Below are 52,036 nucleotides of genomic sequence, written 5' to 3'. Positions count from 1 at the left end.
TGGTCACGATCGGCGCCCACCTGACCAACCTGGGTGCGGATGAGGATTTCCGGCGCCGCTACGCCAGCCACGCGGGCAAGCGGGTCAAGGCCGCGTACCTCGCGCTCACGGGTGTTGACCCGCAGCAGATTTGGACCATCAAGCACGACCGCGCGATCCAGGTGTGCGCGTACGCGCCGACCGATCCGGCGCTGAACTGCGGTTTGCGCGCCTACACGCGGACCGCGCATCTCGTCGCAGCCTGATCTAACTTTCACCGAAAGGGCCACAACCATGACCAGCTCTACCCCCGTTTGCAGTATCACCTTCGAGCCGGGCAAAGAATTCGATGGCCGCGACATCCTGATCGGTCGCTGCTCGTGCGGCAAACTCATCTGGGGTTGGACCGTCGAGGGTGTGGAAGACCAGTTCGACCGGCACGCCAGCATTCCGGTGCCGCACGCAGAGGTGCTTGCTCGTCGAATCACGGTCGCAGACGTGGAGGCGTATCCCGACTATTTCATCAGCGGTCCTGGCCGAAAGATCGCGAGCACCACGGATTGCGGACACGGATACCACCTGACCGACCCTTGCCCCTGCTGCCCCTAGCTTAATTCGAGCCTGGTTCCCGGACAACGGCGTCCGGAGGGGATCAACGACGCTCCCCGAACCAGGCACCAACCTTTACATCAAGCCCTGACCTGCAAGGAGATTCAAATGGCCACCATGATCACCACTATCGAGTACAGCGTCTCGTTCCGTGAATGGGACCAGGATTCTTGGATGACAACAGTCGAGTCGCGCCCGATCACCAAGTCCCATGCGCTCGAATGCATCGCTGAAGCCATCGGGCGCGGTGACCGCATGAGTTCCGACGCCTGTTTCGGCTTCGAATCCTCCGACACCTACACCGTCCGGGCCATCCGGAGCGATGAAGACGGCGAGTGCGACGTCATCTACCGGTTTACGCGTATTTGGCAGTGATCGTCGCGCAACGCCACAGCCCAAGGGTCGTTAGCTCAGTGGCAGAGCGCGCGGGAACGGCGATTACCCCGCGGCGACGCAGGTTCAACCCCTGCGCGACCCACAACCGCAAGACCACCCACCACACATAAGGATCAAGCAATGACCGAAACCCGAGTGGAGTCCTGGACCTTCTACTGGCTGACCGGCCAGCGTGAAGTGTTGCCGGGTGCGACCGCAGTCGACGCGCTCAATCGCGCAGGTTACGGCGCGGGCGCCCTCCGCGCGCTGGACTTCTTCGCGGAGGGCGACCACGACGGCTGGGCATGGAACCCGGACACGCGGCATTGGGGCAAGGCAGATGACCGAGCCTGACGAGCACGGCCAGCCTGAACGTCCGGATCTTGTTGCGTGGCGTCGTCGGCAAGGGTTGCGGTCGTCGAATGCGGCGCAACCGAAACCGTCCGGGAAGACATACGAGCGGAAACCGAAGCATCGGCAGGAAGAAGAGAGACGAGATGGATAACGAGAAGGTTCCGGCCGCTGATATCCGCGATCGAGTGCACGCGTATCAGGCATTGCCGGACGAGGAAAAGATCCGCCTTGCCGCAGAGGTGATGCGGCGTTCCAGGGCAGCTGTGGACGCGCACGGACAGGAGAAGAACGATGAGTGACGGCAAGTGGGAGCGGACTCGTTGGCTGCAAATGTTGACCGATGAGGGCGTGTTGTGGATGGAGACCAGCAGCGCAGGTGAGGTTCGTCAGGAAGCCTTGAAGCATCCGGATTGGCCTGTTTATCGCGTGTACAAGCGTGTCACCACCGAGTATGAGGGTAGGCCGGTGAGCCTGGACGAGTTGGCGGCTGATTGCGTGGCCGAGGATGACTGGTATCGGAAGGCGCTGCGGCGGGGTGACGTGGAAGGATCAGCAGCATGAGCGGCGGAAGCTACAACTACCTGTACAGCCGGGACCTGATCGAGGTCGGGGTACAGAGCGACCTCGAAGCGGCCCGTGACCGTCTCGCCGGTTTGGGTTACGCGGACGATGTTGCCCAGAAAGTCCAAGGCATTCTCGACGCTATCGCCGAAGTCGAACGTCGACGCGATGAGATCGCGGACGTGCTCCAGGCGTTGGAATGGTGGGACAGCAACGACTTTGACGAGGAAGGTTTCCGTGAGCAACTGGACCTGTTCCAGGAAAGGCAGCAGTCGTGACTGAACGAGTCCCCGACGATGCCCCGCTGTATTCGCGGAACGACATCAAACGTATCGGGTACGCGCTGCTCCAGGTGCCGCACACAGCCGAAATCGAGTTCGAGGGCGGACGCCCGCCTTCGGAGCCGACACCTGACCTGCTGGTGGACATGATCAACCAGTTGCGGGAAATCCTGCGCGCGAAGATGCCAGCGTTGACCGAAACCGAACAGGTCGTGTGGTCTGCGTGGAAAGCGCTCCCGGATGACGAACCATCCCCAGTCAAGCGGATCGCCCGCGATTTGGGGATGACACCCGCGGATGTGGCGTTCATCGTGTATCCGGCTGAGCAGTTCGGGCGTTGGGATGATGATCAGGAGCCGGATATTGACTGAATTGGATGAGTCTGCGGTCGATCGTCGGATCCAAGATATGCATGACGCGTTTGTCGCCGACCTTGGTCAGGTGCTCGATATAGAGGCTGGCTTGCGGGAAGTGTTCGACCGAGCGGAACGGCGGGATGACGATGACTTGTGACGTGTGTGATGAACCTGCTGATGTTGCCTTGGTGCAGCCTGGCGACGATACGAGCGACGGGCCAACGACCTTGTGCGCCTACCACTTGGCCAAGTTCGCGATTGATCTTCTGGCAGGCCGCGCCGAGTAAGCGCGACCGGAGACACCAAAGCCCCGAACCATCCACGGTTCGGGGCTTCGTTGGGTAATGGCCAATAACCGCACGTGCTGGTTAATGACGTGATGACTGTACCGAACGCCTGGTTCCGTATCATCAGCAGGTGAGCGAGAAGCTATGCAGCAAGTGCGATGAACGGCCTGCCGGTCCGGGCGGGATTCTGTGCCCGCAGTGCCGTGAACAGATCGACGCCTACAACGTGGAGCATTGGGGCGGCGAAGTCGGCTGACTACCCCTCCTCGTACAGGACGTACCCGATCTGCAACTGGTCCTCCGGCCGGTATTCGATCTCTGTTCGAGTGCCCTTCTCATCGATCACGGCAACCCAAGCGCCGCTCTCGTTCTGGTATGCGTCAAGCAAGAGGGTTGCCTCCTCCTCCGGCACCGGTCCGTGCATTCCTTCAGGACGCTTCAGGCGGGCTCTTGGCGCGACATTCGGAAGATCTCGCGCCAAGATCGTTTCTTCGCGGAACCCAATCGGCATATGGTTCGGCCAAGAGGGCGGCGGCAGCGGGTTGATAGGCACACACTCATGCTAGCCAGTCGCTATGACACGGACCGGAATCCCAGCCTTCCGTGCACGTTCCATGCAGTCCCTCGTTCCGGACCAGCCGTCACCGATCGGGAACGCTACGCACAGGTCGGCGCCGAGGTCGACCATGTGTTGGTTGCGGATCGGCCCAGCTTTTCGGCCGTCACCTTTCCAGTCGGCGGGGTGTGGCTCGTCTTCGAGGCCGCCACTGGCCCAGATGTCGGCGGCGATCTGGTCGGCGCCGCGGGCTGCTCCGTGGACGAGGATGATGGGGCCGGGTTGCAGGTCGCGCCATGCTTGCACGAGCGCGTCACGAATCGTCTTCCGGTCGTGCCAATCTCGACTACCAGTGACGAGCAGTCGACGCGTCATGCCGCTTCGTCAAGGTCGATGCTGAGTTCCGCGGCAACGTCATCCAGGTCGCGAAGCCGCTTCGCTTCGAGCCATTCGCTCACTTCTTCGTAGGATGGGGGTTGAAGTTGCAGGTCTATATGCTTGCGGCGTTTCCGCGCCCGGTATTTCATGCGCGGGAAATAGTCCGGGGTGCGAGGCGTCTGCCAGCGACTCATGCTGCCTGCTGTTCCGTGCTCGTTGGCGCCCAGTCGATGACAACGCGTTCGGTCACCCATCCGCGGTCTTCGGTGAATACTGTCTGCACGATGCGGCAGCGTCCTGGCCGGTTGAGTCGGCCGATGATTCCGATAGCGTCGGAAAGGTCTTCAGTTGAGTCGAATTCGATGACCGTGTTGCCACCGAGTTCACGCAATTCGACCGCATAGCGTATCTGACCGAACAGCGACGCACGATACGCGGTGGACCGTTCGTCCGACCGGACTCGTTGGGCGCGCGTCCACGCTTCAACATCCTTGGCGGGCACGACACCGGTTGGGCCTTCAATGTATTCAGGACCGCCGTAGTCGCTGTCATCCCATGCCCAGTAGGTGTGGAGAGCATCGTCGAGGGTCGCGCATTCGCGGGCATCGTATCCACCCCAGTCGTAGCCCCACACGAGATAGATACCCTCGGGGCCGGTGGATTCGCTGCCGTCGACACGGATCGTGTACACGCTCACGCAGCGTTCTCCTGGTCGTCGAGTGCCCACGCGCGTACAGCCTGCATGAGCATGTCGGTTGCGGTGTTGAGGACACTGTTCGGGAACCGGTCGGGGTTCATGTCGTTCGGGTTCACGTTCGCGTTGATTTCGCTGACCCGGTTACCGTCTGGGTGATGCAGCTCGATGCGAAGCAGCCCGCGGCCGTTCGCTTTCTGGGCCGCGATGAGTTGTTCGAGGTTGGTCATTTCAGTGCCTCCGCTATCTGTGCCCACCAGGCAGCTTTTTCCAACAGTTGTTCAGCGTCTTGTTCGCCGAAGTAGTCCAGTTCGGAGTTCGGTTGCCCGAGTCCGGCAGCATCGAGGCATAGGTTCATGTGCCTGAGTGCGGTTTCCCGCTTCATGCTGCCTCACCGCGTGCGCGCGCCCCCAGCTCGACGGCGATGTAGGCGCCGAGCCTGGTTAGACCTTCGATTTGGTCGTCGTAGTCGTGCCAATATCGCTTGCGGCTGGCAGGGTCTCGCCACGCCTGGCGGATGGCGCCGTAGATGGCTTTGGCGTCGGGGTTGAACATCTCATGGTCATCGTCTTCGTATTTCGCGATCAGTTCGGCGATATTCATGCTGCTTCGGTTCCTTCGATCGGCTGCCAGGTGGTGATGTAGCGGCGAAAGAGTGTGTCGTCGGGTGCCATGGTTTTGCGCCATGCCGCTTCGTCTTTCGAGTACACGCAGGGGCCGTCGACATGGCAGTCGCAGTCATCGTTGTGGGTGCCCCAATGGGCGCCGGTCGGCAGCAGGTCACCGAGAGCATCAACGAACATGCCTGCGTACTTGCGGTAGTGGTCGCGGACCTCGGGCGCCAGATACGCTGATTCCCAGCGGTCGCGCTCGCGCGGATCGATGCCGAACATCTTGCGCGCTATCCGCTCGATGGCTTCGCGGCGGATGTCTTCAGCGTTCAATGGCTATCCCATCATTCGGCTTGGGTGGGCGCGGCGGGCCGCAACGATCTGCGCTTGCCACTCGGTGTTGCCGTCTTGATCCACGGGTTCACCAGCATCGCTGTACCGGTGGTTGATCCGCCTCGCACAAACCCAGAAACCGGCGCGCTCGGCCCACCCGCAGACCTCGCCGCAGCACGCTGGAGGCTGGTATATCGCAGCCGGTTCAGGCTTCCTGACTGTCATCCGCAGTGTGATGGGGTGCCGGTATGGGTGCGGATCCGCGGGTTTACCGCACGTCGTGCAGGTATCGGTCATCCTGCTTCCCTCTCCCCCGCCAAGACTGCTGCCTGCCGCAGCATGGCTGCGACTTCCTCTTTCGTTCGTTCTGGCGCGTCGTTCCACACCATCGTTTCCGGCACATCCACGAACAGGCCGTCGTAGAAGTCGACGTCACGCCCGGTGATGTCGATTCCCAACGCCTGCAACGTGAATTCGTCCGCGCGTTGCATCCAACGGTCAGCCCAGCCAGGCCACATCACACGGCCGTTGTGGCGCACAACCCACGGGCCATCAGTGACCGCTTTGTAGATGGCACCCCAAGCCGTGTAGGTGCCAGCTTGCGAGTCGAAGAAGTGGCCGCGGCAGACTCCGTTGGATTGCTCCATGATTTCGCCAGCCCTGTTGAGGAGTTCGGCGACGGTTGGGCGACTGCGATCGGCGCGCCTATACGCTGCCGCGGTTGCCGCTTCCTCTGCTGTGACTTTCGCGTTCAATTCGTGCAATTCGACGAACAGGTCGAGGATCGAAGTGTCAGCGATGAGCGCGGCGGCGAGGTCTTCGGACACGCGCGCTGGTGTCGTGTTGCGGGTGCCTGTGAGTGCGTGTTCAAGGTGCGCGCGGAGGGTTTCGTACTTCTCTGGTAGGCCGTCGACTCCGCTGACCTTGTACATCATGTCGTAGCAGAGGCGCGGCCATCCGCGGTAAACGAGAGCGCTTTCAGTCGCGGTCATGCTGCTTGTTCCTCGTCGGCTAGGTAGGTGCGTTGCCCGTAGAATCCGCGTTCGCTTGGTGCGAGTTCTTCGAGTGCCCAGTTGAAGATGTCGCAGATTATTTCCATGTCGTCTGCGGATTCCTCGTCATAGAACACGCCGAGTTCGCCTGTTCCGCCGTGGTCCCATAGGACGGACATGATTGGTTGGGAGCCGTCGCCGGTTTTGCTGCCGCATGGCCACCACACTCCGAGTCGTCCACCGTCGTTCGATTTCGCCCAGGCGAGTGCGCGGGCCGCGAGTTGCTTCCGGTCATCGTCGCTCATGCTGTCAACCATTCAGCGACCGGGATGGATCCGACGCGTGGTGTTCCGCGTCCGACGATTTCGCGGGGTTTCAACGTGACGACATATCCGTCTGCGCCACGACCTATCGGCATGGTGCGGTCGTCGAGCACTATGTATGTGGTTGGTTCGCGCGTGACGTCACATGAGGGGTGTAGCCAAAGCCGTCGTTCCTGATCGACGAACAATGCTGCGAGGTTCGTGTATCCGGTTTCCCCGATTTCCATTTCGCCGATCGTGAGTTGCATACGATCACGCGGCAATTCGGCATGCTTCACGCGGCCTGCTCCGATCGAACCAGCACTTTGCCGAACGAGACGCGTTCCCTATCGGGGCTCGCTGTCAACTTGCCGACCTCCACGAACGCTCCGTCTGGCATCCCTTCACATGCGGAGATCACGGCCCGCAGGTCACCGAGCCTCAGGTCCGAGACGGCGATGAACCATTTCTCGCTGACGCGGGTCTCGTAGGCTTCCGTCCGGATACTCATGCTGCTTGCTCCGTGCTGTCGGGGTTGGCGTAGAACGATTCGAGTGGGTGACCGGCGAGCAAAGCTCGCTGCCGCAAAAGTCGGTGCGTTTGGTCGTCTGGCCAGTCGATGACGTGAATCCGGAACATCTCCAGATCCATTCCGCGAATGTGACTTTCGTGAGTGGCAACGACTGGGCGCTGAATGCCGTGCTGTTGTGCGTATCTGACGCCTTCGCGGTGACTTTCAGCGACGATCAGGTCCCGTACACAGTCTTGGCAGTACTTGTCGTCCAAGTCGCGTACAGGCTGTCGACGGCAGTAACCGCACTGTGGACGCCAATCACTCTCAGTGCTGTACACCCAACGACGAGTCTCAGCGTTCCAGCCGGTGCGCCGGTATTCGATGGGTGTAGGCATGTTGACAATGAGGTTGCTGGGGTCGAAGTCCGCGACCGTGAAGGCGACTGGCGGCACTATCCGGATAACGTCCAGTCGGGCAACGTCGTCGACAGTGAGCGTTTCCCGATGTCGCGGGCCACCGTAGAACTCGATCTCGTTCGATTGTGGCCGCTCACCGGGCAGGAACGGGTTCGGCCATGAGTTTATGGCCCGCAACTGCTGCACACTGCGGCGCAGAGTATCGACGTCGCTGAATGTCCATCCGCGCCCGTCCACCGGATCGCCGCACCAGTCGGGAAGTGCGGGTATGCCCGTAGACGCCGTGAACAGGTCGCCATACAGCTGCACTGCGGCATTGATCATTTCGGACGCTGACGGGTATCCGTCGCCGAGATCACCTCTCGACCGTGGTTCGGGTGGCGTGAATTCGCCTACGAAGCTTGAGCCAGGGCAGATGACTTCGGAGTCGTCTTCGTCATACCGGTAGGCATCCAGTTCGGCGACTACATCGTCGGAGACGCGTCGTTCGTCTTCGTAGTAGTGGACGCTGGAATGCCATTTCGATCGCATTTCCCTCATGCGTCGGGTGATCGCCAGCCCGTGCCATTTTTCGTGGCACCAGGAGTGTGGGCAGTCGTCCTGGTTGATCGAATGATCGTAGCCGGAGCGTTCCTGCCGCATTTGCGTGTCGACTAGCGCGTCGATTTCGTCGACGATATCGCGGCTGCTTTCACTCACATATCTATTATCGCGGGCGAGTCAAACCCGGAATTTCTTGTCGGAACCAGTGGGACGCTACCGATTCGACCGACGATCGTCATCCGCTGTAATCGTATCGCTTGCAGGCGTGGGCGGTAATTCTGGAATCGGTTGCGCGCCAACTCGACGGAGAGGAACCATGGCCGCCTGCGAGGCTGCCGAATCTACGAGCTTCACGAACTGAGCTGGCCTCTCGGATTCTGGCATCTGGGCAATGAAACGTTCCGCCATCAGCATGTAGCTCTGAACCAGCGGCTGCTCAAAGTAGAAGCGGACTTGCTCTTGGGTGGTCGAGTGGACGTGTATGAATGTCCGGGCAATGTAGCTACCGGCAGCGGTCGCCACACCAGCGATTATCGCCGCGGAATACTTCGCTGCATCTGTTTCAGCGGTCACCGCAATCCACAGTCCTAGGCCGACGATTCCAAGGCCAACCGTCATCGCGGCCAGACTCGCCCAGTGGGAGGCGTTACCTTGCCTCCGCGCTGCGACGTCATAGGCATCCATCTGTCGGCGATTCAGCTTCAACAGGCCAAGCAAATCGTCTGGGCCTTTTATCTCCTCAAGTGCTGCATACACTTCCAATTTTGCAAGAACAGCCTCTCCGTCGAGGACAAGTTCACTGCCTCTCACCCACTGGAACGCGGCCATTGAAACCATGATCACTACGGCGAAAAAACCTAATATTGACCCCGCAACCCACGACAGAACTAAAGTTGCAAGCGCAAGAAACAGGGTAAAGACGAGACCAAAGCGGCGCGTCAGCTTCGATTTCTTGATGACCGCACGTGCATCTTGCGCCAGCATCAGGGAACGCCGTCGATGCTCGTCTACCAACTCGTCTCGCTTTTTCTCAAACCTCGCTAGTTCAGCTTCGTAATCCGCGCGTCTGGCGTCGAGTGACGCGACCCCATCGGTCGGTTCGATATCGGCCATGTGGAATTTCCCCAATCCCGGCTAGTCTCACAGTCAACCTGTAGCGACGATTTCAGCGGCCGACGCTACACTCGCTCACGGCTTCTCCGTCTCGTCGGGGGTCTCGGTATAGATGGAGGCCAGCAGTTCAACCACGTCGTCCAGAGCGGTCGAGTAGCCGCCTTCGAAGTCCGGGAACGTCGCTGAGCTGTATAGCTTCTGCTTGGCGATGACCTCCCGCAGCACCTCCACCCGACGCAGCTGTGTCTTCGGATCGAAGCGGGCGATGTGTCGTGCTTCGGCCCGCAGCGGGTAGCCCTCGTCGTAGACGATGCAGGTTTCGCCGCCCGCGTCGATGCCGTATTCGGGGTCTGCTGGGTAGAACGGTTCACCGCGGACTGAGCCGTCGAATACCCGCCATTCGCCAGCGCGTTTCGCCGCTGCTTGTGCGATCTGTTCGTCTTCGTCGAGTCCCGCGGTGAGGCGGGCGACAGCGTCATCGATGGTCATTGCATCTCCAAAGTCAACGCCGCACCCGGCATGACCGGGCGCGGCGTGGTTGTTTAGGGCCGGTAGATGGGTTCGCCCCACCGATCGGCCAGCGGCTCACCAAGAACCATCCGTGGGCGGTCCCAGTCGCGTCCGCCGACCACCAGCATCGGGGCATGCGCCTCCACATAGCCTTTCTTGGTTTGGGTGCTGCGTCGGGCCGGTCCGACAGCGATCCACACTTTGCGGCCGTGTTCGTTCGTGACACACCAGCTGTGCCCGTACTGCGTGTTGACGATCTCAGCGTTGGCGATGCGGCCAGTAGCCAAGTCGATCAGCACGCGGTATTCGTCGACGATCCAATAGGTTTCCGGTTTCGCGGCAAGCACGCCTTCGACGCAGTCCAGGCATTCGCAGCCTGCATGCCAGCGGGTTTCGGTGCCGTGCGGGGCGACGGTCTTGCAGCGGGCGCAGCGGCATCCGCTGATGAATCGGGATTCGGTGCCGTGGGCGCCGAACTCTTCCTCGCGCGCCTGCTGGTAGGTGCGGCGTTCCGCTGCTGCACGCTCTCCCCGCATAGTCGCATACCGGTCGCGCAGCATCTTTTTGAGTTCCGTGACGTCGAGTCCGACTCGTTCGGCGCAGGTGCTGCCGATTTCGTGGGTTTCGCCGGTTTGGCGGTGGCGGATCTGCACGCAGATCGCGATTGCGGTGCCGCAGTGCCAGCAGGTGCCGCCGGGCATTTGGACCTCGGGAACCGGTGAGTAGTAGCGGGTTTCGAAGCCGGTTATCACGTAGTCGGCGAGTGGAGCTTCGGTTGCCATCTGCTTGTCCTCACTGGTCTAAGGGGGTGCGGGGTTAAACCCACCATACACTCAGTTTATGTCACAAACAAGAGTTTTGATCGCAAACGCAACTCCCGCTATCTGCCCTGCTCAGCCGCGCTCACCCCGCCCTCCCGAGTGCGTTCGCGATGGCTGCGTTCAGATCGTCCAGGCGCGCTTGCTTGGTCGCGGTTTCAGCGTCGAGAGTCTTGACTCGCTGTTCCAATTCGACGCACCTCACCCCCAGCCGTTGCAGTTCCGCACGCGCGTCGGGAATGTTCAACGGCTCCACGTCCAGATAGGCATCGGAGTAGCCCGCTGCCCGCAGCCGGGTGAACGTGAACGCGTCTTCGCATGCGGTGAGTACGAATCCGTCGTTCTCGTCGAGGTCTTCAATCGCGGCCCACAGTTTGCGCGCCAACTCTTCCCTGTTCATGCTGCCTGCTTCTCCTCGTAGTCGACGAACGCGACGTTCACGAAGTACTGGTCTGGTGGGTCGAATGGGTAACTGTTGCCGTCCACCTGGACTTCGAAGATCGCGTTCCGACCGGACTGCATCGGACACACGATCCGGTCACCTGGTTGTGGGCGTTGACGCAGATGCCCGTGGACCGTGCCGCGGCCGTCCTCGTCGGGATTGCGGAACCAAAACATGGCGTCGCCCCAACCTTTGTGATCTGCCATGCGGTAAGTGCGTGACGTCATCAGTACCCCTGCACTCCGAGCTTGTTCATCAGTTTGTCGTGCCACTCTTGGTCGTTCCCGTAGCCTTCAGCTTCGACCTGTTGCATCGCGTCCGCGATCGGCCGCAACACCGTCTGATCGAACTCGGCCGAACGTTCCCGATGCACCGCCTGTTCGGCTGCCTTCGCCGCGGCTTGTTCCGCTTGCCGGCGCGGCTCATCAAGCCAGACCGCGAGACGTTCTGCCGGGTCATCCCAGCCGCTACGGATGCGCGCCTGGTCGTGGCCGCAGTCGATGACGATGTGCACGTCGGCGTCGTCACCGCAGCAATCACAGCCCGGCCGATCCCATTCGGTCTCTTCCGTCAACCACACGGCCGCATGCTTGTTCGCGCCGAACCGTGCCCGGATTTGGTCAGCGAGGTCACCGATCAGTTGGGCGCGCGGTTCATCTTCGTTGTCGGCGAACGCCTGCCATTCGTCGAGCGACGACACAACGTGTTCGGTCATCGCAGCGGCCCACCTTCGAAGCTCTTGCCGCGGGCGGCTTCCCACCCAGCGATGAACGCTTGGCGTGCCGCTTTCAACGGATCGCGACTGGCGCCGTACTCCTTGCGGTAGTCAGACCATTCGCACGCGACAAGGTCGGCTTCGGTCATTTCGGTGTCGCTCATGCTGTGAGCCCTTTCGTGATTCGTTCCTCAATCCAATGCAGCGACACCGGCTTCAAGTCGTGCGCGTCCAACCCGACATGCAGCTCACGACCACGCTGCGCCACAGTCGAATGCGTATGTCCATGCACCAGCCATCGACCGGTGTCAGGGAACCGCCACTCCGGATAACGGGCTTCTGTCGTGTGGTCTGCTGAATACGGGAAGTGCGACAACAACACCCGCTCGCCGGCAATCTTCCTCACCGCGGACTGCTGCACCGACGCAAACACTTCGAGATATCGAGGCAACACCTTGTGCGCTTCGGTGTGCATGCCGTGGCAAGGGTCATGATTACCGGCTATCAGATGCTTGATGCCAGGACGAGCCGCAACCCACTCCAAACCCCGTGCCTCGTCACCGCGTCGCCCGGTCACGTCACCAAGCAGCCAGACTTGATCGACCGGACGCACCACAGCATCCCAACATCGCGCCAATTCGGCGTCATGCTCATCGGTCGACGAAAAACCACGCAGCTCCGAAACTTTCGCATGGGCGACGTGGATATCCGAGGTCAGCCAGATGCCCGTCATGCTGCTTCCTCGTCTCCGTGTGCCCAATCGAGTGCCGCATCAATATCGTCGAACTCACGAAGCACGGGCCGCCCTGGTTTGGCCTCGTCGTGTTCCCACTGCACACCCACAGTGCTGCCAACACCGGACCCCCACGCGTCCGCGTAGATCATGACGTGCGCACCATCCGGAATCTTCACCACCTGATGAAACGTCGTGTCCTTCACCGAGTGAGCGAGCCGCACCAAAACGTATGCCACCCAGTAGCGGAACCCGAACTCGCGGATCACCCACCATTCACGCCTCATGCTGCTTCCTTCAGTTCGGCGTCGACCTCCACAGCGGAAATCACACGCAGACAATCCGATTCGAGCCCATACGAGATGCACAGCTCGCCATCGTCAGACCGTTCGACATCAACCCCGCCGTGGCGAAGGTTCTCGTGCGCTGTCTCCCAAGCCCACCCGACCGCGGTGCCATGATCGGTGAACAGGTGCACCGTCGTCCCAGTGCGGTCGTCCTCCCACACCACCACCGTCAACTCGGTTGATGCGCATAGCCGCATAACGCCATCCATCACGCCGCCACCGCCTGCACGCTCATCAGGTAGTCGAACGCCGCTACCGCTTGCCGCGGAACCACCCCATTGCCAATGATTTTCAACTGATCACTCCGAAACAACCCGATCGCCGGATCCGTCACCCAACCGGCAGGCCAAAACATCATCCATTCCGCGAACGCCGGCGACAACCGTTGGTTGCCTCTCGAATTCGGTTCAGTAGGCGGCGGGACAGGCCGCGACAGCAACTCCTGACGACGGATTGCCGCCCCGAACGCCCCCCATCGAGAGCCCATGTCCCGCACGTCACGGCACAGGTTCGCCGAATTGAAATCGGCACCCGGAACGCCCTTATAGTCGCGGGCTAGCGGCGTCGAAAGCAGTTGTGCAACAGCGGATAGCAACATCAGATCGCCGCTCGAACCCCGCTGATTCGGGCCGCCTTTCGTGCCATCGGAAGCGCGTGGAGTTGGCAGCAGTGCCCCCGCCGTGTACGCCTCGGCGAGACCGGGCAACAGCAGTTCGTTCGACCGGGCGCCGGATCGCGTCTTGTGTCCGCCTGTCACGTCAGCGACCTGCGGGGTCGGCAGCAGCGCTACATGTTCGCGATCGCGTCCGGCAGAGTGTCGTCGCCCTTTGTGCGTGGCCGCCCTTGCCGCGTCCGACCCGGTCCGTTCGCCTGGCCTTTGTAGTCCCGCGCGGTCGGCGTCGGCAGGGAACGCGAGGATGAACACTCTCGCTCGCTGATGACTGGCGCCCACGTCGGAAGCTCGTACGCACGCCCATGCCGCGTCATACCCGACATCGGCCAAGTCTCCGAGTACAGCTCCGAGCGCCCGGAGAACAGGTCGGCCTGCCCGGTCTCCCAGGTCATCGTCTGCGGATTCCACTCCGCGAATGGCTGCGGCACTGAGCAACCCCTTCACATTCTCGATAAGCACCCAGCGCGGGCGCAAAACAGCGACAGCGTCACGCATGACCGACCACAAACCCGAACGCGTCCCATCAGTCAAACCAGCACGCAAACCAGCCGTCGACACGTCCTGGCAAGGGAATCCGCCCGTCAACACATCCACGGGTTCCACCTGCGACCAATCAACCGCGGTCACATCCTTCAGGTTCGGCACGTCCGGCCAGTGGTGCGCGAGCACTTTCGACGCGGCCGGATCAACCTCGCAATGCCACGCCATCGACGAGCCCGGAAACAGTTCCAGCGCAGCCAGATCGAGCGCGCCCGCGCCAGAGAAAAGCGACCCGATACGCATCACGCCGCCCACTCCGATCGATCGATCTCCACATCCCCCGCCAACGACCAACACGAATACCCCACCCGATCCACACGCTGAAACACCAACTCGCCAGCCCGGTTACGAGCCGACGCCGGATCCACACACTTCCCGTACCGGCGATGACGATCCGCACCTGTGGACGAACTGAACGTCTCGCAGCAAGCCGCACAATGAGCGACCGCCAGCCCGCGGAACTTCCCGTCACAGCAATTCACATTCCACCAACCGGTGTTGATTTCGGTTTGAGTCAATCGAGCAGACAAACTAGAGACCTCATTACTGATGACGGGGAAGCGGGCAGAAGCGATTTTCAGGCGGGAAACGTGTACGTAGTTGGGTCGAGGGATTTCGAGGCTTACAGAGGCCGTCAGAGGAAACTGCGTCTAGAGCTAAGTGGACTGTCGGTCCACTTACGCTGCTTGCTGTTTTCCGACACCTCGCATTGTTCGGTTGCTTTAACGGTATTGGCGGTGTCAAACCCGGTTATGCGGCTTTTCCGTGCGTGAATGCCAGGTATACGTCTTCGCCTGCTTGGATGCGGCGGGCGAGGTCTTGCAGCATGTCTTTGAGTGCGGATCCCTGCGCCAGGGTTGTGGTGAATTCGTCGAGCTGTGCGAGTTCAGCAGTGGTGACGCTGTTGCTGGTGAGTAGTTTCAGGTCTTTCATTCTGGTTCTTGTCCTTCTGGGTAGTGGACTCGTTCGTTGTCGAGGAGTTTCGATGCGGCGTTGTATTCGCGGTCGTTCCCGTGCAGTAGTGGGAGGACGTCTTGGGCGCGGAACATTGGTGGTTTCAGGTGCGGCCAGTTCCGTTCGTAGGCTTCGACAACCGAGACGATGACGTGGCCTGCGCATTCGGGTGGTGGGGCGCTCATTGGGTGCGCTGCACTTGTTCGTAGTACTCGGGGTCTGCGGGCATCCACGGCAGGATGTGTGAGTGCTGGAGTTTCGCGGGCCAGTCGCGTTCTTCGCGGGATCCGCGCCAGGACACGACGTCGACGATTTCTGCGCGGCCTTTACCCGGATCATCTGCTGCACGAGCCAGACCGAATCCGAATTCGCTCCACCGCAGCCACAGGCTGGCGCCGATCGGGGACATGTTGCGGCGTCCGTCTCCGGTGGTGGATTTGCCTGCGTGGGCTTCGGTGAGGAGTGCGAACCCGTAGCGTTCGCGCAGTCCGTCGAGTACCCATACGACGTCTCGGGCGGGCTGTTCATCGTTGGGGTTCATGCGGTGGAGCTTGTAGAGGGGGCCGAGGACCAACAGGTCGGGGTTGGTGTCGGCGATGGCGCGTTCGAGCCATGCGGTGTCGTCGCCTGTTCGGAGGTCGATGCCGGCAGGCCGGATTTCGATGGACATCGTGTCGTTCCAGTCGACGGGGCTGAGTCCGTGGTTTGTTCTGCGGTCGTTGACCATGCGTGTGACCCACTTGTAGCGGCGCCGGGATTGGGTGGGCGAGTTTTCGCAGTCGACGACAAGAACACGGGCTTGGTGTCCGCCTGCGCCGAGGGGGTTTCCGGTGAAGGGATGCAGCCCGGCCGCGAGCGTGCACGCGATTTGGGTGCAAGCGACCGACTTGCCGGTCCCCTCTCCGCCGGTAAGGACGATGCGGTCCATGCGTTCGAGGAGTCCGGGGACGATCCAGTCGTGGTTGGAGGGTTGGGCGAGGAAGTCACCCATCGGGGTTGGCGGGTTGCTGGTGGGGTCGGCTGCGATTTGTTCGGCTTCGTCGCAGGCGCGGCGGGCTTCGGTGATGGCGGCGTCGATGTCGGCGCGGTCTGTGCCGGTCGTCCAGGCGCTGTCCATGCGTTGCGCGAGCCGCAGCCCGGTGTCGGAGAGTTTCCGGGCGGCGGAGAGGTTGCGGATCCGTTCGGCGAGAACAGGCACGGAGGCGGGGTTTGCTGCCGTTTGGTGGGCTTCGATGAGCGCGAGGGGTGGGATCTTTCGTCCTGCGAGGCCACGGTTTTGGGCTTCGATGAGGACGGTTGTCGGGTCGATGGGTTTGCGGTCGGCCATGAGGCCGCGGATGATCGCGGCGGTGTCGCGGAAGACGGGGGTGTACCAGTCTTCGGGTCGGATGGCCAGGAAGTGTGCGGCAGTCTGTTCGGGGGCGAGCATCACGGCGCCGATGACGGCTTGTTCGGCGGTGAAGTCGTAGCGGATGGTGTCGTCGCTCATTGGGTGCCTCAGATCTCTTGCCAGTTGGGGTTGAACGGCCGAGCTGCGGGTGTGCCGTAGTTGTCGCCGGAGACCGCGCGGAGTTGGGTGCCCCAGTCTTTCCAGGCACGGTCTTTCAGCCATGACCGCGCGAATGGGATGAACCGGCGTTCGGTGGGCGAGTTCATCAACCGTCGCGTTTCGGGGTCGTCGGCGTATCGGCGGGCTGCGTCGATCACGGCCTGGGCGTCGGCGCCTTTCGCGATTGCGTCGTCCCATTCGGTGCGGGCTTCGTCGCGCTTCGCATGTTTGGGGTAGACGTCCCAGAAATCTTCGAAGGGGTCTGCTGCTTCTGTTGCTGCTTCGACTGGTTCGGGGACGACGCTGAGAAGCGGCGATTGGCGTGCTTTGGAATCGCCGCATCCTTCTACTAACGCTTCATTAACGCTTTGTAGGACACTGAGTCCGGGGGTTTTGGACTCAGTGTCCGGTCCCTCTGGACTCAAAGTCCGGTCCTTCGTGGACTCAGTGTCCGGTCCTGTGGCGGTCTTTCGGGTCAGTTTGCGCGGGGTGCGCGGAACCTCGCCTTGGCCGATCGTGCGCGAGAGGACCAGGTTCCAGACAAGGGGGCGCTCATCTTTGGGAAGGTGCGCAACGAGTTCGGGGTTCCCCGGTCGGATCAAGCCGAGGTCCTTCAGCTTTTCGAGTGACCGGCGGATGGTGCGATCGGTGAACCCTGTTCGCAGGGCCAGCGTTTCCTGGGAGAGCCACACCCCTTCGCCGCGGGAACCGGCGGCGTCGGCCATGATCATGAGAAGGCATTTCAAGGTGCCGTCTTCGATGAGCACCTTTCGCGCAGCCCATCGGGTTGCTTGGACGCTCATGCGGCACCACCATTTTGGGAGACGTCTCCCATGGCAGGGTTATGCGTGATCAACATTGTAAATACGCCCTCCGGGCGATACACTTGATGCGAACCGGGGTCGGACATGATTACCCGGCTGCGTACGCATTTGCGGTGCGTACGGCGCTTGTTCGGTGCGCTCCTTGGCAACTGGAGCGCACCGAACTGCGTTAGGGGGTCGGAATCAAATCGGATCCCCAGTAAGTCTCATTGCATTCAGCATAATCGGCTTGTCTAACCGGACTTTCGTGTCTCGTGGCGTCTTTCGGCATGGGTGTGGCCCTTTCGCCTTTCGGCTCAGTTGGTTGGCGTAACTCAGGCAGCGGCTTTTTTGCGGGCAGCTTGTCGCGCTTTGGCTGCGCGTCGGCATTTGCGGCATTGCCTGGTGCCGTCTGACCCGCGGTATGTGTTTTCTTTGGTGTATTCGTGGTTGTTGCCGCATACGGGGCGGTCGGTGAGTTTTATGCCCATCGCGGCCCAGTCGGGTTGTGTGTGTGGGTGGTCGATGTCTCGGCCGTCCCACGCGAGGGGCGATGGGTGCTTGGCGCGTTTCGCGACAGTGACGCTTTGTTGGCTCGGTCCGGGTGTGCCTGACAGTTCTTCGTATAGGTCGCGGATCTCCGCCCAGCGCGAATACATAAGGTGTGGGCGGCGAAGCGAGTCGTTCAGCACGAAGTTTGTGGAGAGGCCGAGTCGTGCGGCGAGTTCTGCTGTGGGCCAGCCGATAGCGTTCAGTGCGCGAACGCGGCGGCGGGCACCGAGTGAGGAAACCAGTTTTTGGGCTGGGTGTGGTTTGTGGTCGACCTTCCAGATTTTCGCGGCTATCTCGATCCGGACGTGGTCTGTGTTGCGGTTCAAGATGTGGTGCACGGTTTGAATGTCGATTCCGGCTGCGTGCGCGATTGCTTGCCGGGTGACGTTGAGCGCCATCAGGTTTTCGATTCGTCGGCGGACGAGCGCGATTGGCATGGTGGCTGGTTCGCCGCGTGATTTGCGGATTCGATAGATTTTCGATGCTCGTGGCGAGCGAGTCATGCTGCCGCCTTCCGAAGTTTGTCGCGGTGCCGGACCAGTGCGCGGTCAGCGGATTCGCGGCTGAGATTCAGCATGGGCGCAAGCTCTGTTCGGCCCCAACCGTTTTCAATGGCATGGTTGAGTACGGCTTCCCGTTCCGCTTTCCCGATCGTGCCTTCGTGTTTGCCGGAGAGGATGCGCTCCATCAGGACTTCGTCGATGGCGCCAGTTTCGTTGTCGTCACCAAGGTCGGGTTCATGGTCCGGGTGGTCGATGTCGCGGCCTTCCCAGGCGAGAGGCGGTGCGAAATTGTGGCGTTCGGCATACCGTCTGGCGATCGGTGAAGGTCCCGGTGTGCCGGAAAGCTCTTCGTAGAGGTCCTTGATGGTTGACCACGTGGCGCCACGTACCTGTACGACGTGCGTGTACCGGTTGGCCATGACTTGGGTGACGCCGAGGAGTTCACCGAGTTTCGTGCTGGAATACCCGATTGCATTGAGCGCATGGAGCCTGCGACGGGTACCGATCGCGGGCACGAGCATGGCGGTTTGCGCGAGCACTGGTACATGGGTGACCGATTTAATGCGGGCCGCCTGCTCGATCCGCATCTGACGGAACTCGCCCCCACCCGCGAACCAGATCGTTTTCTGCGGGACGCCTGCGGCAGCACCAATCGCGGTGTCGGTAAAACCTATGTCACGCAACCAGAGCACATGGTCGCGGACTGGTTCGGCATCAACCATTGCCGGAATGCCGCGCGCAGCTCGTGCCGCGCGCAGCTTCCTACGTCGGTAACTGCCGAGGACCGGAACCTGACTCTTGACATGATTGTTCACGCTGCTTGTGCTTTCTCGACTCTCCGGATCGGCCACTCAGTGGACACGTCCGCGTACGGCAGCTCCTTGCGTTTCAGGTAGTCGATGAGGCTCGTCGCCTGGTCCGCATACCACTCTGTTTGCTTCGCCATCAGTTCATCCGCTGTGTACTGGGCCAACTCTGGGTAGACGCGCGGCAGCTTCCACGCGAGCCGCGCAGCTGCTACCGCGTCAGCTTCGGCATCGTGCGCGTCATCGAGACGCATCCCGTAGTTGATCATCACCGCGGAGAGCTTCCTGGAACCCTTGCGGAACCGGTCGTAGTGTTTGTCTGCGACGAAGGCATCGAAGATCGGGCCGCGGATCTCGAAACCGGGTGCATGCGTGGCGATCAAAGAAAAATCGAAGCTACCGTTGTACGCAGCGACAACGCGCCCCTCGCTCCAACACGCATACAGTTCGTTGACGATCTCGGTGACGACACCTTTGTGTGGTCGACCGTGTTTACGGACGTATTCGTCGTCTACTCCGTGTATGTCCGTGGCCTCTGCGGGGATGGGGATACTCGGTTGCGCAACCCAGTGTCGGCGCCGGACAACCGATCCGTCGACGCGTCCAACGAACGCGGTGACGATCTGATCTTCCGTGATCGATACGCCAGTGGACTCGACGTCGAAGCATCCGAGAGGCATTTCCGTCCAGCTGGTCACTCGCGCTGTTCCTCTGCTTCCGAGATGGATTCATTGGGCGCCATGTACACCGCGCGGTAGCCGTCGTTGTCATTAGCGAAGTGGAGTGCAGCGAGTTCCGCGGCATCCGTGTTTCCGAAGTAGCGGACCCCGAAGGCGTCGCCGCCCTCCCCGGCTCGCTCACCCTTCGTTGGGTAAGCGAGCCACGCGCCATCATCGAGCCGGACCTTTCTTGTCACGGCTACGCGTCCGGGTCGGGCGGGAACATGCCGTCGTGGTCGGCGGACTCGTAGTAGGACGAAGGCGCATCAGTCACGCCGTCGTCAACCAACTCGCCCTCCAACACCGGATCTGCGTCGTGCAGTGCTGGAGCCGTGAACGTGGCGGGATTGTCGGCACGTTCGGACTCGACCTGCTTCGCATCGTTGCGGATCTCAGTGGAGGTGGGCACCCACTTCGCGAGCTGACGCACCGCGGACTTCAACCACATGGCGTCTTCGTGCTTCACCCACGGCGAGTACTCGGAGGACGAGCCTTGCGACGATTCCTTGATCCGGTTGATAGCCGCGCGGTTCAGGACAACGACCTTCGAGTAGGCGCCGTCCTTCATCTGCGCGTACGCGTAGACGAGCCGCAGTTTGCCGCGGTTGTCGGAGTCCCAGTCGATTTCGTGGGTGGGGTACCGGTCGCGGCCCGGATGGTAGGAGAAGTGGTCGTTCTCGTACACACATTCCGCGACGACGGAGGACACGAATCCGGCGTTGTAGATCAGTTTGATAATGCCCTGGTAGCCAACGATGCCGAGGATTTCGAGGCGACCTTTGACCTTGCGGGGCGTCAGATAGTACTCGGTAGTGCCGGGTTCGAGGCCGAGGCGGGCGGCGTCGAGCAGCGAGGCCATGAAGACCGCGGGGTTGTTTGCTGCGGCGATCTCCAGTTCGAACCAGTCGCCTTGCTTACGTCCCTTCTTCAAGGCACCCTGTGCAATCCGAACCCAGGTTTCCGGGCGGATGTGACTCGGCATGACCTGCGCGAAATCGGTCTTGTATTCGGCGATCATGCCGCGAGGTGTGTTGTCTTTCTTGGCTACTTCTGTACCTGGCGTGGTCATGCCGCTGCTTCTTCCTGGAGGTCGGGGCGTTTCCCGGTTTGGGTGATGTATGGGGTTCCGCCGCGTTTCTGTTGGCGGCGTGCGATGTTGACTTTCTGGAAGCGGCCGTAGCGGCTGTCGCCCATTTCTTGCGCGAGTTGGGCTGTGGCACCGATCTTTTCGGCGATGGCCGCTGCTTCCGCGTCGATGGCGTTGAGGTAACGCAGCGCGGTGTGTTCCGACAGGTCGATTTCTTCGTCGATGATGTTCGGGTTGAGTGCGCGCACGGCTTGGTAGGTGGCGGCGTGGTTATCGAGGTCGGGAAGTTGCGGGTTCTTCCCGGTCGGCAGGGTGTCCATGAACGCAGCGACGCGTGCACGGATGGCAGCGGCTTCGTTCGCGTCGTAGTGGACGACGTATTCGCGGAACGTGAGGTAGGCGCTTAGCACGACGACATGTGTTGTGGTTGCGCCGATTGTGTCCATGGTCCACATGACCTGTGCCCGGTATCCGGATGGAATCTGACCGGTGCCTTCAACACCCCATTCGGGGTCTGGTTCAGCGTCGGTCTTGCACTCCAGCAGTCTGAGTCGCTTCGATGTGGCGACATCGGACGGAATCCACACTTCACCGTCTGGTGAAGCGATCTGCCAGTCTCGCTGGTTGTGCTGCCACGTGCCGGTTGTGCGCACATCCCAATCGGGGTGCTGGTCAGCGAACCACGCACGGATAGCGGGTTCGAGGTAGTGCCCGCGCGCCTGCTCGTCGTTCTGCGGTTCAGGCGGGACGTTGCCCGCCATCTTGTGCCACGTCGAGAACGGTGAATCCCACCGCGACAGGCCGAGAACGGCACCCACCTTTGAGGCAGACATTTTTGACCACCAAGCGGGACTACCGGGTTCGATCGTCTCTGCCAACAGGTGGCCAACGAGTTGACTGGTCATCAGTTGCCCCCGCAGGCGAAGTACAGGACGGCACCGAAGAACGCGCCGAAGATGACGGCGATCAGCTCAGCCAGCAACGCGTATACGAGTCCGCGGAAGGCGTTCACAGGTCCCCCATCTCTGCGCGGCGCGCGACCATTGCGGCGCATTCGAGTTCGTTGACGCGGGTTTCGGTGTCCGAGACGCGTTCGAGGAGGGAATCGATCGTGCGTGCCTGTCTGGTGACGACACGTGCGAGTTCGAGCAGCACTGTGCCCATGTCGGAGGGGTTGTTGGGGTTGGCCCAGCCGATGGCGTCTTGCACTATCTGGGCGATGCTGGTGAGCGTCGTATGATCTGTGTTGGACATGTCACGGGGTCGCTTCCTGTGAGGTCTGCGCCCGTCCCCATGCCAGTGGGGGCGGGCTTTTTGCTGCGTAGACGCAGACTAGAGCGCGTCTTGTCTGCAAGCAATAGTTTAGCTTGCAACACCCTCAGTGACAACGGCGCGGACATGACACTGTCCCGAATAGTCCGTTACCGGATCGCAACCGCTTGACCAGCAGAAATGCTTTAAACGTGATTTAGTACCCAGGCATGCTTGTGCGCGCGGCATAGTGTTTTGCCCGCCGTGCCGATACCATCAGCAGATCAAACCAGCCCTGACCGTCTACCGGCGTGCGGGTTGGGTGCACACGAAAGGTCCAACCGTGGATGACAAAGCCCCTGCGGCGGAAGAAACACGATGGTGGCGGTATGTGCGTGGGCTTATAGAGTCCCGCGACCTGAGCCACCACGCGTTCACGAAGGACGCGGGGTTCGCGGCATCGGTCATCAGGTCCTGGCGAGATTTCGGCGCTCAACCCAGCCTGGAGGTTGTGCACAAGGTCTCAGAGTATTTCGGTCGCCCCGTGACAGAGGTGATGGTCAACGCGCAATACCTCACGTGGGCTGACCTCGCGGTCGTTGAGCCGCCACCCCCGCCAGTAGCCGAACTGCCCAATACCGAGCTAATCGACACGTTTTGGGCAGCGGCCAACGAGCTGAAACGGCGACTCGACTCCTCAGGATGGGCAGCGGCAGCGGCGACGGCTGTAGAGGTCAAACCCACGGCGGATGCGAAGAAGGACGCGCGCAGTCGCAGGCGTGCGACAGGACGCAGTTAAGCGGCAGAGCCGAACTGGTCCGTCGCGCCATCATCGGCATAGGTGGCGAAGAACGCCCGGTCCTGGTCGACATGGAACTGCGGTGTGCTTCTGAAGATGGTGTCGCACTCCGCATCCGTCATTACCGGGACCGACATAGCGCACCACCAGAACAGGCCGCGCGTCGTGCAGGTGCCCTGATCCCAGCCACCTACACGAGTCGGCGCCTGTTCGAGTGCATCGATCCCGAAACCCCGTAGTGCTGCCATCTCATCGGCACCGAGACCGAGGTACGGCCACAGCTCAACAAGCCCCGTCGCGTCGACAGTGACCCGCCCGATTTCCTTGAAGATTTCACCATGCCCGTCGTCCCATGCCGATTTCTGGCCGAGTGGCGCGCGGACAATGATGCCGCGGTCTGTCAGGATGTCGTCGGTGGCGATCAGTGGGGTTTCGCAGCTGCGGTAGCGGTTGTCTGGTTCGGGGTTGTGGATCATGGATGACCGGTCCTCGGGTGCGTTTTCGTCGGCTGTGCCCCCTCTCCGCTTGCGTCTGCGTGAGGGTTCACTAAGTCGTTGCTACAGAAGATTGAAGGCGCGCGGGATCGGTCCCGCTCCCAGAGTGGAGCGGAAGACGTGATCTGCGCCGTTGACTGGTTTAGCTCTCAGCCCGAGCTTGCATGATCCACGTCTAGGCCCCTTACCTCGCAGAAGATACCGCGTCTGACGGTCCTCCCCCGACGGTGGGCCGGTTTATCGCGTTGTTATAAAGCGGATGATGGTCCGCTTTATGTGGTCCTTCAGAGCGTAGTACCCACCATATGGGTACCGCAAGGTCTGATCGCGGCGAGTTTGCGCGCAGGTGACCAAAGTCCCTTACCGCAGTTCCAGATCTGGTCGCCGGGTTACTCTGAGACCGTGGAACGGCGCGGACAGATCAACCGGGCGTTAGGGCGCGCAATAGCTCGGCACCGAGGCGACCGACCACAAGAAGATGTATGGACCGCGGCCGACATGACCAAATCCACGTACCGCCGACTAGAGCAAGGTGCCTTCAAGTACGTCGACCTGGACGACGTCGCCGTTGTGGCCGAAGTCCTCGGCACGAACCTGGAAGTGTTGATGACAGAAGCCGTACAGGCTGTGAATGAAGCCAACGCGGCCAACGACAACCCGGCAGCGGATTCGTTCGGTTCTGCGCTGGGTTTTTGATTGCGATTTTGATGATCGCTGGGCGAACAGTCCGCATCATGTCGGATTTGCCCAATACACTGCGATTGTGGTGCTAGCGATACTCCTGGTGTTGGTGGTAGCTTCCGCTCGGCTCGTCATCTGGCGTTGGCATGCCGACACGCGCCTGTTCACCCTCGCTATGTTCGCGGTAGTCATCTCCCGCATGGCAGGCTTGCCGCGAATCGGCGACCGGCACCTTGATCCAGCACTCGCCGCGGTCTTCGGGGAGAACATCTCCGACCTGATCGTCACTACGTTCTTGGCGGTGGCTTCCTGGCTGCTCGGAATGATCGGCCTGCGCGCCCTGACCAGGACCCAGGACCGGCAGTCATCACGGCGCCGATACCAGCGCGCGGCAACCGTGTGGAGTGTGGTGCAACTGGCGGTGATTGTTGCCCTGATACTGACGTCTCGGCTCGGCGAAGCCGCGCGCACGCCCGTCTCTGATGAGTTCGCGCTGACCGACTCGGCATCGCTGGGGTACATCGGCGTCTACCTGTTTGAGATCGCGTTGATTGGGGCTGTGCTGATCGCCGTGTGCGGCAAGGCGCTACGGACGAGCAGGATCCGTTTGCGGCACGCCATGATGGCCGTGACGGCGCTAACGGTGTGCGGGCTTGGTTATGTGGCGTTCGTGGTGTGGGCGCTCGTCGCGAACCCGTCCATGTTGCGGGAGCATCACAGCGCGATCATCGCCACTGCTGCGGCTCCTGCTTTGGTGGCTCTGGCGGTCGCGGGCTTGTATGGGTTGGTGGCAGCGCTCGGCAGTTGACTCGATTGCATGGCGGTTGCCGATGCCGAAAAGTCGTCTGCGTGTCGACGATCCGACACGCCGACATCACGCGAGAAGCGCTGTGACAGCTTCTCCTTTGCGGCGACGGCTGTTTCGTGATTCGAGCGGGCTGGAGACAGCCGATCAGCCCCCGAATCTGGCGGGGGCTAGCGGGGGTTCAGTCCAACTTTGAGTGTCACTTTGGGCCGAAAACACCGGGGATCAGCGGGGGCAAGCGGGGGGTTCCGAGGTGTTCTCGACCTAGCGAAATCGCTGCTCAGGATAGGTTTTTGAGCGGCTTTCGGCAGGTCATGGCGAACCCTCGTCGAGACTTCGCCATCTCTGCACAGTCCGCAGCCTACGCAAAACGGGGGGCGAACAGTATTCGGAGGTGGCCATCCGCACTCCGGCGGGACCCGTTGTGTACACGGGGTGAATTGCGGGTTCAGCCGGGTGACGACAGTTGCGAGGTAATCACGATCCGCGTTCTTCCCCTGCTCGCAAGGCTCGCCATTGCGATCCTGGAACTTTGAAGCTGATCGCCTGTCGAGAAAGGTGGTTCCCGATGTCCTACGACTCTGCTCTGCCTCAGGCGGCTTCCTGGCTGGGCACCCGCCGATAATCCCGGATCACACTGCTGGCGCAGCTGGCCCGGTCCACACCATGAGCTCCGTCGTTCGGCCGTGATTTCCGCAGAGCCGGATCAAGATCTCCCGCAGTGCGCGCCTTCACATAAGCACCTCTGGACCGAAGGGGTAATTGATGAACGCACCGGCAACTCCGCTTGGCGACGGCTCTGTTGGTTCCCGCAGCACGGATCCGTTCCCGTTGTCGTGCGGGCAGGCCGAAAGCTGGACCGAGCAACGGCGCGCTCCCGAGATGCCATCGGCGGTGGCGCACTATGTGGAAGTCAAGGGCGAACTGGAACCAGCGGAACGAGCCGATCTACCGACCTACGCGGGAGCACCCGCACTGCCAGCTGTCCTACTGTTCGACCTGCTGACAGCGGCCGTCGCCCAGAACCCCGATGCCACCGCGATCGTGTTCGGCAGCCGACACCTGACCTACCGCGAACTCGATGAGCGATCCAACCGGCTGGCCCGGGTCCTGATCGCCCTGGGGGCAGGGCCGGATACCGTTGTCGCGGTGGGTATTCCACAGTCGCCCGAACTCGTGCTCGCGATATGGGCGACAGCTAAATCCGGCGCGGCCTTCCTCCCCCTCGACCCGAACCACCCCCCTGAACGCATCATCCGCATGCTCGACGATTCCGGTGCCGCCATCGGACTCACCGTGACATCCGTGCGTGCGAAACTGCCCGACGCCGTCGACTGGTCGACTTTGGATGATCTCGACGACATCACCCGCGACCCACAACCGGTCACCGACGCCGAACGTGCGACTCCACTACGACCACAACACCCGGCCTATCTCATCTACACCTCGGGCTCCACCGGAACGCCCGAAGGCGTCGTCGTCACCCACACCGGAATAGCCGACCTGGCCACCGAGACCCGAGCGCGTTTCCGCCTCACCCCGACATCTCGGGTGCTGGCCGCGGCCTCGCCCACTTTCGATGTCTCGATCCTCGAATGGCTCAGCACTGCCGCCGCCGGAGCCACACTGTTCCTCGCGCCGCCGTCGATAGTCGCCGGTACCGAACTGGCGGAACTGATCGCGACCGAAGACATCACCCATCTCGCCGTCACCCCCACGGTGCTCGCGTCGATGCACCCGGACAGAATCGACGCCCTCGACACCATCGTCCTCGGCAGTGAGACATGTCCAGCGGATCCGACCGCGCAATGGACACCGGGTCGCGCGGTGGTCAATACCTACTCCTCGGCAAAAAGAGGCCGATCATGAATGCTGAAGGAATTATCGGGAAACGCTCCGGCGTGCAACCGACCAATCTGTTCTCCACCGATCCGGCAATTCGCGCCGCCGAACATCCGCACGCCGCCGAACTGCGCCGATGGGCAAGCGGCTACCTGTCCAGACCCCATCGTGACCTCGGCCGACCCGGCCCCGTCTGCCCCTACATCGGACGCGCCATCGGCGGCCGATACCTGTGGGTCTGCTTCGTCGAAGGCCGCCGTATCGACGCAGAACGGATAACCGCCGTCGTCGATGATCTGAACGACCTGTTCCCCGCCCTGCCGCCGCGACACGAACCCGACAATGAGCTCAAAGCCGTGCTCGCGGTCTTCCCCGACCTCACCGAATACGTCGACATCGACGCTGTCCAACAGGTCCAGAAAACCCGGTTCGTCGACAAGGGATTGATGCTCGGCCAGTTCTATCCCGGCTGCACCGTCGCCGGGCTGCACAATCCGAACTTTCCAGCGCTCGACGCGCCCCTGCCCATCCTCGCCGTCCGTTATATGGCCCCCACCGACTTCCCATTCCTCAACACCCGCCAGGAATGGATCGATACCTACTTCAAAGTCTTCGCCCCCGCGATTCCCGGCTTCATCAGCAATTCCATGGCCGCCAAACTCGTCGAAACACCGGCGGGTCGCTCCGGCTCCGCCCCGCGGGGGTGAACACCGGCGGACCCGAGGTCGGTCCGACCAGCCGGAACCGACGCGGCGGCACTGCCGGACAACGGCATTGCCGCTGCTCGAGCGTCTGAATGTGTTAATCGGGAGTCCAATGCATAAGCTCGAACATGTGCCCGGTAAACGAGACATCGCCACCCGACGCGAGCTGGCCGACACCGCAGCGCAGCCGACCGAGACCACAGGCCCGCACGGCAGCACCGCGACGGTTGCGCGGGAGCTCACCTCGGTCGCGCAGGACTATTTGAAAGTGATCTGGACCGCTCGAGAATGGTCGCAAGAAAAGGTATCGACGAAACTGCTCGCCGAACGGATCGGTGTCTCGGCCTCCACCGTCTCGGAGGCGGTACGCAAGCTCGCCGATCAAGGCCTTGTCGAACACGCTCGGTATGGGGCCATCACCCTCACCGAACACGGGCGTCTCGCGGCGGTCGCCATGGTGCGCCGGCATCGGCTGATCGAGACATTCCTCGTCAACGAACTCGGCTACGGTTGGGATGAGGTGCACGATGAGGCCGAGGTGCTCGAGCACGCGGTCTCGGAGTTGCTGATGGCACGCATCGACGCGAAACTCGGCTATCCGGACCGGGATCCACACGGCGATCCCATTCCCTCGGTCGACGGCGCGGTGCCGAAGCCTCCCGCTCGCCAGCTCAGCGATTTCCGCGCGGGCGAATCCGGCCATGTCGCACGGATTTCCGACGCCGATCCGGATATGCTGCGCTACTTCGATTCGGTCGGTATCGCGCTCGATACGCCGATCGTCGTGGTGGAGCGCCGAGACTTCGCGGGCACCATCGCGATTCGCATCGAGGACCGAACCATCGATCTCGGCAGCCCCGCGGCCGAAGCCATCTGGCTCCGCGACTGACGCACGCTGCCGGGGCCACCGCAACCCGCGGCAAGAACACACTCCGATCCCCTTATCGGATCGCCATGCCTCGGAGTCAGCACAGGTCGGCCCCCAGAGAAATGGGGCCCGCCGAATCGGTCGGCGCGCCGGGAAATCCAGCCGTGCCAGTTGCCGCATGGCCACTGACCGGTACGCGATTGTCAGAGATTGGAGGGGCGCACGACCATGACCGAGGCGGCGCGCTTGCCGGTTTCCTGCAGCAGGGCGATTGCGCGGCCGGATGGGTCGATGGCGGCATAGACGCCGGAGAGGCCGACCGGATCGAGCCAGCGGCCGTTGCGGAGATCTTCTGCTTGCTTGTCATCGATAGCGCGGTGTGGGAATGCGGTTCGGATGGCGTCGTCGATGTCCAGGCTCAGCAGCGCGTCCTCGGATTCGGCGGCGGCGGCCAATTCGTCGAGGGTTCTGGCGTGTTCGAGGGTGAATGGGCCGACCCTGGTGCGGCGCAACGCGGTCAGGTGGCCGCCGACGCCGAGCGCGACACCCAGATCGCGTGCCAGTGCACGGATGTAGGTGCCGGACGAACATTCGACGACCACGTCCAGATCGACGAACTCCGAAATATCGCGGCGGGCAAGGATATCGAAGCGTGAGACGGTGACCGGGCGAGCGGCGAGGCGCACCTCTTCACCGGCCCGATGCCGGGCATAGGCGCGTTCACCATTCACCTTGATGGCGCTGACCGTGGCGGGGACCTGCTCGATAGCACCGGTCGATTTCGCGGTGTGCACGGCGATTTCGGCATCGGTGAGATGGGTCGCCGCCGCGGTCGAGAGCACTTCGCCCTCGGCATCGTCGGTGGTGGTGGCTTGTCCGAGCCGAATGGTCGCGGTGTATGCCTTGGTGGTCAGGGTGAGCAGGCCGAGCAGTTTGGTGGCGCGTTCGACGCCGAGCACCAGTACGCCGGTGGCCATCGGATCGAGCGTCCCGGCATGCCCGACCTTCTTGGTGCGCAATAGTTTTCGGCATTTCGCGACGACATCGTGGCTGGTCCAACCACCGTCCTTGTCGACGATCAGCAGACCGCCGAGTGCGTCGATCCGTGCGTCGGCCATCAGTCGTGCACGATCGCGGTCAGGATGAGTCCATCGCCGATCATCCAGCGGCCGTCGAAGGAAGTCAGCGGCGCGCCACCGTCGGTGACCTGTCCCGGCACCAGGATCTGGCTGTGGAAGGTGCCCGAACCGGCGCCGTCGGAGCTTTCATCGATGGTGAAGGTGATGTGGGCGTCCTCGAAGCCGAGCCAGCGCGCGGTCAATGGCCACCATGCCTTGTAGGTGGCTTCCTTCGCGCAGAACAGCAAGCGGTCCAAGTGCAGACCGGAGCCGTCGACATGCGCCAACCAGTCCCGCTCGGGTGGCAGGCTCACCGAATCCAGCACCCCCTCGGGCAGTGCGTCATGCGGTTCGGCATCGATGCCGATCGAGCGGAACCGCAGCTTGTGGCCCAAGGCCGCCGCCCGGTAGCCGTCACAGTGCGTCAGGCTGCCGACGATGCCGCGCGGCCACACCGGCGCACCCCGCTCGCCCTTGCCGATCGCGACCGGCGCCTCACCCAGTTCCACCAGCGCGAGCCGGGCGCAGTGCCGAGCACCGATGAAATCCCGGCGACGCTTCTCCACCGCCTTCTCGATGAGGTGCGCCTCGGCCGGATGCGGCTGCAGGTCCTCGGGATACTCCAAGAGCTCTGCCGAAGCCACACCAGCGGGAAGAATTTTCTCGATCAGCTCGTCCGCCTCCTCGCACCTTCAAGCCGGACTCGAGTGCCACGCGAGCGATGGCGGCGTCCGGCGGTCAGGGGGCAAGTGAGTTTGCCCGTGCCCGACGAGTTACCCATGTACACACCAAATCAGTAGTTGCGCCGCGAATCAAATTGCCGCCGCAATGCCGGACCAGGCTCAGACGCCGCGGCGACGCTCGGCTTTGGCGCGCATCTCGGCGGCTGCGGCCTCCATCTCGGGGGTGACCTCGAAGTGGCCGCCCCATTTGTTCAGCGACCCCGGCGGGTAATCCGGGGTCGGCAGGATTTGGCGCAGCAACTGGTCCGGCAGTCCGCGGCGCTGCCATTCACGGGGGTAGCCGAGCGATACCTCTTCGAAGCGCACACCGTCGTAGTAGGAGGTACGCGGGATGTGCAGGTGGCCGTAGACCGAGCAGACCACGTTGTAGCTGGTGTGCCAGTCGGCGGTCAGATCGGTGCCACACCAGAGCGCGAATTCCGGGTACCACAGCACCTCGGTGGGCTCGCGGACCAGCGGGAAGTGGTTGATCATCACGATCGGTGTTTCGGGTGGCAGCGCGTCCAGCTTGCGCCTGGTGACCTGAACTCGGGCATGACACCAGGCGTCCCGGGTCAGGTACGGATCCGGTGAGAGCAGGAATTCGTCGGTGGCCACCACATTGCGTTCCCGGGCCAGGGCGAGCCCCTCGGCCTTCGTCTTGGTGCCCTTGGGCAGGAACGAGTAGTCGTAGAGCAGGAACATCGGAACCAGCGTCACCTGGCCGCCGTACTGTTCGGACCCCGCGCCGGTCCACACCGGGAACGGATCCTCCGGTGTGATGACATCGAGGTCCCGGCAGATCGACACCAGGTAGTCGTAGCGCGCGACACCGTGCATCTGCACCGGATCCTTCGCCGTGGTCCACAATTCGTGGTTGCCCGGCACCCAGATCACCTTGGCGAAGCGCCCGCGCAGCAGCTCCAGCGCCCAGCGAATATCGTCGGACTTCTCCCCGACGTCCCCGGCCACAATGAGCCAGTCCTCGGGCGAATCCGCCCGAATCTGCTCGACAACCGGACGATTCCCCTGGTGTCCGACATGAACGTCGCTCACCGCCATCAACTTGGGTATCACCACACCTACATTGGCATATCTGCGGCAGCTCCCGCCGTCCGACTCGATGATCATGGGCGATTCGATGTCGAATCCTCCGCTGACGGCCATGTTCGTACGGTCTGTCCGGGGCCTCGATCCGCTATCCGAACCAGCAGATCGGCGGAGGGCGCGAAACCCGCCGCGACCGTGAGCTTTCCGTTCGGTTCGCGGCGGCAGGCCGGGCACGGGCTACGCACTGACGCGGGGGACCTCGGTGCCGATTCGGGCCCAGCGGCCGGATTCGGCGCGCCAGACTACGGCGACGAGGCGCAGGAGCATGAAGGCTACGAGGCCGGTCCAGATGCCTGCTATGCCCCAGTTGCAGATGAGGGAGAGCCAGATGGCGGGGAGGAAGCCCAGTAGGGCGGCGCCGAGGGTGGTGTTGCGGAGGTAGGCGGCGTCGCCCGCGCCCAAGAGGACGCCGTCGAGGGCGAAGACGATGCCTGCGATCGGGATGATGGCCACGAAGAACCACCAGGCGACCTGGGTGCGGTCGAGGACGGCCGGATCGTCGGTGAAAAGTTTGGGGATGACGGTGACGCCCGCCGCGAAGACCGCCGCCAGGACCAGCGCGAATCCACCCGACCAGCGGGTGACGCGGCGTGCGAGTCCGCGCGCACCAGCGGCGTCGCCCGCGCCGAGCGCCGCACCGACCAGGGTTTGGGCGGCGATGGCGAGCGAATCCAGGGTCAGGGCAAGGAAATTCCAGAGTTGCAGAACCAGTTGATGCGCGGCCACCGAGGCCGCACCGAATCGGGACGCGACGGCCGCCGCCGAGACGAAGCTGGCTTGGAAGGCGAGACTGCGGGCGATCAGATCACGACCGAGGACCAGTTGCGCTCGCATGACCGACCAGTGCGGCGCCAGCGGAACACGCGCGCGCACCAGCGCGGTCAGGAACAACCCGGCCGTCACCGACTGGCCCGCCACATTCGCGACCGCCGAACCCACCAACTCCAGCCGCGGCACACCCAGTAGCCCGTGCACCAGCGTCGGGCACAGCACTCCCGAAACCAGCAGTCCCGCAACAACGAAAAACAGCGGCCTACGCGTCTCCTGCACCCCGCGCAACCACCCGTTACCCGCCATGGCGATCAGAATCAGCGGTACCCCGAACAGCGCGATCCGCACCCAGACCAACGCCTCCCCGGCAATATCCCCACCACCGGCGATCACATTCGTCAGCGGAACCGCAATCGCCTGCCCCACAACAAGAAGCAGCGTCCCGCCGATCACCGCGATCCATGTCGCCTGCACCCCCTCCTCGATCGCACCGCGCTCATCCCCGGCCCCATGCCGCCGCGCCGCCCGCGCCGTGGTCCCATACGACAGGAACGTCAGCTGCGAACCGACCTGCGCCAGAATCAATCCGCCGACCGCGAGCCCGGCCAATGCCAACGCCCCGAGCCGTCCCACCACCGCCAGGTCGAGCAGCAGATAGATGGGTTCCGCGATCAGCACACCCAAGGTCGGCACGGCGAGTCCGAGAATCCGTCGAGGCCCCACCGCATCGATCGGGTCCGACTCGTCCCCGCCGATCTCCGCGGTAGTCGCGGACTCGCGCAGCAGATCCGCCACCGGATCGAGGCCCTCCCCCGTCGGCGACGCATCCGGTCGTATCTCATCCATCCGTGCCTCTATACGCCATGCCGAGCATCTCGCGGGCCACCCCACGACGATGGCCCACCCGAACAGCGCTGGCGCGTGGCGCGCTGCTGCTCAACCGGCCGACCCGTAACCGCCATACTCACCCGAGTTCGGCCAACAGCGCCGCGACCACCGACTCGGACGTGCCGTGCGTGGTATACCCGGCCGCGAACCGATGCCCACCACCGCCCAAAGACGTTGCGACAGTGGCCACATCGACACTGTCCTGCGCTCCCGGCGCACTATCGCGTGAGCGCAGCGACACCGTCCACCGATCCGGAATCGTGCGAGATTCCTTGAACACCGCGGCAACCCCGGCCTCCGATGTGGTGCGGACGATATCGACCACACTCTCCACCTCTTCCGAGCGCACACCGTCGACATCCTCGCGCCGCACGATGGCGTACACCAGCCCGGTCCCACCACCGGCCTGTGGCTCCAACCGAGCCGAGCCGAGCACCCGCGACAGCATCGGCAACCAGCCGAACGGATGCGTATCCATCAGTGAGCGCGTGATTTCGGCGCCATCGATGCCGGTGGCCAGCAGCCGTTCGGCCAGCTGATGGGTGCCGGGCCGCACCCAGCGAAACGATCCGGTATCAGTGACCAATCCGGCGTAAAGACAATGTGCCACTTCGGCATCGATCGGCTCCTGCCAGATATCGAGCAATCGTGCGATCAGACTCGTCGTCGATTCCGCACCCGCATCGATCACATTGACCGTCCCGAACCGGGTATTGGAGCGGTGATGATCGAACACCAAAGTCGTTCGGGCCCCGGCCAATCGATCGGCGAGCACACCCAGCCGACCGGCACTGCCGCAGTCCACGGCAACCAGCAGATCCACCTCGGCGGGGACATCCGTGGGCGGCACCAGATGCTGCACACCAGGAAGCGTCCGCATCGTTGCGGGCAGTTCGGCGGGTTCGGCGAACGATACCCATACCGGGACACCGCGCCGATGCAACACCAAGGCCAAAGCGAGCCCGCTGCCGATGGTGTCGGCATCGGGCTGCACATGGCACAGGATGGTGACCGAACGCGCCGCACTCAATGCGGCAACGGCCGGTCCGAACCCGACCGCATCGACAGCGACCCCCCTACCCGGGTCGACGGGCATCGTCGTCATGGTCTACCGCACGTCACTCGTCGGATTCGCGTTCGACCTTGTACGGATCGGCATCGCCGGCATGGGTGGCGGTGGCAGCCACCTTCGCGACCGCGTCATCGGCGGCCCGCGCCCTGGCCAGAAGCTCTTCCATATCCCGTGCCGCGTCGGGCACCTTGTCGAGCACGAACGCCAGCGTCGGGGTGAATTTCACGCCGGTGCCCGCGCCCACCTTCGAGCGCAGTACACCCTTCGCCTTCTCCAGACCGGCGGCCGCGGCCGCGTAATCCGGTTCCACGTCGAGGGTTTCGCCCATCACCGTGTAGTACACCGTCGCCTCGCGCAGATCGCCGGTGACCTTCGCATCGGTCACAGTCACGAAATTCAGACGCGGATCCTTCACCTCGTATTCGATCGCGGTCGCCACGATCGCGGATATCCGCTTGGCGAGTCGGCGTGCCCTGGCTTGATCCACCATGGCTGAACCCTCCTCACTTACTGCTGTATTGATTTTGCGGCGGGACCGGGGCCCTGCGTGGTTACGCAAGGTACCGCCTCCGGGCCAGTCGTTCCCGCCGCGAGTCAGTCTTCGGGTCCGAAGATCCTGCGGCGCACTGCCAGCAACTCTAACTCCGGACGAGCCGCGACATGTCGCTCACATTTGTCGAGTACCTCGGTCAAGTGATCCATACCGGAACTGACCATGGCGACTCCGACCAGTGAGCGACGGTGGCGGTCTTGGTCCCCACCTTCGGCGGCACTCACGCCGAAGCGCTGCAATTCGGCCAGCACGGGCCGGATTACCGAACGCTTCTGCTTCAACGAGCGCACGTCTCCGAGCAGGATATCGAACTCCAGTGCACCCAGGTACACCCAAGCCTCCTGTATCGGCGCCTACGAAAGGATTGTCTCGGTGGTCCGGTCCCGGTATCGATGGACCGGACCACCGCGGCACAATCTCAGTCGCGCGGCTTCTCGCGCAGCTCGTAGGCCTCGATCACGTCGCCTTCCTTGATGTCGTTGTAGGTCAACGTCATACCGCATTCGAAGCCCTCGCGGACCTCGGTGACGTCATCCTTTTCCCGACGCAAGGTGGAGATCGTGACCGTCTCGGCGACCACCACGTTGTCGCGGAGCAGGCGCGCCTTGGCGTTGCGCTTGACCGAACCCGAGGTGACCATGCAGCCGGCGATATTGCCGACCTTCGACGAACGGAAGATCGCGCGGATCTCCGCCCGGCCCAGCTCGACCTCTTCGTAGATCGGCTTGAGCATGCCCTTGAGGGCCTTCTCGATTTCGTCGATGGCCTGGTAGATCACCGAGTAGTACCGGATGTCCACACCTTCACGGTTGGCCAGCTCGGTCGCCTTGCCCTCGGCCCGAACATTGAACCCGATGATGATCGCGTTCGACGCCGACGCCAGGTTGACGTTGGTCTCGGTGACGCCACCGACACCGCGGTCGATGACCCGCAGGCGCACCTCGTCGTCGATCTCGATACCGAGCAGCGCCTCCTCGAGGGCCTCGACGGTACCGGAGTTGTCGCCCTTGAGGATCAGGTTGAGCTCCGAAGTCTCCTTCAGCGCGGCATCCAGATCTTCCAGGCTGATCCGCTTGCGGCTGCGCGCGGCCAGTGCGTTGCGCTTGCGCGCATTGCGGCGGTCGGCGATCTGGCGAGCGATCCGGTCCTCGTCGACGACGAGCAGGTTGTCACCGGCGCCGGGCACCGACGTGAAGCCGATGACCTGGACCGGCCGCGACGGCAGCGCTGCGGCGACATCGTCGCCGTGCTCGTCGACCATGCGCCGGACGCGACCGTAAGCGTCGCCCGCCACAATCGAGTCGCCGACGCGCAGCGTGCCGCGCTGGATGAGCACGGTCGCCACCGGGCCACGGCCGCGGTCGAGGTGCGCCTCGATGGCGACACCCTGGGCGTCCATATCCGGGTTGGCCCGCAGGTCCAGCGCCGCGTCCGCGGTCAGCAGCACCGCCTCGAGCAGTTGCTCGATATTGGTGCCCTGCTTGGCGGAGATGTCGACGAACATGGTGTCGCCACCATATTCCTCGGCAACCAGGTTGTACTCGGTCAGCTGCTGGCGGATCTTGTCCGGGTTGGCGCCTTCCTTGTCGATCTTGTTGACCGCCACCACGATCGGCACATCGGCCGCCTGCGCGTGGTTGATCGCCTCCACCGTCTGCGGCATGACGCCGTCATCGGCGGCGACCACCAGGATCGCGATATCGGTGGCCTTCGCACCACGGGCACGCATGGCGGTGAACGCCTCGTGACCCGGGGTGTCGATGAAGGTGATGAGCCGGTCGTTATCGCCCAGATGGGTGAGCACCTGGTAGGCGCCGATGTGCTGGGTGATGCCACCGGCCTCGCCCTCACGGACGTTGGCCTTACGGATCGTGTCGAGCAGTCGGGTCTTACCGTGGTCGACGTGACCCATGACGGTCACCACCGGCGGACGCTGTTCGAGGTCTTCCTCGCCGCCCTCGTCCTCACCGTAGGTCAGGTCGAACGATTCCAGCAGCTCGCGGTCCTCGTCCTCGGGGCTGACCACATGTACGACGTAGTTCATCTCGCTGCCGAGCAGCTCGAGGGTCTCGTCGTTCACCGACTGGGTCGCGGTGACCATCTCACCGAGGTTGAACAGGGCCTGCACCAGGGCGGCCGGGTTCGCGTCGATCTTCTCCGCGAAGTCCGACAGCGACGCACCGCGGGCGAGCCGGATGATCTCGCCGTTACCGCGTGGCAGCCGCACGCCGCCGACGGCGGGAGCTTGCATGCTTTCGTACTCCGCGCGCTTCGCCCGCTTCGACTTGCGGCCACGACGGGGCGCGCCACCGGGACGACCGAACGCACCGGCCGCACCGCCACGGCCACCGGGACCACCGGGACGACCGCCACCGCCACCGGGACGACCACGGAAACCACCGGCCGCAGGAGCACCCGCACCGGCACCGGGGGCACCCGTGCCGCCGCCGCCCTGGCCACCGCCGCGGTAGCCACCGCCACCGCCACCGCCACCGGGACGACCGCCGCCACCACCCGGACCGCCACCGGGACGACCCGGACGGCCCGCACCTGCGCCGCCGCCCGGACCCGGACGAGCCGAACGTGCGGGCATGGCACCCGGATTCGGGCGCGGCGGCATCGAGCCAGGGCTCGGCCGCGGACCACCGGGACGCGGACCACCTTGGCCGGGAGCCGGACGCCGCTCGCCCTGAGCGCCACCCGGACGGGGACCGGGACCGCCCTGGGCCGGACCCGGACGCGGCCCCTGGCCGGGACCTGGACGTGGCCCCTGGCCGGGACCCGGACGGGGTCCACCCTGACTGGGGGCCGGACGCGGCGCGGGACGCTCACGATCGGGCGCGGAGGAGAAGGGATTGTTGCCGACGCGCGGGGCCTTCGGGCCCGGCTTCGGTCCGGCCGCGGCCGGACCACCGGGACGCGGACCACCCTGCGCGGGGGCACCGGGACGGTGCTGACCGGGACGTGCGCCACCTGGCGTCGGGCGGGGTCCGCCCTGAGCCGGAGCGCTCGGCGCCGAAGCAGCCTTCGCGGCCGGAGCAGCCGGGGTCTCCTGGACCGGGGTGGTGTCCCGCGGGGCGGGCTTGACCGGAGGACCGGGACGCACGGCCGGACCGGGCCGCACAGCATCGGACGGACGCGCGGCCGGAGCCGCCGTCTCACGGGCGGCCGGAGCCGCCGGGGTCGCCGCCTGCGCAGGCGACGGGGTACGTGGACCCGGGCGCGGACCGCCGCCTGCGGCGGGCTTCGCGGCCGGAGTGGACGCTGGTCCGGGACGGGCCCCGGACTTCGCGGCGCCGTTCGCCGGGGTGGACTTCCCCGCGATCGACTCGCGCAGTCGACGCGCGACGGGTGCTTCCACCGTCGAGGACGCCGACTTCACGAACTCGCCCTGCTCCTTGAGCGTTGCGAGTAGTTCTTTGCTCGTGACACCGAGTTCTTTGGCCAACTCGTGCACGCGGGCCTTGCCTGCCACTGCTCTCCTCACTGAGAGGTCGAGCAGTGCCTCCGCCTAGGAAAGGCGGGCCCGCACGACCTCGGGTTATCTCCGATGGACGTTCATCGTTGGTGCTTCACGGTGTGCTCATGAGTGCTCGTGCCTGTTCTCGAGGTACTGCTCCAGGGCTGAGATATCCAGATTTCCGGACACTCGTAGTGCTCTGCCGAATGCTCGGCGTCGTTCTGCCGTGCTCAGACAAGCCGAAAAGGGGTGCAACCAAGCACCCCGCCCGGGAAGTCTGCGCCGCGGATCGGGAACGATCGCGACGACATGAGAGCCGTCTCCAGTCTCACCTTCTTGCGCCACGATCCGCAACAGATCGTCGGCCAACTCGCGCTTTCGGCACCCGATGCACGTCCGCACCGGAGCCGCTCGACACCGGGGTGCCGGGACTTGCTCGGTAGTGCGTTCGGACAAGGAAACCGAAGGCTCGCGCTGAACCGCCAACCACTCTACCGCTGTCCCGCTCGGAACGCCGAACCCCGCCCCCATCGAAGTTATGGACATGCCATTCCGAGGACTCGATTCGCGGGAATCGGTCAACTGCGATGCGCCTCCGTCCGCAGACTGCCGCTGCCCGCATCCGGGGTCGCATCGCTGCGGATATCGATGCGCCAACCGGTCAGCCGGGCCGCCAACCTGGCGTTCTGCCCTTCCTTGCCGATCGCGAGCGAGAGCTGGAAGTCGGGAACGACCACACGCGCGGCGCGGGCTTCGGGATCCACGATCGTGACCGATACAACTTTCGACGGGGACAGCGCATTCCCGACGAAGGTCGCCGGATCATCCGCGTAATCGATGATGTCGATCTTCTCCCCCGCCAATTCGCTCATCACATTGCGCACGCGCTGACCCATCGGGCCGATGCACGCGCCCTTGGCATTGACGCCGGGCACGGTGGTGCGCACCGCGATCTTGGAGCGGTGTCCGGCCTCGCGGGCGACCGCGACGATCTCCACCGAACCGTCGGCGATTTCGGGCACCTCGAGTGCGAACAGTCGGCGCACCAGATTCGGATGGGTACGCGAGAGGGTGATCTGCGGGCCGCGCTGGCCGCGGGAGACACCGACGACGTAGCACTTGATGCGGTCGCCGTGCTCATAGCTCTCGCCCGGCACCTGCTCGGCGGGCGGGATCAGTCCCTCGGTGCCGTGCAGTTCGCTGCCGATGCGCACCACGACGGTGCCGCGGGCATTGGCGCGGGTATCGCGCTGCACCACACCGCCGACGATATCGCCCTCATGAGTGGAGAATTCGCCGAAGGACTTCTCGTTTTCGGCATCACGCAGCCGCTGCAGCACTACCTGGCGCGCGGTGGTCGCCGCGATCCGGCCGAAACCCTCTGGGGTGTCGTCCCATTCGGAGATGACATTGCCGTCGGCGTCGAGTTCGCGCGCCATCACCCGGACCACGCCGGTCTTCTGATTGATATCGATGCGCGCGTTGGGCTGGTGCCCCTCGGTGTGGCGGTAGGCCGTGAGCAGTGCCGACTCGATCGCGGAGATCACGGTCTCGATCGAGATCCCTTTATCGGCGACAATCGCGCGCAGGGCTTCGATTTCGATGTTCATTCCACGATCCCTTCGGTCGGCGAATCTGATGTTGCTATTGATTCAGTTGGCACATCGGTTGTTCCTCGGACATCTGCGGTCGGGTCCACCGCCTCTTCATGCCCCGGCCGCGGACGACCGGGCGCGACTCCGCCCGCGAGTTCCAGTTCCCGTGCGCCGGGCGGGTTGAATTCCACCTGGACGACCGCCTCGGCGATATCGGCCAGCGGAATCGTCACCCGGTGCGGCTCGGTCTTTCCGCCGAGCACCAGCGCCACCGTGTCATCGGTGAGGACACCGACCCTGGCCTCGAACTTGTCCGATGACTTCGGATCCGGTGATGCCGCGCCGGCGCGCAACGTGATCCGCACCTTGCGGCCCTGGGAGCGGCGCCAGTGGCGGTCGGCGGTGAGCGGGCGGTCGATGCCGGGGCTGGTCACCTCGAGCAGGTAGGCCGTCTCGCCGAACTCACCCGCATCGTCGAGGGCCTCGGAGAGCTCCGTGCTCAGTCCGGCAATGGTATCGAGATCGGCAGCGGCATCACTGTCGACGATCACCTTCACCCGAGCCTGGGCATTCACATGCTTGCCCACCGTCGAGATCTCGATACCCTCGAGGTCGAATCCTCGGCGCTCGACGAGTCCAGCAACAAGCTGGCTCACCCTTTCCTCGGTCGGCATGGGCATGTGGGGCGACTCCTGGTTCAGTTGTCAGACGGCTGATCTTTCGAGCGACCTGCAAGCAGTCGCTACCTGGCTCTTTCGAGCGACCTGCAAGCAGTCGCTACGAAAAAAATTCTCTACCGGAGATCTAGCGTAACGCGCCTCGAGAGTGTAATGGACCAGCGGCCTCGAGCAAGTTTCCTGGCCACGCGCCCGCGACGCAGCACGCGGGTACCGTACCTACCGCGCGGTAGACGCACGGTCGGCGGTACCGCGCGAGTCTGGCACGATAGTGCCGTGCCCATCCGCCTTCCCGCCCCGCCGCCGCGCGCCGGGTGCACTTCCGGCATCCCCATCGACCGGCACCGATCCCAGCCCGGCAGCGCTGATGTCGGTCGCACCAGCATCGTCGACCGTCGCACCGCATTGCGGTTGGCCGGCGGCACGACCGTGGGTGCGCTAACCATCGGCGCGCTGGCCGGCTGCACGGAAGAGACGGTGTATCAGCCCGATCCGCTTGCCGCACAGGAGATCCTGGCGCGCGCCGATGCCGCCGCCGCGACGGCGGCGATCGCGGTGACCCCGCAGCGACATGTCGAATTGACCGTGATCGCGGACGAACGCACCGCGCACGCGGATGCGCTGCGCGCCGAAATCAACCGTGTGATCGGCGTTTACCGTGACGGCACCACCCCGGCACACCGCACCCATGAACTCACCCCGCCTGCTTCCGGCACCTCCCCCGCGGCATCGGACGCAACCGCATCGCCGACCACGCCGCCGAGTATCGACGAGTTGCGCACACGCCTGGCCAAGTCTCAGCAATCCGCGGGTGACCTCGCCCGCACCCAATCCGGTTATCGCGCAGGGCTATTGGCCTCGATCAGCGCATCATGTGCGGCGCAGGCGGGGGTATTGCTGGCATGAGTCGTGCCGGAGACCACACCTTGTCCGAAGCCGCGGACGCGAACCCGACCGCCCCAGGATGCCGCACCGTGCCGCCCGCCGGGCGCACGATACAACTCCTCCAGGCAGAGACGAGCGCATGACCGAAGCCGAACGCCAGGCCCTGCTCGACGCCTTGCGCGCCGAATACGCGGCGATATACGCCTACGGTGTGATCGCGGCGTATGCCTCCGCCGAGCGCACCCGCTTGGTCGCCCAGGACACGGCAGCCCATCGAGCCCGCCGCGATAGCACCATCGATGCATTGAAGGCGGCCGGAGTCGCGGTGCCACCACCGGACGCCGCCTACACCACGCCGTTCCCGGTGAACGATCCGATCCCCGCGGCGAACTTGGCCGTCACCACGGAAACCGACACCGCCGTCGCCTGGCGCGCGGTTGTCGAAAACGGCAACTCCGATCCCATCCGCCGGATGGGCACCGACGCCCTCACCGAATGCGCTCTGCGCCTGGCCACCTGGCAAACCATCCTCGGCGCCGCCCCACCGACAGTCGCCTTCCCTGGCAAGGCGTAATCACCTTTTGCACGCCACGCACGGATTCGTGAGCGAATTCGTGCGTGGCGCGCCAACTCGTCGGCGGCACACCAAATCCGTACGCGGCGGCCCGATTGGTGTGCGGCGCTCGATCCCGTGCGTGCGGCGGTGAACGGTGCGCCCGTAGTGGCTACGCGCGCATTTCGTACATGCCGTCGTAGGCGGCGACCTCGGCCCAGACGCGGTCGAAGCGGGGGCGGTCGGTGACCGGCGGGCGCAGGGCGGATGCGGCCCATGCCTGCTGGTCGGGAGTGGCGGAGGGCTTGCCGTAGAGGGTGGTGGCGTGGGCGTTGAAGTCGCGGATCTGGAAGTCGAAGATCTGCTCGATGATGTCGCGGTCCAGCCCGGTGATGGCGGCCTGCTCCAGAATCAGCTGACCGTAGACCACCAGGGCGAACAGGTGGCCGATGGTCAACATGAAGTCCAGGTCCCGCTGTTGGTCGCCATCGGGTGCGGCCGTGGTGAGCAAGGTGCGCAGGGCCTGGGCCTGTTCGTAGAAGCGCGCGACGTTCGGCAGGTCGGCGTGCTTTTCATACACCGGGGTCCAGTCCGCGAACTGCACCTTGCCCGCGCCACGAGCCGGGCCCTGCCGGAAGAAGAACTCGTCGTCGGCCGCATCGAGCCGGGTGCCGATCTCCGGGTAGTCCTTCGGATTGAACAGGTAGTTCGGCATGAACTTCAGGATCTGGCCGACATTGACATGCACCGTGCCCTCTAGTCGCGGCAACGTGCCGATGTAGCGCGCGACCTGCGCGAAGTAGGTGTTCTTCTCGAACCCCTTCGCGGCCAGCACATCCAGCAGCAGCGTCATGACAGTCTCGCCCTCGGAAGTCACCTTGGACTTGGTCATCGGGTTGAACAGCAGGTAGCGACGGTCCTCGAGGCTCGCGCTGCGGAAGTAGTCGACGGCGCGGTCGCTGAACAGCTTCATCGCGACGATGCGCGCGTAGGCGTCCACGAAATTCGTACGCACATGTGGGAATTCGGTGACGGCCTTGCCATAGAGAACGCGGTTGTTGGAGTGCGTGATGGCCTCGTAGAACGAGTGCTCGACCATGCCGATGCTGCCGTGGCACAGGTTGAACTTGCCGACATTGACGGTATTCAGTGCGGCGGAGAAGGCCTCGGGACCGGTGGACAGGATGTCGGCGGCGGTCACCGGGTAGTCGTGCAGCGCGAAGGTGCTCACATACAGCTGACCGTGGATGACATTGTCGATGAGCTCGTAGTCGTCGTGGCGGCTGTCGGCGGCGAACCACACATAGCCGTCCGCGCCCTCGATATCGGCGCGGCGGGAGAAAACCGACACCATCGATGCGACATTGCCGTTGCCGATGTAGTACTTGACGCCATTGGCGCGGAACAGGATTCCGGCCTCGGCATCCGGACTGCCCGGCTCGGTCGGTGTGAGGATCAGATCGGTGTTATAGATGTCGGCACCGTGGTCGCGCTCGGACAGACCGAACGCCATCACCTGACCATCGGCGAGATCGGCGGCCGCGCGCTTCTTGGCGTCCTCGTTATCGCTCTGCCAGATCGGGCCGAGGCCCAGGATGGTGACCTGCTCGGCGTACCAGTACGCGAGACCGTAGAAGCCGAAGATCTCCGACAGCGCCGCATTGCGCGCACCGTCCCACCGCCGGTTCGCGTCACCGTCGGCATAGGCTGCCGGGGTCAGGAAGGTCGCGAACAGCCGCTCCTTCTTGACGAACTCGAGGAAGTCCGACACCCACACCGCATCCGCGTCATCGGTCAACAGCTGCCGCTTGCCCCGCGACTCGAACCACTCGATGGTGGCTTTCAGCAGCCGTCGCGTCTCGGCGTCGAACTGCTTCGGATCGTAAGTGGCGGGGTTGAACAACAACGCGTCGGTGCTCGTCATGCCGCTAACTTACCAGCGGGTAACAGCAGGCAGGAGCGGGTCCCCGGTTACCGTCCGCGACAAATCGTGCCTACGGAACCGTAGGTCCGGACGAAATGCGCGAAGCCCGGCCGACTCGGCGGCAGTGCCGCCTTCGTCCGGGCTTCGCCACCGGTTGTCGGTGGCCGAACCTACTGTCCGCCGCGGACCTGCGCGAGCACCGATTCGACCACCGAATCGGCCGGGACCTCGGCGGATTCGCCGGTGAAGCGGTCACGGATCTCGACCTTGCCCTCGGCCCAGCCGCGCCCGACGACCACGACCAGCGGGACACCGATCAGCTCGGAATCCTTGAACTTCACACCGGGTGAGGCCTTGCGGTCGTCGAGGACGACGTCGAGTCCGGCCGAATCCAGCAGCGCCGCGACCTCCTCGCCGCCCGCACGCGAGGACTCGTCCTTGTTCGCGATGACCACGTGCACATCGAACGGCGCAACCTCGCGCGGCCAGCGCAGGCCCTTCTCGTCATGCTGCTGTTCGGCGATCACCGCGACCATGCGGGAGACGCCGACGCCGTAGGAACCCATGGTGAGCCGCACCGGCTTGCCGTTCTCGCCAAGCACATCGACCTCGAACGCGTCGGTGTACTTATTGCCGAGCTGGAAGATGTGGCCGATCTCGATGCCGCGCGCGGACACCAGGACGCCGCGCCCGTCGGGTGAGGGATCACCATTGCGCACGTCTGCGGCCTCGATGGTGCCGTCGGGGGTGAAGTCACGGCCCGCGACCAGGCCGACGACATGTTTGCCGGACTCGTCGGCACCGGTGATCCAGCTGGTTCCGGTGCCGATGCGTGGATCGACCAGGTAACGAACACCGTTGGCCTGCAATGCCTTCGGGCCGATATAACCCTTGACCAGGAACGGGTTGGCGGCGAAATCGGCCTCGGTGAGCAGTTCCACCTCGGCGGGTTCGACCGCAGCGCCGAGGCGCTTGTTGTCGACCTCGCGGTCGCCCGGAATGCCGACACCGAGCAGTTCGGTCTTGCCGTCCGGGTGGCGCAGCTTGACCATGATGTTCTTCAGGGTGTCGGCCGCTGTGACCGGGCGCTCGGAGATGCCCGCGCTGTTCGCCCAATCCACCAGCGACGCGATGGTCGGGGTATTCGGGGTGTCGTGGACGACGGCAGCGGACAGGCCCTCGATGGGACGCGGTTCGGCAGCGGGCGTGACCACCGCTTCCACATTCGCGGCGTAGCCGGACTCCCGGCACACCACATAGGTGTCCTCGCCGACCGGACTGTCGGCGAGGAATTCTTCCGACGCGCTACCCCCCATCGCACCCGAGGTGGCCGCGACGATGACGTACTTGACCTCGAGGCGGTTGAAGATGCGCTGGTAGGCCTCGCGGTGCGCGTTGTAGCTGGCCTCGAGTCCATCCTCGTCGAGATCGAAGGAATAGGAGTCCTTCATGATGAATTCGCGCCCGCGCAAGATGCCCGCGCGGGGACGTTCCTCATCGCGGTATTTGGTCTGGATCTGGTACAGCGTGACCGGGAGATCCTTGTACGAGCTGTATTCACCCTTCACGGTGAGCGCGAACAGCTCCTCGTGCGTGGGCCCGAGCAGATAGTCCGCATGCTTGCGGTCCTGCAGCCGGAACAGGCTGTCGCCGTATTCGGTCCACCGGTTGGTGGTCTCGTACGGCTCGCGCGGCAGCAGCGCGGGCAGCGAGATCTCCTGTGCGCCGATGGCGTTCATCTCTTCCCGCACGACCTGTTCGACCCGCCGCAGCACCCGCAGGCCCAGCGGCAGCCACGAGTACACGCCCGGGGCGATGCGCCGCACATATCCGGCGCGGACGAGGAGTTTGTGACTGGGCACCTCGGCGTCGGCGGGATCGTCGCGCAGGGTACGCAGGAACAGGTGGGAGAGGCGGGTGATCACGGACGACAGGGTAGTCGCTGGCCGGACGATGCCTGCAAGGCATTGGCCCATTTCGGCATGGGCGGAGGCGTTGCGTGGGTTACTCCGGCTACCGCGTCCACGCCCCGACCACCGACGCCGGTACCGTATCCGCTCGTGCTGGTGCTGCTGCCTCCTTCCGAAACCAAGTCCGATGGCGGAACCGAGGGGCCGCTGCGGCTGGAGTCGCTGGCGATGCCGCAGCTCACCGCGGTGCGTGACCGGCTCATCGGCGAGGTCGTCGCGCTGGTCGCCGATCCGGAGGCCGCGCGCGGAGTGCTCGGCCTCGGCAAGGGGGCCGATACCGAGATCGCGCGCAATGCGAGCTTGCGCACGTCAGCCACCCGGCCCGCGCTGGAGCGCTACACCGGCGTGCTCTACGACGCACTGGCTGTCCGCTCCTTCACCAAGGTGCAACGTGCCAAGGCCTATGCCCGCCTCGGCATCGGCTCCGCCCTGTTCGGTGCTGTCCGCGCCGATGACCTCATCCCCGCCTACCGACTCTCCGGCGGTGCCAAACTTCCCGGCTTGCCGACGCTTTCCGCCATCTGGCGCGATGTCCTGCCCGACGCCCTGGTCGCCGAAGCCGCCGATGAACTCGTCATCGACTTGCGCTCGGGCACCTACCAGCAGCTCGGCCGTATCCCCGGCGCCATCACCGCCGATGTCCGCACCGAACACCCCGACGGCTCCCGAACCGTGGTGAGCCACTTCAACAAACACCACAAGGGCCTGCTCGCCCGCGCCCTCGTCCTCACCCGCGCCGACCCCACCGACATCCGCGCCGTAGCCCGCATCGCCACCAAATTCGGCCTCCGCACCGAAATCGCCTCCCCCACCGAACTCCTCATCATCACCTGAGCTGTCGCACAGCCAGGCGGTTAGCGGCGGGCAGCGGCGAGGGCGGTGCGGATTGTTTCGGTGGGGGCAGAAGTGGCGGCGTGCTCCCAGAAGGGGAGGGCTTCGGCGTAGGGGATCCCGCACCTCACTGCATACCGCACTGCTCATCCGCGATCTGACCGCTGACTCGAACTCCAGGACCGACAAATGATTTCGAATCGGGAATGTTCTCGAACCGGTACACGTTTCATCGACGCATGACCAGTACAGCTGTGCTCTCCGAGGACTTGAAGAAGTACCTGGACGAGTCGAAGGTCTTCGCGACCGCGGCGACGATCGGGCCGAACGGACAACCACACCTGACCGTCATCTGGCTCGAGCGCGATGGCGACGATCTGCTGTTCTCCACCACGGTGGATCGGCAGCAGGGCAAGAATCTCGCCCGTGATCCGCGGATCACGGTGATGATCAATCCGCCGGATAATCCGTACGTGTACGCGGAGATTCGCGGCACCGCCACGATCACCCCCGATCCCGACCAGACGCTGCCGGACAAGCTGTCGCAGCGCTACACCGGACTCCCGTACGTCGAATTCAACCCCGCTTCGGTCAACGACGGACCCCGCGTCATCGTCCGCGTGACTCCGCGCAAGGTCGCCGGTCGCCTGTGAGCTCGTGGCCGGGCGGGGTTCAGCCCTGCTCGGCCTCTTCCCGCGCATGTTGCGCCTGGCCGACCTCGGCCGCCGTATAGCGCAATGTCAGTGCCACCAGGCCCACCACGAGTGCGCCGACGGCGGTGACGAAAAGTACGAGCGTGTAACCACTTCCGAGTGCATCCAACTCCGCGGGCGTCATATCGATGGGCTTAGCCGTGCGGCCGCCGAGCGCCAGCGTGCGGGATGCGGCGACCGGCGCGAGCAAACCGATCGCGACGGGAGTACCGAGGTTCAGGAACATCTGGCCGACCGCGGTGAGCGGCCCGATATTCTGCGGCGCGACACCGACCAATATGCACAGCGGGACGACCACCACGGCGACACCGATGCCGAATCCGATCACAATGAACAGCAGCACCAAGGTCGGCCAGTACGACACCCCTCGTTCGAGCTTCGAGCCGAACAGCAATCCGATGACCAGCGTCGCCGCGGCACCGCTGAGCAGCCAACGCGGCGCGACCGTCATCGCCAGCCGCGACGCCACGGCGGTGCCGATACCGGCGGCGATGGTGAACGGGATGAACGCGACCCCGGCGACGAGCGAGCTGTAGCCGACGACATTCTGAACGAACAGGCCCGCGAAATAGGTGGTAGCGGCGAACACTGCGCTGGCCAGGAAGATGGCGCCGAACGTGGTGACCCGATCGCGCTTATCGAACAGCGACCAGGGCAGCAGCGGGTTGTCCACCCACCGCTCGGCGAAGACGAAGACGATCAACAACACCAGACCGGCGACAATCGAACCGATGATGACCGGACTGTCCCAGCCGATTTCGGGCCCTTCGGTCGCACCGAAAACCAGGGACGCGCAGGCGAGGGTGCCGAGTACGGCCCCACGCACATCCAGGGATAGTCGGTGATGGGCGGTATCACGCAGCCGCAGTACCGCACCCGACAGGATCAACGCACCGATCGGCACATTGATCAGGAAGATCCACCGCCAGCTCACCTCGGTGAGCGCGCCGCCGATCACCAGTCCGCCGACCGACCCGACCGCCATCATGGAACCGAAGATCGCGATCGCCTGATTGCGCACCCGGCCGGGTGCGAAAGTGGTTGCGACCAGGGCAAGCGCGGTCGGGGCCGCGAGCGCGGCACCGGTGCCCTGGATCGCGCGGGCCGCGATCAGCATGCCCTCGTTCTGGGCGAGTCCGCACAACAGCGAGGCCAATGTGAACAGCGCGACGCCCACGATGAACATGCGTTTGCGGCCGAACGAGTCGCCGATCCGGCCGCCGAGCAACATCAAACCCGCGAACGGCAGTCCGTATGCGGTGACCATCCAGGCGCTACCGGAACTCGATAACGCCAGTTCGTCCTGAAGTCGAGGCAGGGCCAGAATCACCACGGTGCCATCGAGCACGACCATCAGTTGCAGCCCGCTCAGCACCAGGATCGCGAGGCCGAAGGCCCGCTGCGTCACCGGATACGGCTTCGTGGCGGGATTGTCTGGCATAGTCAGCCACTGTAGTCAGAGCGACGGATGATGGGCAGCGGTCCGGTCCGTGGCACCACCGGCATGGAGCCGGTGCGTTGCGATTCCTCTTGCGCGTGTTGTGCCTCGGCCAGTTGTTTCGGCGTATAACGCAATGTCAGTGCGATGAAGCCCGCCACGACCGCGACCAGCGAACAGACCGCGAGCACGAGTGTGTACCCGCTGCCGAGCGCGAAGATCTCGGCCTCGTTCATATCCGCCGCCTTACCGGTGCGACCACCCATCGACATGGTGCGCGATGCCGCGACGGGAGTGAGCAGACCGATGAATACCGGTGTCGCCAGATTCATGAACATCTGCCCTACCGCGGACAGCGGGCCGATATCGGAGGGCGGCACGCCGACGAGCACGCACAGCGGTCCGAGCACCATGGCCACGCCGACACCGAAGCCGATCACGATCAACAGCGGCAACAGAGTGGTCAGGTAGTTCACGTTGCCGTCGAGCTGCGAGCCGACCAGCAGTCCGGCGGCCAGCACGAATGTCGCCCCGCATACCAGCCAGCGCGGCGCGACGATCAGCGCCGCCTTGGACGCCAGCGCGCCGCCGATACCGATGCCGATGGTGAACGGGATCGATGCGATGCCCGCGACCAGCGGTCCGTAGCCGAGCACATTCTGCAGGAACTGCGCGACGAAGAAGGTCATCGCGCCGAGGACGCCACCGGCCAGGAAGATCAGCAAGAAGGTGGTGACCCGATCGCGGCTGTCGAACAGCGACCACGGCAGCAGCGGACCATCGACGGTGCGCTCGACGACCACGAAGACAATCAGCAGCACCGCACCCGCCACCAGAGCGCCGATGACGGCCGGACTGCCCCAGCCCCGCTCCGGCCCCTCGGTCGCGCCGAACACGATCGATGCGCAGGCCATGGTGCCGAGCACCGCGCCCCGGATATCCAGTGCGGATCGGTGGTGTTCGGTATCCGCGAGCTGGGACAGCGCACCGAGGATGATCAATACGCCGATGGGCACATTGATCAGAAAGATCCAGCGCCAGGACAGCTGGGTCAGCGCACCGCCGACCACCAGACCGCCCACGGAGCCGATACCGACCATCGAGCCGACGATCGCGACCGCCTGATTGCGCGCCTTTCCGGGCGCGAAAGTCGTTGCCACCAGCGCGAATGCCGTGGGTGCCGCGATTGCCGCGCCCGCACCCTGCACCGCGCGAGCGGCGATCAGCATGGCCTGGCTCTGCGCCAACCCACACAGCAGCGAGGCGAGGGTGAACATCCCGACGCCCAGCATCAGCATTGGTTTGCGTCCGAACACATCCCCGAGTCGCCCGCCGAGCAGCATCAGCCCGGCGAGGGTCAGGCCGTAGGAGGTCACGGTCCACGCGCCGCCCGCGCTCGTCATACCCATTTCCTCTTGCAGCCGAGGCAGCGCGAAGATGACCACGGTACCGTCGAGCACAACCATCAGCTGCAGCCCGCTCAGCACGAGAATCGCGAGACCAAAGGCCCGCTGGGTCACCGGATACTGCGTCTTCGCAGGGGGGTTATCGAGCACGATGAGCCACTGTAATTGATCCGGAACCCCGGTCTCCGTTCCCGCAGGTGCGATTCACCGAGTCATAGCGAAATCCACTGGGCGGTTGTGACACCTTCCAGTTGCGGGCGCCGAGAGACGTGCCATCGAATATCGCGCGGCGGTCGCGGGCCACGTGGTGCACCGATGATTCCAGAACGAACCGACAGGATGATTCGAGGGTGCACGTCGCGTTATCCGGCAGAGGACTCGGCCCGCAATTCGACGGCATCGGCGGAAAAACCTGCCGTGGGGCCGATCACGACGATCGCGGGCGGACGGATCGCCTCTTCGCGAACGCGGGCGGCGACAGTGCCGAGGTCGGCGCGCAGGACGCGCTGGGTGCGGAGGGTACCTTCCTGGATCACCGTTGCGGGCGTGTCGGCCGGGCGGCCACCCTCGATGAGAACGGTGGCGAATTGCTCGATGCGCTCGACCGCCATCATGAGGACGATGGTGCCGCGCAGACGGGCCAGCGCGGGCCAGTCGACGAGGGAATCGGGATGATCGGGGGCGACGTGGCCGCTGACCACGACGAATTCGTGGGTGACGCCGCGATGGGTCACCGGAATGCCCGCGGCCGCGGGAACGGAGATCGGACTGGTGATGCCAGGGACCACGGTCACCGGAATGCCCGCCTCGACGCAGGCCTCGAACTCCTCGTAGCCGCGCCCGAACACATACGGGTCGCCGCCCTTGAGCCGCACCACGAACTTGCCCGCCCTGGCGCCCTCGATCAGCGCGGAATTGATCGCCTCCTGCGCCATTGCCCGACCGTATGGAATCTTGGCGGCGTCGATCACCTCGACGTCGGGGCCGAGTTCGGCCAGCAGTTCCGGCGGTGCGAGCCGGTCGGCGACAACGAGATTCGCGCGGGCCAGCAGACGGCGGCCACGCACCGTGATCAGATCCGGGTCGCCCGGACCGCCGCCGACCAGGGCGACGCCCGGGGTAATCGGCGTCGAATCATCGGTCACCACACCCGATTGCAGCGCCTCGAGCAATGCGTTGCGCACCGCGGCGGACCGCCGATGCTGACCGCCGGCGAGCACACCGAGCGTCAGTCCGTCGTGCCGCGCGGTAGCCGGAGTGACGGCCGTGCCCAGCCGCGCCACATCGGCGCGCACACAGAAGATCCGTCGCCGCGTGGCCTCCTCGACCACAGCCGCATTGGTCTCGGGTTCGTCGGTGCACGCGATCGCATACCAGGCACCGTCCAGATCGCCGTCGGCGTAGGCGCGCAATGTCAGTGTGAGTTGCCCCGACGTAGCCATCCCTTCCACGGCCGGGGTGACTTCGCGGCTGACGACGTGCACATCCGCCCCGGCGGCGATCAATAGCCCGAGCCTGCGCTGCGCCACCGTCCCGCCGCCGACCACGACGACCCGCCGTCCATTGAGATCGAGCCCGACCAGGTAGTTCGGATCACTCGCGGGACGTTCGGCCGGGTCGGTTCCCGGCTGGTCATCGGCAGGTACTGACGTGTTCGGCACAATGCTCGAGACTACGTCCTGCGTGCGTGTCCCCGGCAATCACCCGCCATGCGGGCGCAATGACGGACACCATGCCGGCCGTGGAGCCGGGCAGACGGTCTCTTTCTGTGCGTCGGCCCATGAATTCGGTGGCGCCGGGGGCGGGTATCGACCGACCGGCCCCGCCCCGCACAGCCCTCCCATCGCGGTGCCGCGGTGGATTTCGAGGTCGAGCCCGAATTGGCCGCCGCGCTGCGCGTA

Annotated in this window: 70 protein-coding genes and 1 tRNA gene (1 of these 71 cut by a window edge); 20 read left to right on the top strand and 51 right to left on the bottom strand. The window is 64.1% G+C overall.

Translation table 11 applies throughout. The features are described from left to right. The 11 genes from AB0J29_RS19235 to AB0J29_RS19185 all read left to right on the top strand — a co-directional run. Positions 1-245, top strand: partial view of a hypothetical protein gene (locus AB0J29_RS19235; protein WP_364787508.1) — the 3' portion only. Its footprint begins 136 nt before the window's first position; 245 of the gene's 381 nt are visible here — the last part of the coding sequence; its start codon lies off the left edge, out of view; the stop codon is at positions 243-245. Positions 246-273: 28 nt separating this feature from the next. Continuing rightward, positions 274-588 (top strand): hypothetical protein, encoded by a 315-nt coding sequence (locus AB0J29_RS19230; protein ID WP_364787505.1) that lies wholly within the window; start codon positions 274-276, stop codon positions 586-588. 108 nt (positions 589-696) lie between these two features. After that, complete coding sequence (locus tag AB0J29_RS19225) at positions 697-963, top strand: hypothetical protein (RefSeq protein ID WP_364787502.1); 267 nt, start codon at positions 697-699, stop codon at positions 961-963. A gap of 24 nt (positions 964-987) precedes the next feature. After that, positions 988-1,066: transfer RNA gene (locus AB0J29_RS19220), tRNA-Asn, on the top strand. 38 nt (positions 1,067-1,104) lie between these two features. Then, complete coding sequence (locus AB0J29_RS19215) at positions 1,105-1,317, top strand: hypothetical protein (protein WP_364787499.1); 213 nt, start codon at positions 1,105-1,107, stop codon at positions 1,315-1,317. A gap of 143 nt (positions 1,318-1,460) precedes the next feature. After that, complete coding sequence (locus tag AB0J29_RS19210) at positions 1,461-1,616, top strand: hypothetical protein (protein ID WP_364787496.1); 156 nt, start codon at positions 1,461-1,463, stop codon at positions 1,614-1,616. After that, positions 1,609-1,878 (top strand): hypothetical protein, encoded by a 270-nt coding sequence (locus tag AB0J29_RS19205; RefSeq protein WP_364787494.1) that lies wholly within the window; start codon positions 1,609-1,611, stop codon positions 1,876-1,878. The genes AB0J29_RS19210 and AB0J29_RS19205 overlap by 8 nt, the downstream gene beginning before the upstream one ends. After that, positions 1,875-2,156: a hypothetical protein gene (locus tag AB0J29_RS19200; protein ID WP_364787491.1), complete on the top strand. Its 282-nt coding sequence runs from the start codon at positions 1,875-1,877 to the stop codon at positions 2,154-2,156. Before AB0J29_RS19205 ends, AB0J29_RS19200 begins: the two co-directional genes overlap by 4 nt. Continuing rightward, entirely contained in the window at positions 2,153-2,530 is a 378-nt protein-coding gene (locus AB0J29_RS19195) for a hypothetical protein (protein ID WP_364787488.1), read from the top strand. Before AB0J29_RS19200 ends, AB0J29_RS19195 begins: the two co-directional genes overlap by 4 nt. Beyond that, entirely contained in the window at positions 2,523-2,672 is a 150-nt protein-coding gene (locus tag AB0J29_RS19190) for a hypothetical protein (RefSeq protein WP_364787485.1), read from the top strand. The genes AB0J29_RS19195 and AB0J29_RS19190 overlap by 8 nt, the downstream gene beginning before the upstream one ends. Before the next feature lie 260 nt (positions 2,673-2,932). After that, positions 2,933-3,058 (top strand): hypothetical protein, encoded by a 126-nt coding sequence (locus AB0J29_RS19185; protein WP_364787482.1) that lies wholly within the window; start codon positions 2,933-2,935, stop codon positions 3,056-3,058. Here the strand turns inward: AB0J29_RS19185 and AB0J29_RS19180 are convergent, their stop codons facing one another. From AB0J29_RS19180 to AB0J29_RS19010, 35 genes are all read right to left on the bottom strand, one after another. Further along, complete coding sequence (locus tag AB0J29_RS19180) at positions 3,059-3,355, bottom strand: hypothetical protein (protein ID WP_364787479.1); 297 nt, start codon at positions 3,353-3,355, stop codon at positions 3,059-3,061. Between the two features lie 9 nt (positions 3,356-3,364). Then, on the bottom strand, positions 3,365-3,733 hold the full coding sequence (locus AB0J29_RS19175; RefSeq protein WP_364787476.1) for an SLOG family protein: 369 nt from the start codon (positions 3,731-3,733) through the stop codon (positions 3,365-3,367). Beyond that, positions 3,730-3,930, bottom strand: a complete 201-nt coding sequence (locus AB0J29_RS19170; RefSeq protein WP_364787473.1) for a hypothetical protein — start codon at positions 3,928-3,930, stop codon at positions 3,730-3,732. Before AB0J29_RS19170 ends, AB0J29_RS19175 begins: the two co-directional genes overlap by 4 nt. Continuing rightward, positions 3,927-4,433 carry a hypothetical protein gene (locus tag AB0J29_RS19165; protein ID WP_364787470.1) on the bottom strand — a complete coding sequence of 169 codons (507 nt, stop codon included), beginning with the start codon at positions 4,431-4,433 and terminating at the stop codon, positions 3,927-3,929. Before AB0J29_RS19165 ends, AB0J29_RS19170 begins: the two co-directional genes overlap by 4 nt. Continuing rightward, on the bottom strand, positions 4,430-4,660 hold the full coding sequence (locus AB0J29_RS19160; RefSeq protein WP_364787467.1) for a hypothetical protein: 231 nt from the start codon (positions 4,658-4,660) through the stop codon (positions 4,430-4,432). The genes AB0J29_RS19165 and AB0J29_RS19160 overlap by 4 nt, the downstream gene beginning before the upstream one ends. Next, the gene (locus AB0J29_RS19155; RefSeq protein WP_364787464.1) at positions 4,657-4,815 is read right to left on the bottom strand and encodes a hypothetical protein; all 159 of its coding nucleotides are present in this window, start codon (positions 4,813-4,815) and stop codon (positions 4,657-4,659) included. Before AB0J29_RS19155 ends, AB0J29_RS19160 begins: the two co-directional genes overlap by 4 nt. Next, positions 4,812-5,033: a hypothetical protein gene (locus tag AB0J29_RS19150; protein ID WP_364787461.1), complete on the bottom strand. Its 222-nt coding sequence runs from the start codon at positions 5,031-5,033 to the stop codon at positions 4,812-4,814. Before AB0J29_RS19150 ends, AB0J29_RS19155 begins: the two co-directional genes overlap by 4 nt. Continuing rightward, positions 5,030-5,323 carry a hypothetical protein gene (locus AB0J29_RS19145; RefSeq protein WP_364787458.1) on the bottom strand — a complete coding sequence of 98 codons (294 nt, stop codon included), beginning with the start codon at positions 5,321-5,323 and terminating at the stop codon, positions 5,030-5,032. Before AB0J29_RS19145 ends, AB0J29_RS19150 begins: the two co-directional genes overlap by 4 nt. A 344-nt stretch (positions 5,324-5,667) precedes the next feature. Beyond that, positions 5,668-6,366, bottom strand: coding sequence for a hypothetical protein (locus AB0J29_RS19140; protein WP_364787455.1), 699 nt, complete (start codon positions 6,364-6,366; stop codon positions 5,668-5,670). Then, positions 6,363-6,671: a hypothetical protein gene (locus tag AB0J29_RS19135; protein WP_364787452.1), complete on the bottom strand. Its 309-nt coding sequence runs from the start codon at positions 6,669-6,671 to the stop codon at positions 6,363-6,365. Before AB0J29_RS19135 ends, AB0J29_RS19140 begins: the two co-directional genes overlap by 4 nt. Next, complete coding sequence (locus tag AB0J29_RS19130) at positions 6,668-6,967, bottom strand: hypothetical protein (RefSeq protein ID WP_364787449.1); 300 nt, start codon at positions 6,965-6,967, stop codon at positions 6,668-6,670. Before AB0J29_RS19130 ends, AB0J29_RS19135 begins: the two co-directional genes overlap by 4 nt. Next, on the bottom strand, positions 6,964-7,179 hold the full coding sequence (locus AB0J29_RS19125; protein ID WP_364787446.1) for a hypothetical protein: 216 nt from the start codon (positions 7,177-7,179) through the stop codon (positions 6,964-6,966). The genes AB0J29_RS19130 and AB0J29_RS19125 overlap by 4 nt, the downstream gene beginning before the upstream one ends. Next, entirely contained in the window at positions 7,176-8,240 is a 1,065-nt protein-coding gene (locus tag AB0J29_RS19120) for a hypothetical protein (protein ID WP_364787443.1), read from the bottom strand. The genes AB0J29_RS19125 and AB0J29_RS19120 overlap by 4 nt, the downstream gene beginning before the upstream one ends. 114 nt (positions 8,241-8,354) lie before the next feature. Next, positions 8,355-9,254 carry a hypothetical protein gene (locus tag AB0J29_RS19115; RefSeq protein ID WP_364787440.1) on the bottom strand — a complete coding sequence of 300 codons (900 nt, stop codon included), beginning with the start codon at positions 9,252-9,254 and terminating at the stop codon, positions 8,355-8,357. A gap of 75 nt (positions 9,255-9,329) precedes the next feature. Then, a complete protein-coding gene (locus tag AB0J29_RS19110; protein ID WP_364787438.1) occupies positions 9,330-9,743 on the bottom strand; it encodes a DUF6221 family protein in 414 nt (137 codons plus the stop codon). Between the two features lie 53 nt (positions 9,744-9,796). Next, a complete protein-coding gene (locus AB0J29_RS19105) occupies positions 9,797-10,546 on the bottom strand; it encodes a hypothetical protein (protein ID WP_364787435.1) in 750 nt (249 codons plus the stop codon). A 121-nt stretch (positions 10,547-10,667) separates the two neighbouring features. Then, complete coding sequence (locus tag AB0J29_RS19100; RefSeq protein WP_364787432.1) at positions 10,668-10,982, bottom strand: hypothetical protein; 315 nt, start codon at positions 10,980-10,982, stop codon at positions 10,668-10,670. Then, on the bottom strand, positions 10,979-11,230 hold the full coding sequence (locus AB0J29_RS19095) for a hypothetical protein (RefSeq protein WP_364787429.1): 252 nt from the start codon (positions 11,228-11,230) through the stop codon (positions 10,979-10,981). The genes AB0J29_RS19100 and AB0J29_RS19095 overlap by 4 nt, the downstream gene beginning before the upstream one ends. 20 nt (positions 11,231-11,250) lie before the next feature. Further along, positions 11,251-11,724 (bottom strand): hypothetical protein, encoded by a 474-nt coding sequence (locus tag AB0J29_RS19090; RefSeq protein WP_364787426.1) that lies wholly within the window; start codon positions 11,722-11,724, stop codon positions 11,251-11,253. A gap of 11 nt (positions 11,725-11,735) precedes the next feature. Further along, positions 11,736-11,903 (bottom strand): hypothetical protein, encoded by a 168-nt coding sequence (locus AB0J29_RS19085; RefSeq protein WP_364787424.1) that lies wholly within the window; start codon positions 11,901-11,903, stop codon positions 11,736-11,738. Then, a complete protein-coding gene (locus AB0J29_RS19080) occupies positions 11,900-12,472 on the bottom strand; it encodes a metallophosphoesterase (protein ID WP_364787421.1) in 573 nt (190 codons plus the stop codon). Before AB0J29_RS19080 ends, AB0J29_RS19085 begins: the two co-directional genes overlap by 4 nt. Then, positions 12,469-12,759 (bottom strand): hypothetical protein, encoded by a 291-nt coding sequence (locus AB0J29_RS19075; RefSeq protein WP_364787419.1) that lies wholly within the window; start codon positions 12,757-12,759, stop codon positions 12,469-12,471. The genes AB0J29_RS19080 and AB0J29_RS19075 overlap by 4 nt, the downstream gene beginning before the upstream one ends. Continuing rightward, positions 12,756-13,016 (bottom strand): hypothetical protein, encoded by a 261-nt coding sequence (locus AB0J29_RS19070; RefSeq protein ID WP_364787416.1) that lies wholly within the window; start codon positions 13,014-13,016, stop codon positions 12,756-12,758. The genes AB0J29_RS19075 and AB0J29_RS19070 overlap by 4 nt, the downstream gene beginning before the upstream one ends. Before the next feature lie 11 nt (positions 13,017-13,027). Further along, on the bottom strand, positions 13,028-14,275 hold the full coding sequence (locus AB0J29_RS19065; protein ID WP_364787799.1) for a DNA cytosine methyltransferase: 1,248 nt from the start codon (positions 14,273-14,275) through the stop codon (positions 13,028-13,030). Positions 14,276-14,782: 507 nt separating this feature from the next. Next, positions 14,783-14,965 carry a hypothetical protein gene (locus AB0J29_RS19060; RefSeq protein WP_364787413.1) on the bottom strand — a complete coding sequence of 61 codons (183 nt, stop codon included), beginning with the start codon at positions 14,963-14,965 and terminating at the stop codon, positions 14,783-14,785. 202 nt (positions 14,966-15,167) lie between these two features. Further along, positions 15,168-16,475, bottom strand: coding sequence for an AAA family ATPase (locus AB0J29_RS19055; RefSeq protein ID WP_364787410.1), 1,308 nt, complete (start codon positions 16,473-16,475; stop codon positions 15,168-15,170). Positions 16,476-16,483: 8 nt separating this feature from the next. Next, a complete protein-coding gene (locus AB0J29_RS19050; protein ID WP_364787407.1) occupies positions 16,484-17,338 on the bottom strand; it encodes a helix-turn-helix domain-containing protein in 855 nt (284 codons plus the stop codon). 335 nt (positions 17,339-17,673) lie between these two features. Continuing rightward, positions 17,674-18,393 carry a hypothetical protein gene (locus AB0J29_RS19045; RefSeq protein ID WP_364787404.1) on the bottom strand — a complete coding sequence of 240 codons (720 nt, stop codon included), beginning with the start codon at positions 18,391-18,393 and terminating at the stop codon, positions 17,674-17,676. After that, positions 18,390-19,244, bottom strand: a complete 855-nt coding sequence (locus tag AB0J29_RS19040) for a hypothetical protein (RefSeq protein WP_364787401.1) — start codon at positions 19,242-19,244, stop codon at positions 18,390-18,392. The genes AB0J29_RS19045 and AB0J29_RS19040 overlap by 4 nt, the downstream gene beginning before the upstream one ends. Beyond that, positions 19,205-19,897 carry an exonuclease domain-containing protein gene (locus tag AB0J29_RS19035; RefSeq protein ID WP_364787398.1) on the bottom strand — a complete coding sequence of 231 codons (693 nt, stop codon included), beginning with the start codon at positions 19,895-19,897 and terminating at the stop codon, positions 19,205-19,207. The genes AB0J29_RS19040 and AB0J29_RS19035 overlap by 40 nt, the downstream gene beginning before the upstream one ends. Continuing rightward, positions 19,894-20,115, bottom strand: coding sequence for a hypothetical protein (locus tag AB0J29_RS19030; RefSeq protein WP_364787395.1), 222 nt, complete (start codon positions 20,113-20,115; stop codon positions 19,894-19,896). The genes AB0J29_RS19035 and AB0J29_RS19030 overlap by 4 nt, the downstream gene beginning before the upstream one ends. Before the next feature lie 2 nt (positions 20,116-20,117). Beyond that, positions 20,118-20,987 carry a recombinase RecT gene (locus AB0J29_RS19025; protein ID WP_364787392.1) on the bottom strand — a complete coding sequence of 290 codons (870 nt, stop codon included), beginning with the start codon at positions 20,985-20,987 and terminating at the stop codon, positions 20,118-20,120. Then, positions 20,984-21,910, bottom strand: a complete 927-nt coding sequence (locus tag AB0J29_RS19020; protein ID WP_364787389.1) for a YqaJ viral recombinase family protein — start codon at positions 21,908-21,910, stop codon at positions 20,984-20,986. Before AB0J29_RS19020 ends, AB0J29_RS19025 begins: the two co-directional genes overlap by 4 nt. Positions 21,911-22,013: 103 nt before the next feature. Then, on the bottom strand, positions 22,014-22,259 hold the full coding sequence (locus tag AB0J29_RS19015; RefSeq protein WP_364787386.1) for a hypothetical protein: 246 nt from the start codon (positions 22,257-22,259) through the stop codon (positions 22,014-22,016). A gap of 792 nt (positions 22,260-23,051) precedes the next feature. Then, positions 23,052-23,531, bottom strand: coding sequence for a hypothetical protein (locus AB0J29_RS19010; RefSeq protein ID WP_364787383.1), 480 nt, complete (start codon positions 23,529-23,531; stop codon positions 23,052-23,054). A gap of 516 nt (positions 23,532-24,047) precedes the next feature. Here AB0J29_RS19010 and AB0J29_RS19005 point away from each other — a divergent pair. From AB0J29_RS19005 to AB0J29_RS18985, 5 genes are all read left to right on the top strand, one after another. Further along, the gene (locus tag AB0J29_RS19005) at positions 24,048-24,245 is read left to right on the top strand and encodes a hypothetical protein (RefSeq protein WP_364787380.1); all 198 of its coding nucleotides are present in this window, start codon (positions 24,048-24,050) and stop codon (positions 24,243-24,245) included. 67 nt (positions 24,246-24,312) lie between these two features. After that, positions 24,313-25,038, top strand: coding sequence for a hypothetical protein (locus tag AB0J29_RS19000; protein ID WP_364787377.1), 726 nt, complete (start codon positions 24,313-24,315; stop codon positions 25,036-25,038). 762 nt (positions 25,039-25,800) lie between these two features. Next, entirely contained in the window at positions 25,801-26,904 is a 1,104-nt protein-coding gene (locus AB0J29_RS18995) for an AMP-binding protein (RefSeq protein ID WP_364787374.1), read from the top strand. Next, the gene (locus tag AB0J29_RS18990) at positions 26,901-27,584 is read left to right on the top strand and encodes a DUF6875 domain-containing protein (protein WP_364787371.1); all 684 of its coding nucleotides are present in this window, start codon (positions 26,901-26,903) and stop codon (positions 27,582-27,584) included. The genes AB0J29_RS18995 and AB0J29_RS18990 overlap by 4 nt, the downstream gene beginning before the upstream one ends. A gap of 109 nt (positions 27,585-27,693) precedes the next feature. Next, a complete protein-coding gene (locus AB0J29_RS18985) occupies positions 27,694-28,470 on the top strand; it encodes a metal-dependent transcriptional regulator (RefSeq protein WP_364787368.1) in 777 nt (258 codons plus the stop codon). Positions 28,471-28,652: 182 nt separating this feature from the next. On the opposite strand, the gene truB is transcribed toward AB0J29_RS18985, so the two are convergent. The 11 genes from truB to rimP form a co-directional block, all read right to left on the bottom strand. Next, on the bottom strand, positions 28,653-29,567 hold the full coding sequence (truB, locus tag AB0J29_RS18980) for a tRNA pseudouridine(55) synthase TruB (RefSeq protein WP_364787365.1): 915 nt from the start codon (positions 29,565-29,567) through the stop codon (positions 28,653-28,655). Continuing rightward, positions 29,567-30,238 (bottom strand): 4'-phosphopantetheinyl transferase Npt, encoded by a 672-nt coding sequence (gene npt, locus AB0J29_RS18975; RefSeq protein WP_364787796.1) that lies wholly within the window; start codon positions 30,236-30,238, stop codon positions 29,567-29,569. The genes truB and npt overlap by 1 nt, the downstream gene beginning before the upstream one ends. A 171-nt stretch (positions 30,239-30,409) precedes the next feature. Next, positions 30,410-31,366 carry a metallophosphoesterase gene (locus AB0J29_RS18970; RefSeq protein ID WP_364787793.1) on the bottom strand — a complete coding sequence of 319 codons (957 nt, stop codon included), beginning with the start codon at positions 31,364-31,366 and terminating at the stop codon, positions 30,410-30,412. A gap of 210 nt (positions 31,367-31,576) precedes the next feature. After that, positions 31,577-33,016 carry an MATE family efflux transporter gene (locus AB0J29_RS18965; RefSeq protein WP_364787362.1) on the bottom strand — a complete coding sequence of 480 codons (1,440 nt, stop codon included), beginning with the start codon at positions 33,014-33,016 and terminating at the stop codon, positions 31,577-31,579. 118 nt (positions 33,017-33,134) lie between these two features. Then, a complete protein-coding gene (locus tag AB0J29_RS18960; protein WP_364787359.1) occupies positions 33,135-34,154 on the bottom strand; it encodes a bifunctional oligoribonuclease/PAP phosphatase NrnA in 1,020 nt (339 codons plus the stop codon). A gap of 22 nt (positions 34,155-34,176) precedes the next feature. Next, the gene (rbfA, locus tag AB0J29_RS18955; protein ID WP_040693060.1) at positions 34,177-34,620 is read right to left on the bottom strand and encodes a 30S ribosome-binding factor RbfA; all 444 of its coding nucleotides are present in this window, start codon (positions 34,618-34,620) and stop codon (positions 34,177-34,179) included. A 104-nt stretch (positions 34,621-34,724) separates the two neighbouring features. After that, a complete protein-coding gene (locus tag AB0J29_RS18950) occupies positions 34,725-35,015 on the bottom strand; it encodes a DUF503 domain-containing protein (protein ID WP_364787356.1) in 291 nt (96 codons plus the stop codon). 86 nt (positions 35,016-35,101) lie between these two features. After that, positions 35,102-38,158, bottom strand: coding sequence for a translation initiation factor IF-2 (gene infB, locus AB0J29_RS18945; protein WP_364787353.1), 3,057 nt, complete (start codon positions 38,156-38,158; stop codon positions 35,102-35,104). A 108-nt stretch (positions 38,159-38,266) separates the two neighbouring features. Further along, complete coding sequence (locus AB0J29_RS18940) at positions 38,267-38,674, bottom strand: YlxR family protein (protein WP_364787790.1); 408 nt, start codon at positions 38,672-38,674, stop codon at positions 38,267-38,269. A 47-nt stretch (positions 38,675-38,721) separates the two neighbouring features. Continuing rightward, entirely contained in the window at positions 38,722-39,753 is a 1,032-nt protein-coding gene (gene nusA / locus AB0J29_RS18935; RefSeq protein ID WP_364787350.1) for a transcription termination factor NusA, read from the bottom strand. Beyond that, on the bottom strand, positions 39,750-40,418 hold the full coding sequence (rimP, locus tag AB0J29_RS18930) for a ribosome maturation factor RimP (RefSeq protein ID WP_364787347.1): 669 nt from the start codon (positions 40,416-40,418) through the stop codon (positions 39,750-39,752). The genes nusA and rimP overlap by 4 nt, the downstream gene beginning before the upstream one ends. Before the next feature lie 273 nt (positions 40,419-40,691). On the opposite strand from rimP, the gene AB0J29_RS18925 reads away from it, so the two are divergent. Both AB0J29_RS18925 and AB0J29_RS18920 read left to right on the top strand, forming a co-directional pair. Continuing rightward, a complete protein-coding gene (locus AB0J29_RS18925; RefSeq protein ID WP_364787344.1) occupies positions 40,692-41,321 on the top strand; it encodes a hypothetical protein in 630 nt (209 codons plus the stop codon). 118 nt (positions 41,322-41,439) lie between these two features. Beyond that, complete coding sequence (locus AB0J29_RS18920; RefSeq protein ID WP_364787341.1) at positions 41,440-41,874, top strand: ferritin-like domain-containing protein; 435 nt, start codon at positions 41,440-41,442, stop codon at positions 41,872-41,874. A gap of 151 nt (positions 41,875-42,025) precedes the next feature. On the opposite strand, the gene AB0J29_RS18915 is transcribed toward AB0J29_RS18920, so the two are convergent. Next, a complete protein-coding gene (locus tag AB0J29_RS18915; RefSeq protein WP_364787338.1) occupies positions 42,026-43,777 on the bottom strand; it encodes an acyl-CoA dehydrogenase family protein in 1,752 nt (583 codons plus the stop codon). A gap of 170 nt (positions 43,778-43,947) precedes the next feature. Continuing rightward, positions 43,948-45,702 carry a proline--tRNA ligase gene (locus AB0J29_RS18910; RefSeq protein WP_364787336.1) on the bottom strand — a complete coding sequence of 585 codons (1,755 nt, stop codon included), beginning with the start codon at positions 45,700-45,702 and terminating at the stop codon, positions 43,948-43,950. A gap of 135 nt (positions 45,703-45,837) precedes the next feature. Here AB0J29_RS18910 and yaaA point away from each other — a divergent pair, with 135 nt between their 5' ends. Beyond that, positions 45,838-46,581: a peroxide stress protein YaaA gene (yaaA, locus tag AB0J29_RS18905; RefSeq protein WP_364787333.1), complete on the top strand. Its 744-nt coding sequence runs from the start codon at positions 45,838-45,840 to the stop codon at positions 46,579-46,581. A gap of 236 nt (positions 46,582-46,817) precedes the next feature. Beyond that, positions 46,818-47,231 carry a PPOX class F420-dependent oxidoreductase gene (locus AB0J29_RS18900; RefSeq protein WP_364787330.1) on the top strand — a complete coding sequence of 138 codons (414 nt, stop codon included), beginning with the start codon at positions 46,818-46,820 and terminating at the stop codon, positions 47,229-47,231. A gap of 19 nt (positions 47,232-47,250) precedes the next feature. On the opposite strand, the gene AB0J29_RS18895 is transcribed toward AB0J29_RS18900, so the two are convergent. From AB0J29_RS18895 to cobA, 3 genes are all read right to left on the bottom strand, one after another. Then, on the bottom strand, positions 47,251-48,732 hold the full coding sequence (locus AB0J29_RS18895) for an MFS transporter (RefSeq protein WP_364787327.1): 1,482 nt from the start codon (positions 48,730-48,732) through the stop codon (positions 47,251-47,253). Between the two features lie 2 nt (positions 48,733-48,734). After that, positions 48,735-50,285 carry an MFS transporter gene (locus tag AB0J29_RS18890; protein ID WP_364787324.1) on the bottom strand — a complete coding sequence of 517 codons (1,551 nt, stop codon included), beginning with the start codon at positions 50,283-50,285 and terminating at the stop codon, positions 48,735-48,737. 212 nt (positions 50,286-50,497) lie between these two features. Further along, the gene (gene cobA / locus AB0J29_RS18885) at positions 50,498-51,718 is read right to left on the bottom strand and encodes a uroporphyrinogen-III C-methyltransferase (RefSeq protein ID WP_364787787.1); all 1,221 of its coding nucleotides are present in this window, start codon (positions 51,716-51,718) and stop codon (positions 50,498-50,500) included. Positions 51,719-52,036: the final 318 nt, after the last annotated feature.

Origin of the sequence: Nocardia sp. NPDC049707, from assembly GCF_040674855.1 — a bacterium.
Classification (GTDB): Bacteria; Actinomycetota; Actinomycetes; order Mycobacteriales; family Mycobacteriaceae; genus Nocardia.
The sequence above is the reverse complement of the archived record's forward strand: the minus strand, read 5'-3'. Positions and strand labels throughout refer to the sequence as shown.

Excerpts from the sequence above, each read along its gene's own strand:
- AB0J29_RS19230 (WP_364787505.1), top strand. The coding sequence starts at position 274 with ATGACCAGCTCTACCCCCGTTTGCAGTATCACCTTCGAGCCGGGCAAA.
- AB0J29_RS19225 (WP_364787502.1), top strand. The coding sequence starts at position 697 with ATGGCCACCATGATCACCACTATCGAGTACAGCGTCTCGTTCCGTGAA.
- AB0J29_RS19215 (WP_364787499.1), top strand. The coding sequence starts at position 1,105 with ATGACCGAAACCCGAGTGGAGTCCTGGACCTTCTACTGGCTGACCGGC.
- AB0J29_RS19210 (WP_364787496.1), top strand. The coding sequence starts at position 1,461 with ATGGATAACGAGAAGGTTCCGGCCGCTGATATCCGCGATCGAGTGCAC.
- AB0J29_RS19205 (WP_364787494.1), top strand. The coding sequence starts at position 1,609 with ATGAGTGACGGCAAGTGGGAGCGGACTCGTTGGCTGCAAATGTTGACC.
- AB0J29_RS19200 (WP_364787491.1), top strand. The coding sequence starts at position 1,875 with ATGAGCGGCGGAAGCTACAACTACCTGTACAGCCGGGACCTGATCGAG.
- AB0J29_RS19175 (WP_364787476.1), bottom strand. The coding sequence starts at position 3,733 with ATGACGCGTCGACTGCTCGTCACTGGTAGTCGAGATTGGCACGACCGG.
- AB0J29_RS19170 (WP_364787473.1), bottom strand. The coding sequence starts at position 3,930 with ATGAGTCGCTGGCAGACGCCTCGCACCCCGGACTATTTCCCGCGCATG.
- AB0J29_RS19160 (WP_364787467.1), bottom strand. The coding sequence starts at position 4,660 with ATGACCAACCTCGAACAACTCATCGCGGCCCAGAAAGCGAACGGCCGC.
- AB0J29_RS19155 (WP_364787464.1), bottom strand. The coding sequence starts at position 4,815 with ATGAAGCGGGAAACCGCACTCAGGCACATGAACCTATGCCTCGATGCT.
- AB0J29_RS19150 (WP_364787461.1), bottom strand. The coding sequence starts at position 5,033 with ATGAATATCGCCGAACTGATCGCGAAATACGAAGACGATGACCATGAG.
- AB0J29_RS19145 (WP_364787458.1), bottom strand. The coding sequence starts at position 5,323 with ATGTTCGGCATCGATCCGCGCGAGCGCGACCGCTGGGAATCAGCGTAT.
- AB0J29_RS19140 (WP_364787455.1), bottom strand. The coding sequence starts at position 6,366 with ATGACCGCGACTGAAAGCGCTCTCGTTTACCGCGGATGGCCGCGCCTC.
- AB0J29_RS19135 (WP_364787452.1), bottom strand. The coding sequence starts at position 6,671 with ATGAGCGACGATGACCGGAAGCAACTCGCGGCCCGCGCACTCGCCTGG.
- AB0J29_RS19125 (WP_364787446.1), bottom strand. The coding sequence starts at position 7,179 with ATGAGTATCCGGACGGAAGCCTACGAGACCCGCGTCAGCGAGAAATGG.
- AB0J29_RS19120 (WP_364787443.1), bottom strand. The coding sequence starts at position 8,240 with ATGCGGCAGGAACGCTCCGGCTACGATCATTCGATCAACCAGGACGAC.
- AB0J29_RS19115 (WP_364787440.1), bottom strand. The coding sequence starts at position 9,254 with ATGGCCGATATCGAACCGACCGATGGGGTCGCGTCACTCGACGCCAGA.
- AB0J29_RS19110 (WP_364787438.1), bottom strand. The coding sequence starts at position 9,743 with ATGACCATCGATGACGCTGTCGCCCGCCTCACCGCGGGACTCGACGAA.
- AB0J29_RS19105 (WP_364787435.1), bottom strand. The coding sequence starts at position 10,546 with ATGGCAACCGAAGCTCCACTCGCCGACTACGTGATAACCGGCTTCGAA.
- AB0J29_RS19100 (WP_364787432.1), bottom strand. The coding sequence starts at position 10,982 with ATGAACAGGGAAGAGTTGGCGCGCAAACTGTGGGCCGCGATTGAAGAC.
- AB0J29_RS19095 (WP_364787429.1), bottom strand. The coding sequence starts at position 11,230 with ATGGCAGATCACAAAGGTTGGGGCGACGCCATGTTTTGGTTCCGCAAT.
- AB0J29_RS19085 (WP_364787424.1), bottom strand. The coding sequence starts at position 11,903 with ATGAGCGACACCGAAATGACCGAAGCCGACCTTGTCGCGTGCGAATGG.
- AB0J29_RS19080 (WP_364787421.1), bottom strand. The coding sequence starts at position 12,472 with ATGACGGGCATCTGGCTGACCTCGGATATCCACGTCGCCCATGCGAAA.
- AB0J29_RS19075 (WP_364787419.1), bottom strand. The coding sequence starts at position 12,759 with ATGAGGCGTGAATGGTGGGTGATCCGCGAGTTCGGGTTCCGCTACTGG.
- AB0J29_RS19070 (WP_364787416.1), bottom strand. The coding sequence starts at position 13,016 with ATGCGGCTATGCGCATCAACCGAGTTGACGGTGGTGGTGTGGGAGGAC.
- AB0J29_RS19065 (WP_364787799.1), bottom strand. The coding sequence starts at position 14,275 with ATGCGTATCGGGTCGCTTTTCTCTGGCGCGGGCGCGCTCGATCTGGCT.
- AB0J29_RS19060 (WP_364787413.1), bottom strand. The coding sequence starts at position 14,965 with ATGAAAGACCTGAAACTACTCACCAGCAACAGCGTCACCACTGCTGAA.
- AB0J29_RS19055 (WP_364787410.1), bottom strand. The coding sequence starts at position 16,475 with ATGAGCGACGACACCATCCGCTACGACTTCACCGCCGAACAAGCCGTC.
- AB0J29_RS19050 (WP_364787407.1), bottom strand. The coding sequence starts at position 17,338 with ATGAGCGTCCAAGCAACCCGATGGGCTGCGCGAAAGGTGCTCATCGAA.
- AB0J29_RS19045 (WP_364787404.1), bottom strand. The coding sequence starts at position 18,393 with ATGACTCGCTCGCCACGAGCATCGAAAATCTATCGAATCCGCAAATCA.
- AB0J29_RS19025 (WP_364787392.1), bottom strand. The coding sequence starts at position 20,987 with ATGACCACGCCAGGTACAGAAGTAGCCAAGAAAGACAACACACCTCGC.
- AB0J29_RS19020 (WP_364787389.1), bottom strand. The coding sequence starts at position 21,910 with ATGACCAGTCAACTCGTTGGCCACCTGTTGGCAGAGACGATCGAACCC.
- AB0J29_RS19015 (WP_364787386.1), bottom strand. The coding sequence starts at position 22,259 with ATGTCCAACACAGATCATACGACGCTCACCAGCATCGCCCAGATAGTG.
- AB0J29_RS19010 (WP_364787383.1), bottom strand. The coding sequence starts at position 23,531 with ATGATCCACAACCCCGAACCAGACAACCGCTACCGCAGCTGCGAAACC.
- AB0J29_RS19005 (WP_364787380.1), top strand. The coding sequence starts at position 24,048 with ATGACCAAATCCACGTACCGCCGACTAGAGCAAGGTGCCTTCAAGTAC.
- AB0J29_RS18995 (WP_364787374.1), top strand. The coding sequence starts at position 25,801 with ATGAACGCACCGGCAACTCCGCTTGGCGACGGCTCTGTTGGTTCCCGC.
- AB0J29_RS18990 (WP_364787371.1), top strand. The coding sequence starts at position 26,901 with ATGAATGCTGAAGGAATTATCGGGAAACGCTCCGGCGTGCAACCGACC.
- AB0J29_RS18985 (WP_364787368.1), top strand. The coding sequence starts at position 27,694 with ATGCATAAGCTCGAACATGTGCCCGGTAAACGAGACATCGCCACCCGA.
- truB (WP_364787365.1), bottom strand. The coding sequence starts at position 29,567 with ATGGCCGACGCACGGATCGACGCACTCGGCGGTCTGCTGATCGTCGAC.
- AB0J29_RS18965 (WP_364787362.1), bottom strand. The coding sequence starts at position 33,016 with ATGGATGAGATACGACCGGATGCGTCGCCGACGGGGGAGGGCCTCGAT.
- AB0J29_RS18960 (WP_364787359.1), bottom strand. The coding sequence starts at position 34,154 with ATGCCCGTCGACCCGGGTAGGGGGGTCGCTGTCGATGCGGTCGGGTTC.
- rbfA (WP_040693060.1), bottom strand. The coding sequence starts at position 34,620 with ATGGTGGATCAAGCCAGGGCACGCCGACTCGCCAAGCGGATATCCGCG.
- AB0J29_RS18940 (WP_364787790.1), bottom strand. The coding sequence starts at position 38,674 with ATGGGGGCGGGGTTCGGCGTTCCGAGCGGGACAGCGGTAGAGTGGTTG.
- nusA (WP_364787350.1), bottom strand. The coding sequence starts at position 39,753 with ATGAACATCGAAATCGAAGCCCTGCGCGCGATTGTCGCCGATAAAGGG.
- rimP (WP_364787347.1), bottom strand. The coding sequence starts at position 40,418 with ATGCCCATGCCGACCGAGGAAAGGGTGAGCCAGCTTGTTGCTGGACTC.
- AB0J29_RS18920 (WP_364787341.1), top strand. The coding sequence starts at position 41,440 with ATGACCGAAGCCGAACGCCAGGCCCTGCTCGACGCCTTGCGCGCCGAA.
- AB0J29_RS18915 (WP_364787338.1), bottom strand. The coding sequence starts at position 43,777 with ATGACGAGCACCGACGCGTTGTTGTTCAACCCCGCCACTTACGATCCG.
- AB0J29_RS18900 (WP_364787330.1), top strand. The coding sequence starts at position 46,818 with ATGACCAGTACAGCTGTGCTCTCCGAGGACTTGAAGAAGTACCTGGAC.
- AB0J29_RS18895 (WP_364787327.1), bottom strand. The coding sequence starts at position 48,732 with ATGCCAGACAATCCCGCCACGAAGCCGTATCCGGTGACGCAGCGGGCC.